58 protein-coding genes and 2 tRNA genes (1 of these 60 cut by a window edge) are annotated in these 55,195 nt (G+C 62.9%); 32 read left to right on the top strand and 28 right to left on the bottom strand.

Annotated elements, in window-relative coordinates; genetic code table 11:
• The first annotated feature begins 74 nt into the window (after positions 1 to 74).
• The 6 genes from OO12_RS00005 to OO12_RS00030 all read left to right on the top strand — a co-directional run bounded on the left by OO12_RS00005 (position 75) and on the right by OO12_RS00030 (position 3,866).
• Positions 75 to 956, top strand: a complete 882-nt coding sequence (locus tag OO12_RS00005; protein ID WP_200887348.1) for a DMT family transporter — start codon at positions 75 to 77, stop codon at positions 954 to 956.
• 235 nt (positions 957 to 1,191) lie between these two features.
• Positions 1,192 to 1,392, top strand: coding sequence for a YdcH family protein (locus OO12_RS27320; RefSeq protein ID WP_235364616.1), 201 nt, complete (start codon positions 1,192 to 1,194; stop codon positions 1,390 to 1,392).
• A gap of 26 nt (positions 1,393 to 1,418) precedes the next feature.
• A complete protein-coding gene (locus tag OO12_RS00015; protein WP_034156595.1) occupies positions 1,419 to 2,132 on the top strand; it encodes a Bax inhibitor-1/YccA family protein in 714 nt (237 codons plus the stop codon).
• A gap of 56 nt (positions 2,133 to 2,188) precedes the next feature.
• On the top strand, positions 2,189 to 2,437 hold the full coding sequence (locus tag OO12_RS00020; protein ID WP_034156596.1) for a zf-TFIIB domain-containing protein: 249 nt from the start codon (positions 2,189 to 2,191) through the stop codon (positions 2,435 to 2,437).
• Between the two features lie 150 nt (positions 2,438 to 2,587).
• Complete coding sequence (locus OO12_RS27805; RefSeq protein ID WP_152616183.1) at positions 2,588 to 3,172, top strand: hypothetical protein; 585 nt, start codon at positions 2,588 to 2,590, stop codon at positions 3,170 to 3,172.
• 163 nt (positions 3,173 to 3,335) lie between these two features.
• Positions 3,336 to 3,866: a dihydrofolate reductase family protein gene (locus OO12_RS00030; protein ID WP_034156598.1), complete on the top strand. Its 531-nt coding sequence runs from the start codon at positions 3,336 to 3,338 to the stop codon at positions 3,864 to 3,866.
• A 30-nt stretch (positions 3,867 to 3,896) separates the two neighbouring features.
• Here the strand turns inward: OO12_RS00030 and OO12_RS00035 are convergent, their stop codons facing one another.
• The 5 genes from OO12_RS00035 to OO12_RS00055 all read right to left on the bottom strand — a co-directional run bounded on the left by OO12_RS00035 (position 3,897) and on the right by OO12_RS00055 (position 8,425).
• Positions 3,897 to 4,529 (bottom strand): hypothetical protein, encoded by a 633-nt coding sequence (locus OO12_RS00035; protein WP_052215357.1) that lies wholly within the window; start codon positions 4,527 to 4,529, stop codon positions 3,897 to 3,899.
• A 300-nt stretch (positions 4,530 to 4,829) separates the two neighbouring features.
• Positions 4,830 to 5,408 carry a dihydrofolate reductase family protein gene (locus tag OO12_RS00040; RefSeq protein ID WP_034156802.1) on the bottom strand — a complete coding sequence of 193 codons (579 nt, stop codon included), beginning with the start codon at positions 5,406 to 5,408 and terminating at the stop codon, positions 4,830 to 4,832.
• 220 nt (positions 5,409 to 5,628) lie between these two features.
• Positions 5,629 to 6,744 (bottom strand): glycosidase, encoded by a 1,116-nt coding sequence (locus tag OO12_RS00045; RefSeq protein WP_034156599.1) that lies wholly within the window; start codon positions 6,742 to 6,744, stop codon positions 5,629 to 5,631.
• Positions 6,741 to 7,499, bottom strand: coding sequence for an SDR family oxidoreductase (locus OO12_RS00050; RefSeq protein ID WP_034156600.1), 759 nt, complete (start codon positions 7,497 to 7,499; stop codon positions 6,741 to 6,743). Before OO12_RS00050 ends, OO12_RS00045 begins: the two co-directional genes overlap by 4 nt.
• Positions 7,500 to 7,534: 35 nt before the next feature.
• The gene (locus OO12_RS00055) at positions 7,535 to 8,425 is read right to left on the bottom strand and encodes an alpha/beta fold hydrolase (RefSeq protein WP_034156803.1); all 891 of its coding nucleotides are present in this window, start codon (positions 8,423 to 8,425) and stop codon (positions 7,535 to 7,537) included.
• A gap of 37 nt (positions 8,426 to 8,462) precedes the next feature.
• Between OO12_RS00055 and OO12_RS00060 the strand changes: the two genes are divergently transcribed.
• Both OO12_RS00060 and astD read left to right on the top strand, forming a co-directional pair.
• A complete protein-coding gene (locus OO12_RS00060; RefSeq protein WP_034156601.1) occupies positions 8,463 to 9,830 on the top strand; it encodes a protein adenylyltransferase SelO in 1,368 nt (455 codons plus the stop codon).
• Between the two features lie 71 nt (positions 9,831 to 9,901).
• On the top strand, positions 9,902 to 11,317 hold the full coding sequence (gene astD, locus OO12_RS00065; protein WP_034156602.1) for a succinylglutamate-semialdehyde dehydrogenase: 1,416 nt from the start codon (positions 9,902 to 9,904) through the stop codon (positions 11,315 to 11,317).
• A gap of 125 nt (positions 11,318 to 11,442) precedes the next feature.
• Here astD and OO12_RS00070 read toward each other — a convergent pair whose 3' ends face one another.
• From OO12_RS00070 to OO12_RS00085, 4 genes are all read right to left on the bottom strand, one after another.
• Positions 11,443 to 12,408 (bottom strand): sterol desaturase family protein, encoded by a 966-nt coding sequence (locus OO12_RS00070; RefSeq protein ID WP_052215359.1) that lies wholly within the window; start codon positions 12,406 to 12,408, stop codon positions 11,443 to 11,445.
• The gene (locus OO12_RS00075; protein WP_034156603.1) at positions 12,392 to 12,817 is read right to left on the bottom strand and encodes a hypothetical protein; all 426 of its coding nucleotides are present in this window, start codon (positions 12,815 to 12,817) and stop codon (positions 12,392 to 12,394) included. Before OO12_RS00075 ends, OO12_RS00070 begins: the two co-directional genes overlap by 17 nt.
• A 692-nt stretch (positions 12,818 to 13,509) precedes the next feature.
• Positions 13,510 to 17,589 (bottom strand): RHS repeat domain-containing protein, encoded by a 4,080-nt coding sequence (locus tag OO12_RS26590; protein WP_052215360.1) that lies wholly within the window; start codon positions 17,587 to 17,589, stop codon positions 13,510 to 13,512.
• Between the two features lie 58 nt (positions 17,590 to 17,647).
• Positions 17,648 to 17,881, bottom strand: coding sequence for a hypothetical protein (locus OO12_RS00085; protein ID WP_052215361.1), 234 nt, complete (start codon positions 17,879 to 17,881; stop codon positions 17,648 to 17,650).
• An 841-nt stretch (positions 17,882 to 18,722) separates the two neighbouring features.
• Here OO12_RS00085 and OO12_RS00090 point away from each other — a divergent pair.
• The 6 genes from OO12_RS00090 to OO12_RS00115 all read left to right on the top strand — a co-directional run bounded on the left by OO12_RS00090 (position 18,723) and on the right by OO12_RS00115 (position 23,480).
• On the top strand, positions 18,723 to 19,373 hold the full coding sequence (locus OO12_RS00090) for a peptidylprolyl isomerase (RefSeq protein WP_034156604.1): 651 nt from the start codon (positions 18,723 to 18,725) through the stop codon (positions 19,371 to 19,373).
• Positions 19,374 to 19,468: 95 nt separating this feature from the next.
• A complete protein-coding gene (cobA, locus tag OO12_RS00095) occupies positions 19,469 to 20,260 on the top strand; it encodes a uroporphyrinogen-III C-methyltransferase (protein ID WP_034156807.1) in 792 nt (263 codons plus the stop codon).
• Positions 20,257 to 20,553, top strand: a complete 297-nt coding sequence (locus OO12_RS00100; protein ID WP_034156605.1) for a DUF2849 domain-containing protein — start codon at positions 20,257 to 20,259, stop codon at positions 20,551 to 20,553. The genes cobA and OO12_RS00100 overlap by 4 nt, the downstream gene beginning before the upstream one ends.
• Before the next feature lies 1 nt (position 20,554).
• Positions 20,555 to 22,186, top strand: a complete 1,632-nt coding sequence (locus OO12_RS00105) for a nitrite/sulfite reductase (RefSeq protein ID WP_034156606.1) — start codon at positions 20,555 to 20,557, stop codon at positions 22,184 to 22,186.
• Positions 22,187 to 22,303: 117 nt separating this feature from the next.
• Positions 22,304 to 22,732 carry a DUF934 domain-containing protein gene (locus OO12_RS00110; protein ID WP_034156607.1) on the top strand — a complete coding sequence of 143 codons (429 nt, stop codon included), beginning with the start codon at positions 22,304 to 22,306 and terminating at the stop codon, positions 22,730 to 22,732.
• Positions 22,725 to 23,480, top strand: a complete 756-nt coding sequence (locus tag OO12_RS00115) for a phosphoadenylyl-sulfate reductase (protein ID WP_034156608.1) — start codon at positions 22,725 to 22,727, stop codon at positions 23,478 to 23,480. Before OO12_RS00110 ends, OO12_RS00115 begins: the two co-directional genes overlap by 8 nt.
• A 21-nt stretch (positions 23,481 to 23,501) precedes the next feature.
• Here the strand turns inward: OO12_RS00115 and OO12_RS00120 are convergent, their stop codons facing one another.
• Positions 23,502 to 25,001: a replicative DNA helicase gene (locus OO12_RS00120; RefSeq protein ID WP_034156609.1), complete on the bottom strand. Its 1,500-nt coding sequence runs from the start codon at positions 24,999 to 25,001 to the stop codon at positions 23,502 to 23,504.
• Between the two features lie 132 nt (positions 25,002 to 25,133).
• Between OO12_RS00120 and OO12_RS00125 the strand changes: the two genes are divergently transcribed.
• Genes OO12_RS00125 through OO12_RS00135 form a run of 3 tightly spaced genes read left to right on the top strand, consistent with a single transcriptional unit; the run spans position 25,134 to position 26,762 of the window.
• Positions 25,134 to 25,616 (top strand): UPF0262 family protein, encoded by a 483-nt coding sequence (locus OO12_RS00125; protein WP_034156610.1) that lies wholly within the window; start codon positions 25,134 to 25,136, stop codon positions 25,614 to 25,616.
• Between the two features lies 1 nt (position 25,617).
• Positions 25,618 to 26,313 (top strand): glycoside hydrolase family 25 protein, encoded by a 696-nt coding sequence (locus OO12_RS00130; RefSeq protein WP_052215362.1) that lies wholly within the window; start codon positions 25,618 to 25,620, stop codon positions 26,311 to 26,313.
• A 14-nt stretch (positions 26,314 to 26,327) separates the two neighbouring features.
• Positions 26,328 to 26,762: a cytidine deaminase gene (locus OO12_RS00135; protein WP_152616184.1), complete on the top strand. Its 435-nt coding sequence runs from the start codon at positions 26,328 to 26,330 to the stop codon at positions 26,760 to 26,762.
• A gap of 18 nt (positions 26,763 to 26,780) precedes the next feature.
• Here the strand turns inward: OO12_RS00135 and dmeF are convergent, their stop codons facing one another.
• Both dmeF and OO12_RS00145 read right to left on the bottom strand, forming a co-directional pair.
• Positions 26,781 to 27,755, bottom strand: coding sequence for a CDF family Co(II)/Ni(II) efflux transporter DmeF (gene dmeF, locus OO12_RS00140; protein ID WP_052215363.1), 975 nt, complete (start codon positions 27,753 to 27,755; stop codon positions 26,781 to 26,783).
• A 10-nt stretch (positions 27,756 to 27,765) separates the two neighbouring features.
• Positions 27,766 to 28,041 (bottom strand): metal/formaldehyde-sensitive transcriptional repressor, encoded by a 276-nt coding sequence (locus OO12_RS00145; RefSeq protein ID WP_034156611.1) that lies wholly within the window; start codon positions 28,039 to 28,041, stop codon positions 27,766 to 27,768.
• Between the two features lie 113 nt (positions 28,042 to 28,154).
• Between OO12_RS00145 and dcd the strand changes: the two genes are divergently transcribed.
• Positions 28,155 to 28,709 (top strand): dCTP deaminase, encoded by a 555-nt coding sequence (gene dcd, locus OO12_RS00150; protein WP_034156612.1) that lies wholly within the window; start codon positions 28,155 to 28,157, stop codon positions 28,707 to 28,709.
• 42 nt (positions 28,710 to 28,751) lie between these two features.
• Here the strand turns inward: dcd and OO12_RS00155 are convergent, their stop codons facing one another.
• The 5 genes from OO12_RS00155 to OO12_RS00175 all read right to left on the bottom strand — a co-directional run bounded on the left by OO12_RS00155 (position 28,752) and on the right by OO12_RS00175 (position 31,866).
• A complete protein-coding gene (locus OO12_RS00155) occupies positions 28,752 to 29,111 on the bottom strand; it encodes a tetratricopeptide repeat protein (RefSeq protein WP_034156811.1) in 360 nt (119 codons plus the stop codon).
• 165 nt (positions 29,112 to 29,276) lie between these two features.
• Complete coding sequence (locus OO12_RS00160) at positions 29,277 to 29,705, bottom strand: ExbD/TolR family protein (RefSeq protein WP_034156613.1); 429 nt, start codon at positions 29,703 to 29,705, stop codon at positions 29,277 to 29,279.
• Between the two features lie 28 nt (positions 29,706 to 29,733).
• A complete protein-coding gene (locus tag OO12_RS00165; protein ID WP_034156614.1) occupies positions 29,734 to 30,219 on the bottom strand; it encodes an ExbD/TolR family protein in 486 nt (161 codons plus the stop codon).
• Between the two features lie 125 nt (positions 30,220 to 30,344).
• Entirely contained in the window at positions 30,345 to 31,118 is a 774-nt protein-coding gene (locus tag OO12_RS00170; protein WP_034156615.1) for a MotA/TolQ/ExbB proton channel family protein, read from the bottom strand.
• Positions 31,119 to 31,197: 79 nt separating this feature from the next.
• Positions 31,198 to 31,866: an energy transducer TonB gene (locus OO12_RS00175; protein WP_034156616.1), complete on the bottom strand. Its 669-nt coding sequence runs from the start codon at positions 31,864 to 31,866 to the stop codon at positions 31,198 to 31,200.
• A 221-nt stretch (positions 31,867 to 32,087) separates the two neighbouring features.
• On the opposite strand from OO12_RS00175, the gene OO12_RS00180 reads away from it, so the two are divergent.
• Positions 32,088 to 32,954, top strand: a complete 867-nt coding sequence (locus OO12_RS00180; protein ID WP_034156617.1) for a hypothetical protein — start codon at positions 32,088 to 32,090, stop codon at positions 32,952 to 32,954.
• A 16-nt stretch (positions 32,955 to 32,970) separates the two neighbouring features.
• Here the strand turns inward: OO12_RS00180 and OO12_RS00185 are convergent, their stop codons facing one another.
• Entirely contained in the window at positions 32,971 to 33,303 is a 333-nt protein-coding gene (locus OO12_RS00185; protein WP_152616185.1) for a Rossmann fold domain-containing protein, read from the bottom strand.
• Between the two features lie 5 nt (positions 33,304 to 33,308).
• Positions 33,309 to 33,680, bottom strand: a complete 372-nt coding sequence (locus tag OO12_RS00190; protein ID WP_034156618.1) for a dihydroneopterin aldolase — start codon at positions 33,678 to 33,680, stop codon at positions 33,309 to 33,311.
• Positions 33,681 to 33,831: 151 nt separating this feature from the next.
• Between OO12_RS00190 and OO12_RS00195 the strand changes: the two genes are divergently transcribed.
• From OO12_RS00195 to OO12_RS00210, 4 genes are all read left to right on the top strand, one after another.
• Complete coding sequence (locus tag OO12_RS00195) at positions 33,832 to 34,338, top strand: GNAT family N-acetyltransferase (RefSeq protein WP_034156619.1); 507 nt, start codon at positions 33,832 to 33,834, stop codon at positions 34,336 to 34,338.
• 68 nt (positions 34,339 to 34,406) lie between these two features.
• Entirely contained in the window at positions 34,407 to 34,973 is a 567-nt protein-coding gene (locus tag OO12_RS00200; RefSeq protein WP_034156620.1) for a DUF1285 domain-containing protein, read from the top strand.
• Positions 34,970 to 35,572, top strand: a complete 603-nt coding sequence (locus OO12_RS00205) for a CoA pyrophosphatase (protein WP_034156621.1) — start codon at positions 34,970 to 34,972, stop codon at positions 35,570 to 35,572. The genes OO12_RS00200 and OO12_RS00205 overlap by 4 nt, the downstream gene beginning before the upstream one ends.
• Entirely contained in the window at positions 35,560 to 36,768 is a 1,209-nt protein-coding gene (locus OO12_RS00210; RefSeq protein ID WP_034156622.1) for a CCA tRNA nucleotidyltransferase, read from the top strand. The genes OO12_RS00205 and OO12_RS00210 overlap by 13 nt, the downstream gene beginning before the upstream one ends.
• Here the strand turns inward: OO12_RS00210 and OO12_RS00215 are convergent.
• The 6 genes from OO12_RS00215 to OO12_RS00240 form a co-directional block, all read right to left on the bottom strand.
• Positions 36,744 to 38,399: a putative bifunctional diguanylate cyclase/phosphodiesterase gene (locus tag OO12_RS00215; protein ID WP_034156813.1), complete on the bottom strand. Its 1,656-nt coding sequence runs from the start codon at positions 38,397 to 38,399 to the stop codon at positions 36,744 to 36,746. The two genes, OO12_RS00210 and OO12_RS00215, sit on opposite strands and share 25 nt — an antisense overlap.
• A 127-nt stretch (positions 38,400 to 38,526) precedes the next feature.
• Positions 38,527 to 40,785, bottom strand: a complete 2,259-nt coding sequence (parC, locus tag OO12_RS00220) for a DNA topoisomerase IV subunit A (RefSeq protein ID WP_034156623.1) — start codon at positions 40,783 to 40,785, stop codon at positions 38,527 to 38,529.
• Positions 40,786 to 41,264: 479 nt separating this feature from the next.
• Positions 41,265 to 42,671, bottom strand: coding sequence for an FAD-binding oxidoreductase (locus tag OO12_RS00225; RefSeq protein WP_034156624.1), 1,407 nt, complete (start codon positions 42,669 to 42,671; stop codon positions 41,265 to 41,267).
• A gap of 21 nt (positions 42,672 to 42,692) precedes the next feature.
• Positions 42,693 to 43,868, bottom strand: coding sequence for a metal-dependent hydrolase family protein (locus tag OO12_RS00230; protein ID WP_200887349.1), 1,176 nt, complete (start codon positions 43,866 to 43,868; stop codon positions 42,693 to 42,695).
• 135 nt (positions 43,869 to 44,003) lie between these two features.
• Entirely contained in the window at positions 44,004 to 45,020 is a 1,017-nt protein-coding gene (locus OO12_RS00235; protein ID WP_034156626.1) for an alpha/beta hydrolase, read from the bottom strand.
• Positions 45,021 to 45,115: 95 nt separating this feature from the next.
• Positions 45,116 to 47,332 carry a TonB-dependent receptor gene (locus OO12_RS00240; protein WP_235364617.1) on the bottom strand — a complete coding sequence of 739 codons (2,217 nt, stop codon included), beginning with the start codon at positions 47,330 to 47,332 and terminating at the stop codon, positions 45,116 to 45,118.
• On the opposite strand from OO12_RS00240, the gene OO12_RS00245 reads away from it, so the two are divergent.
• Positions 47,331 to 48,827, top strand: coding sequence for a helix-turn-helix transcriptional regulator (locus OO12_RS00245; RefSeq protein WP_235364618.1), 1,497 nt, complete (start codon positions 47,331 to 47,333; stop codon positions 48,825 to 48,827). The two genes, OO12_RS00240 and OO12_RS00245, sit on opposite strands and share 2 nt — an antisense overlap.
• Positions 48,828 to 49,395: 568 nt before the next feature.
• Here the strand turns inward: OO12_RS00245 and OO12_RS00250 are convergent.
• Entirely contained in the window at positions 49,396 to 50,310 is a 915-nt protein-coding gene (locus OO12_RS00250) for a LysR substrate-binding domain-containing protein (protein ID WP_034156628.1), read from the bottom strand.
• Positions 50,311 to 50,435: 125 nt separating this feature from the next.
• Between OO12_RS00250 and OO12_RS28375 the strand changes: the two genes are divergently transcribed.
• The 4 genes from OO12_RS28375 to purC all read left to right on the top strand — a co-directional run bounded on the left by OO12_RS28375 (position 50,436) and on the right by purC (position 53,523).
• Positions 50,436 to 50,606, top strand: a complete 171-nt coding sequence (locus OO12_RS28375; protein WP_160296695.1) for a hypothetical protein — start codon at positions 50,436 to 50,438, stop codon at positions 50,604 to 50,606.
• 144 nt (positions 50,607 to 50,750) lie between these two features.
• Positions 50,751 to 51,602, top strand: coding sequence for an alpha/beta hydrolase family protein (locus OO12_RS00255; RefSeq protein WP_034156815.1), 852 nt, complete (start codon positions 50,751 to 50,753; stop codon positions 51,600 to 51,602).
• A 137-nt stretch (positions 51,603 to 51,739) separates the two neighbouring features.
• Positions 51,740 to 52,648, top strand: a complete 909-nt coding sequence (locus OO12_RS00260) for a hypothetical protein (RefSeq protein ID WP_034156629.1) — start codon at positions 51,740 to 51,742, stop codon at positions 52,646 to 52,648.
• A gap of 95 nt (positions 52,649 to 52,743) precedes the next feature.
• On the top strand, positions 52,744 to 53,523 hold the full coding sequence (gene purC / locus OO12_RS00265) for a phosphoribosylaminoimidazolesuccinocarboxamide synthase (protein WP_034156630.1): 780 nt from the start codon (positions 52,744 to 52,746) through the stop codon (positions 53,521 to 53,523).
• A gap of 12 nt (positions 53,524 to 53,535) precedes the next feature.
• Here the strand turns inward: purC and OO12_RS28845 are convergent, their stop codons facing one another.
• Positions 53,536 to 53,685, bottom strand: a complete 150-nt coding sequence (locus OO12_RS28845; RefSeq protein WP_200887350.1) for a hypothetical protein — start codon at positions 53,683 to 53,685, stop codon at positions 53,536 to 53,538.
• Between the two features lie 148 nt (positions 53,686 to 53,833).
• Between OO12_RS28845 and purS the strand changes: the two genes are divergently transcribed.
• From purS to OO12_RS00285, 4 genes are all read left to right on the top strand, one after another.
• Positions 53,834 to 54,064, top strand: coding sequence for a phosphoribosylformylglycinamidine synthase subunit PurS (gene purS / locus OO12_RS00270; protein ID WP_034156631.1), 231 nt, complete (start codon positions 53,834 to 53,836; stop codon positions 54,062 to 54,064).
• Positions 54,061 to 54,729, top strand: coding sequence for a phosphoribosylformylglycinamidine synthase subunit PurQ (purQ, locus tag OO12_RS00275; protein ID WP_034156632.1), 669 nt, complete (start codon positions 54,061 to 54,063; stop codon positions 54,727 to 54,729). The genes purS and purQ overlap by 4 nt, the downstream gene beginning before the upstream one ends.
• Before the next feature lie 149 nt (positions 54,730 to 54,878).
• Positions 54,879 to 54,954 (top strand) — tRNA-Pro (locus OO12_RS00280).
• 135 nt (positions 54,955 to 55,089) lie between these two features.
• Positions 55,090 to 55,161: transfer RNA gene (locus tag OO12_RS00285), tRNA-Cys, on the top strand.
• A gap of 16 nt (positions 55,162 to 55,177) precedes the next feature.
• Here the strand turns inward: OO12_RS00285 and OO12_RS00290 are convergent.
• Positions 55,178 to 55,195 carry the 3' portion of a hypothetical protein gene (locus tag OO12_RS00290; protein ID WP_034156633.1) on the bottom strand. 312 nt of this gene lie beyond the right edge of the window, so 18 of the gene's 330 nt are visible here — the last part of the coding sequence; the start codon falls outside the window, past its right edge; it ends in the stop codon at positions 55,178 to 55,180.

Below are 55,195 nucleotides of genomic sequence, written 5' to 3' on the forward strand. Positions count from 1 at the left end.
TAATATGCCTTTCTGAACTCATGGCAACGCTCGCCCTCGCCTGTTAAAAGGCTATATCGATTTTGGAGGCATGGGTGACCGGACAAACACGCGGTACGATCGAAATGGCGGTCGCCATGACGATCTCCGGGACGATCGGGTGGTTCGTCATCATGTCGGGGCAGCCGGTTATCGATGTGGTGTTCTGGCGTTGCGTGTTCGGCGCGGTGACCCTGGCCGCGATTTGTGCCGTGCGCGGACTGTTGCGCCGCGACGCGCTTTCGCTGCGGCAATTGCTGATCGCCATGGCCGGCGGCGCGGCGATCGTGCTGAACTGGCTGTTGCTGTTCGGCGCTTACGGGCATTCCTCGATCTCGATCGCGACCACCGTCTATAATACGCAACCCTTCATGCTGGTGGGCTTGGGCGCGCTGCTGTTCGGGGAACGGCTGACCGCGAACAAGTTGCTCTGGCTGGCGGTCGCGTTCGGCGGGGTGCTGCTGCTGGTACAGGCCAGGTCGGACTCGGCGCAGGCCGGATCGGATTATCTGCTCGGCATCGTCATGGCGCTGGCCTCGGCATTCTTCTATGCGCTCGCCGCCATCGCCGCCAAAAAACTCACCGGCGTGCCGCCGATGCTGATCGTGCTGGTCCAGGTGATCGTCGGGGTGGTGCTGCTCGCGCCGCTTAGTCATCTCGCCACGCCGCCGAGCGGCGCTTCGGCATGGGCGATGCTCGCCTCGCTCGGGGTGATCCACACCGGCCTGGCCTTCATCCTGCTCTATGGCGCGATCCAGAAATTGCCGACCCATTTGGTCGGCGCGCTGTCGTTCATCTATCCGCTGGTCGCGATCATGGTCGATATCGTCGCCTTCGGGCACACGCTGCATTTGCTGCAAGTGGTGGGCGGCGCCGCGATCCTGTTCGCCGCGGCGGCAACGACGCTCGGCTGGGCGCCGATCGGACCGCGACGATAGGTGCGGCCGGTTTGTAACGAAGTGTGGCTGAAGGAGGGGAACCCTTGAATACGCGCACATATGCCATAGATTGATGGGGCGGTACCGGGCCCCTCTGGCGAGGGCTTACCAAAGCCCTCGTGATGTCGGACCGCATCGAGCTTGCTCGGTGTCGGACATGGCCTGGTTCCCCTGCCACCCTCCCCACCAGCACCGCGACAGGCTCGATCGATCCACTTCGATTGGAGAGGCTTGTATGTCTATCATCGTCACGCGGCTCGTCGCCGCTCACCGCGCACTCAATCAGGAAATCGCGCGCGAAGTCACGCGCCGGATGCCCGACGCGTTCCGGCTCGCCACGCTCAAGAAGCGCCGGCTCGCGATCAAGGATACTCTGCACCGGCACCTCGCCGCCGCCCGCCGCGCGACGCGCGGCCGGTCGCCAGCGGCGATCTGACCCAAATCCCATTCAGGAAGCACATTATGGAAACCCGTTTCCCCGCCTTTGGCGCCGGCGTCCGGCAGGACGCCGCCTTTGACGAAGGCCTGCGCCGTCACATGCTCGGCATTTACCGCAACATGGCGATCGGCCTGGCGCTGACCGGCCTAGTCGCGCTGGGCATCGCCGCGACGCCGGCCCTGGCAGCGCTGATCTTCGGTACGCCGCTCAAATGGGTGGCGATGTTCGCGCCGCTCGCGTTCGTCATGTTTTTCTCGTTCCGCATCGAGCAGATGAGCCTGGCCACCGCACGCACCGCCTTCTTCGCCTTTGCCGGCGTGATGGGTGTGTCGATGGCAAGCGTCTTCCTGGTCTTCACCGAGACCAGCATCGCCCAGGCCTTTTTCACCGCGGCCGTGGTGTTCGCGGGCATGAGCTTGTGGGGTTACACCACCAAGCAGGACCTGACGCGTTTCTCGACCTTCCTGATCATCGGCCTGATCGGCGTGGTCGGCGCCAGCCTGTTCAACCTGTTCATCGGTTCGGGCACGCTGCAGCTGATCATCTCGGTCGTGGGCGTCCTGGTCTTTACCGGCCTGACCGCCTGGGACACGCAGCGGCTGAAGAGCGAATATGCCGCCTATGCCGGTACCGAGCGTGCCGACAAGCTCGCGATTATGGGTGCGTTGTCGCTCTATCTGAACCTGATCAACCTGTTCCAGCTGCTGCTTGGCCTGCTGGGCCAGCGTGAGGAGTAAGGCCTGTGAATACCAGCCGTAACATCCTCCCCTGTCCGGTATGCCGCAGCGAGCTGATGCCAAGCGAGCGTCAGGGCATCGAGATCGATAGCTGCCCGACCTGTCGCGGCGTGTGGCTCGATCGCGGCGAACTCGACAAGATCGTCGAACGGTCGGTCGAGTATCGCCCGCGCGGCGAGCCGGAAGCGTTCGGCCACGCACAACGTCATGGCCGCGATGATGACGATGACGATCGTCACCGAGGCGACCATTACCGGCGGAATGGCGGAAAGCGTCGCTCGTTCCTGTCGGATCTGTTCGACTGAATCCCGTCGATCGAACCGGGGTCACCGCCTGGGCGGTGGCCCCATTTTTTTCGGTTCGCTCCTCTTCAAACGCGGCGTGACACAAAACAGTCGCCGTTCCTGGATACGACGCGGTTTCGAGATCAAACTTTCGGAACCAGGTGAAAAGCGGTGACCAAACGACTGTTCGGGCGGGGTTTATTGACCCTTGCCCTCCTTATGCCAGCGGCGGCGGCAAATGCCCGGTCCCTGGAAATGACGGCTTTGCAGGATAGTTGCGGGCCGCGGGCTGATTCTCCTTCGCCCGAACATCTCAATCGCCTTGGCTGGGCGAGCGTGGCCCCCGGGGCAAATCCATCCCTGCAAAGAGCCTGGCAGATACTGACCCAGGGCCCGGCCGGCGGGGAACCGCTGAGCCACTCATCATTCGTGCGGAACGAAGGGGCCCGGACGATCTATCTGATCCTGTCGGAAGGCAAAACCGGGGATAAAGACCGATCCGTTCGGTTCTTCCATTGCAAGATATTGAACTTCGACGCGACCGCGCCGCTCGATGATCAGGAATTTGACCAATGGAAGGGCAGCCAGCGTCCTGCCAATGGCATATTGGACGCGCCCAAGCGGCAATGGGTGAATCCCGTTCCCGGCGTCCATAATGTTGCTTACAGCTTCGTGGCCAGGGGCAGCAAGGCAGCGACCGCGATGGGATTTCATGGCCATTTGCTCACCGCCATGGTGCCTATCCCCGCCGAGTGAGCCGATCGGGCTGTGCCACGGCAATTCTCACCTGCTGGCCCGGCTCGCCCGCATATGGAGCGCTCATCCGCACGCCAAAAACCAATTGCGCTACAGGACCGGCCGATCTAGCGTGCGACCGATTGCATAATGCAATCAGAATCGCGTGAAGGCGGGAAGCGGTATGGCCAAGCTCGTGTTCGGAATGAACCAGTCACTGGACGGCTATGTCGACCATATGTCGTTCGCGCCAAGCCGCACGGTCTTCCGCCACTTCATCGAAGAGGCCCAGGGGCAGGCGGGCAGCGTCTATGGCCGCAAAATATATGAGATCATGCGGTACTGGGACGACGATCATCCCGAATGGGGCGCGGATGAACATGCCTTTGCGGCGGCATGGCGCCGCCAGCCGAAATGGGTCGTCTCGCGCTCGTTGACGCCGGTTGGCCCCAACGCCACGCTTGTCGGGGATGATCTCGAGGAAACGGTCCGCGCCCTGAAGGCCGAGCGCGACGGGGAGATCGAAGTTGCCGGCCCGGACCTGGCGCACAGCCTCACTCAACTTGGCCTGATCGATGAGTATCGCATCTACCTGCACCCCGTCGTGCTGGGTCATGGCACGCCCTATTTCGCCGGCCCGCGGCCGCCACTCCGCCTTGTGGCTCATGATCGGATTGGCGAGGATGTGATCAGGCTGACCTACCTTCCTGCCTGATCTTGCGCGGCTGAAGTCTGGTCCAGGCGGCTACCGCTCGCCCGCCGGGTCCTTGGATTTCCGCTTGGCGTCGGGTGCGAACGGGTCCCTGGGGATCAGGTCGGAACGCCCCTTCTCGCGTGCATTTGCCCCGGTCTTCGCTTTGTAAATGCCGACACAACGGCGCAGTTCGGCAACCGCCGCGCCACTCCCCTCCAGGCTCAGCAGCTCAACCGGCACGTCGCCGCGATAGATATGGAGGGCCTTGGATGCAGCGAAATAGGAGGGAAATTCTGTTTCGAAATTCGTGACGAAACCCTTTTTTCCATCGGACTCCATTCCGACCACCTGCTGTTCGGGATAGCCGCCACTGGAGAGCCGAAAATTCAACTTCAGCCGGTCCATTTGCTTGATCGACCAATTGTCATTCAGGACCGAGAGCCGGTTGCTGTCATCGATATCGAGGCCGAGAAGGAGGGTGGTTTCCCCGGGCCCCGCGTACGTCCTGGTCAGGAAGCAGCCTTTTTTATCCTTGCTTGCCGCCACCGTCCAACCGCCGACAGCCCGCATGGCGTATTCCTCGGCGGATGCATGAGCGCTCGTGACTAGCCCTGTGAAGAGGGCGAACGGAATAACTGTCGAACGGACAGTCGCCCGAAACCAAACATGGACCAGTTCACGCATTCGGCACCTAATCTCCACGGCGATTTCATCCGACAGCGGCCATTGGCCACGAACGCAACGCGGTGGCAGACGCTCCGCAACCGATGGGACAATGACCGCTTCGGGTCGAGTCAGCAACTGACCTGCACGACGGAAAGGGGCGCAAAGCGCAACGGCGGCTCGACAAGCCGGTTTGCCGCCGGCCGCTTTGGGGCGGTGGCGCGGGCTGCTGCCTTTCGGCCCGCGCCATGAATCACCCAATGCGCATGGGCGGTGCGGCAAGGTGAATCCGACCTGTTCCTTCAATCGAGCAGCGCGAGTTCATTTGGTCCGGTAAACCAGCCCGATCACGCCACTGCTGAAGGTCTCGGCGCTGGCGAGCTGGAGGTCGACTGGTTCGGATAGTTTGGAGAAGAGCCGGAGCCCTTTTCCCAACGCGACCGGATGGACCGAGAGCCTGTATTCATCGATCAAACCGAGTGCGGCAAGCTCCTGAGCGAAATCGGCGCCGCCATGCACCACAATGTCCTTGCCCGGCTGCGCCTTCAGGCGCGCGATCTCATCGGCAAGATCGCCATTTGCGACAAAGGGGTTGGCCCAGGAACCCTTTTCCGATCCCTTTTCGTCGGCGACCGGCAAGTCGAGGCCCTTTCTGGTGAAGACGATCTTCGGAATGGCGTTCATCAGCGGGGCGAATGGTATGTCCGAGGTCGGATAGAAGGCCGCCATCGTGCGGTAGGAGCGGCTGCCCATGGCGTGGATTCCGGCCTGCCGCAGCGTGTCGAGGATCCATTCTCGGGAATCTGCGGCCGAGGCCCTGAAAATCCAGTCAGCTTCCCCTTTCGGGCCGCTGACGAAGCCATCGACCGAAACGGACATTCTAAGAACCAGCTTTCTCATCGTCATTTCCTTTGCTCGAGCCGGCTCCTTTGGCCTCTCATCGGAACGACGAACGAAGCTCCGCCAAATCGACATCAGCGGAATTTTTCTTCAGCGCTCGGATAGCGCTGCCGGGACGAAGGGACAGTAGCAAAAATGCCGTCCGGTCCGGTGGGGCTTCCGGCGCATCACAGCATTGGCGTTTCAGCAAAGACGGGAATGACGATGGTTCAGTCAAATCTCACCCCCTATTGAAAGCCGCCTTGCCCAGATGCGTGATGCGGCACGCCAGATCGGCCTCGCCGCTCGCCACGACATAATGGTCGCCGGCATCGGCGATGCCGGTCGTGAACACGACATTGTCGAGATACATCAGCTCCTTGAGTGGATCGGTCAACGCAGCGCGGGGCTCGATCAGCGGGTCGTGGCTGGTGTGCAGCACCACGCCCGGATCGTCGCGGTCGAGCAGCGACCAATAGGTGCGGTAAATGCCGACCACGCCGAGCGGCTCGACCCCGTGCCACAGCGTCAGCCAGCCCTTGTCGGTCAGGATCGGCGGCGCACCCCCGCCCATCCGCGCGGTCGCCATGGTCGCGGCATGTGGGCGGATGCCGGGCTTGTCATAGGGTTTCCAGTGCAGCGCATCGGGTGAGCTGGCGAGATTGATCGACGGTCCCGCGCGCCATTCGCTGCCCGGTGGATAGGCGAAATAAAGATCGCCCAGCGGCCGGGTCTGCGCCCAATATTTGCCACCGACCAGTCCTTCGAAGACCAGCATGTCCTTGTTCTGATGATCGAGCACGATCCCCTCGAGCTGCCAGTCGAGCGCATTGTCGGAGGTGTAGAGCGTGGTCGAATGCCGTTCCGGGCTGACCGAGCAGGTCGTCATCAGCCAGCGGTCGCCGACCTTGCTGATCCGCGCGTCCTCGACGCCATAACATTGGTAGGGCGCGCGGGGAGCGATCGCGCGATCGTAATGTACGGTTTCGACCTGCGTCCCATCCGCCGAGAGCTCGACCGGCAGGAGCCAGGACAATGAGGTCAACGCCATCACCTTCCACCCGGCCTCCCGCATCATGAATTTCCGCGGGTCGGCGGTATCGACGAAGTTGAGCGGCCATTGGTCGAGCGCGTAGCGCCCATCGTCCCAGCGGATCGCATGGATATGCCCGTCGCGGATCGGCGTGCGCAGCGCCTCCGCCACCCGCACCATCAGCAGCAGATTGCCGTTCGACAACCGCGTCAGCCCCGGATTGAACGCGCCGAGCACATAGGTTTCGGCATCGACCTTGCCGGCGAGCGGCGAGCGCGCCAGATCGACATCGCGCGGGTCGAAAACCAATGCGTCAAAGCTCATTCGCCTTCGCTCCGTCGCGGCACCACGGTCATCTGCTGCACCACGGTGCGGCGCGGCTGAGTCAGCGCGAAATGCACCGCGACCGCGATGTCCTCCGAGCGCAGCATCGTTTCATCCTTCACTTTCTGCTTCTGCTCCTCGGCATCGATATCGGGATAGTGGAAATCGGCCTGGGTCTTGCCCGGTTCGATCAGCGCGACGCGGACGTCCTTGTCACCCAGCTCACGGCGCAGCGCTTCGGCAAAACCGGCAATGCCCGCCTTCATCCCGGCATAGATGGTCGACCCCGGCCCGAGCACATGCGCCGACATCGATCCGGTCAATATGATGTCGCCCGCTCCGGCGAACCGATCGACCGCGGCATGCGCGCTGAGCAGATAGGCGGTGAAGTCGGTCGCGATCTGATAACGCAGATCCTGCACGCTCGTCTCGGACAGGGCATTGGCGGGCACGGCGGCATTGATCACCGCGACATCCAGCCCGCCGAGCCAACTCACCGCATCGGCGAAATAGCGCGTGACATTGTCCGGCTCAGCCAGGTCGATCGCGGTGCCCGATCCCTCACCCACTTCGTTGATCCGCTTCAGCGCATCCTCCAGATGCTCCGGCGTGCGGCCGCAGATATGCACCCGCGCGCCCTCCGAGGCGAGCAGCACGGCGATCGCCCGGCCGATTCCGGTGGTGCCGCCGGTAATGATGACGCGCTTGCCCTTCAGCGAGGTGACGGCGGTATGGGCGTCTTTGAGGTCGGTCATGCAAATCTCCCGAGGGGTGTCGGGAGGACAAGCGTTCAGACTCGTGCCGGTTCCATCGTCACCCGGTCGAGTAAACGCCCGATCGCCGCGCGAACCGGCTCCTCGTCGAGCGTCGGCGCATGGCCGATTCCCGGCACGGTGACCAGTTCCGAGCCTTCCAGCGTCGCCGCCATCCGATCGGCGGTCTTCGCCGCAAACACGTCGGATCGTTCGCCGCGCACGATCAGCGCCGGCACACCCTGCAGCTGATCGAGCGCGCGCCACATGTCCGGCCCCGCCTCGTTGCCGGGCACGCGGAACGGCTCGGCGATCTTCATGTCGTAATCGAGCACGACGCGGCCCGCACTGTTGAGACGGTAGAGCCGCTTCGCCATCGCCAGCCAGTCCTCGATATCATAATCGGGATAGACGCCGTCATTGCCCTCGGCGACCGCGCGCGCGGCGTGCATCCAGGTCGGCCAGGCCTGCGACTTGCCGACATAGGTGCGGATCCGCGACAGGCCGACCGGGTCGATTTCCGGCCCGACATCATTGAGCAGCACACCGGCGATCTTCTCGCGCGCGGTGCCCGCCAGCAGCATCGTCACGATCCCGCCAAGCGAGGTGCCGAACGCGACATAGCGGTCGACGCCGAGTTCGCCGAGCAAAGCCTCGATATCCTGCACATAGGTCAGCGGGACATAGCTCATCGGGTCCTTGGCATAACCGCTCTCGCCGCGCCCGCGCAGGTCGATGGTGATGACGCGCCATTCGCCCGCCAGCCGCTGCGCCACCATGCTGTAATCGCGTGCGTTGCGCGTCAGGCCGGGCAGGCACAGGATCGGCGGGCGGTCGTCACGGCCTGGCCCCTCAAGCGCAGGGTAGTCGCGATAATGCAGCCGGATGCCGTCATTCGACCACCAATATCGATTTTCATAAGCGGCCATGGTTGCGTCCTGCGGTTCGAAACCACCATATCGCTGCATGGCAGCATCCTCGCAAGCATATCGACCCGAACGCGCGATTCTCGAACTGGGGGACGGTTTTTACGATCCCGTGGCGGCGGCGGACTTTCCCGAAACGAAATTGCGCTTCCGCAATGACCGCGCGGCGGCCCAGATCGGGCTCGATGCGCTGAGCGATACGGACTGGCTGGCGCATTTCGGCCGCTTCCAGCCCTTGCCCGGCAGCCTCGATCAGCCATTGGCGCTGCGCTATCACGGGCATCAGTTCCGCGTGTACAATCCGGACATCGGCGACGGACGCGGTTTCCTGTTCGCGCAGCTGCGCGACGATCGCGGCCGGTTGATGGACCTCGCCACCAAGGGCAGCGGCCAGACGCCGTGGAGCCGCTTCGGCGATGGCCGGCTGACATTGAAGGGGGGCGTGCGCGAAATCCTCGCCACCGAAATGCTCGAGGCGCTCGGCGTCGAGACCTCACGCACCTTCTCGCTGATCGAGACCGGCGAAGCGCTCGAACGCGGCGACGAACCCTCCCCCACCCGGTCGGCGGTGATGGTGCGGCTCAGTCACGGCCATATCCGTATCGGCACCTTCCAGCGGCTCGCCTACCACCGCGATGCCGAGAACATGCAGCGGCTGATCGCTTATGTCCTGCGGCACTATTTCGGCGAGGAGGCGGGCGAGGACGGCGCCGTGCGCCTGCTCGATCATGTCGTGCGCGGCACCGCGAAGCTTGCCGCGAGCTATATGGCGGCCGGCTTCGTGCACGGCGTGCTCAACAGCGACAATATCAACGTGACGGCGGAAAGCTTCGACTATGGCCCATGGCGGTTCGCGCCGACCTGGGATCCGGGCTTCACCGCCGCCTATTTCGACCATGCCGGCCTCTACGCATTCGGCCGTCAGCCCGAGGCGATCCATTGGGACGCGATGCAGCTTGCCGTCGCCTTGCGCGCGGTCAGCGAAGCGCCGCCGCTGATCGCCGTGCTCGACACGTTCGGCGAACACTATCAGCCGGCCGTGTCCAATACCGTGTTGTGGCGACTCGGCGTGCGGCCGCGCGATCCGGAGAGCGACCGCGCCGTGGTCCAGGCGGTCGAGCGCGGCCTGCGCGGCGAGACAGCGTCGATCGACCGCTTCTTCTTCGACAGTTTCGGCGGGCAAGTGCCAGAGAGCCAGGGCGCCGCATTCGACGAAGCGCGCACGATCCTGGCGGCGTACCAACCGCGCGCCGATCGTTCGCATCGCTATTGGCACGGCGACGCGCCCTGCTCGATGCTGATCGATGAGGTCGAGGCGATCTGGGCCGCGATCGACCGGGACGACGATTGGGCCCCGCTGGAAGCGAAGGTCGCTGCGATCCGCAACATGGGTGAAGCGCTCGGTTGATCCTACTCGTCCCGGGGAGGATCACATAGGCCAGTGGATTCCCCCGAGAAACTAAGGCAAAGCTTTCAACGATGGCGGGCACCGAAATCATCTCCAGCGAACCGGCGACCGGCGCGATATTGTGGCGGCGCGCGATCGGCGATGTCGATGCCGAAGTCGCCCTGGCCCGCGCGAGCTGGGCTGCCTGGGCCGCCCAGCCGCTCGCCTTCCGCATCGAAGCGCTGCGCCGCTTCGGCAATGTCGTGCGCGCCCGCACCGACGCCTTTACCGATCTGATCGCGCGCGAGACGGGCAAGCCGCTATGGGAAGCGCGCACCGAGGTCGAATCCGTCATCGCCAAGGTCGACATCTCGGTCAGCGCCTATGCCGAGCGCACCGCGCAGCGCCGTATCGATGCGCCGATGGGCAGCCGCATGGCGGTGCGTCACAAGCCGCACGGCGTGCTCGTGGTGCTCGGGCCGTATAATTTCCCCGCGCATTTGCCCAATGGCCATATCGTGCCCGCCCTGCTCGCCGGGAACGCGGTGGTGTTCAAACCGTCGGAAAAGACCCCGGCGACCGGAGCGTTCCTGGTCGACTGTTTCCATGCCGCGGGCATTCCCGAAGGCTGTATCCGCGTCCTGATCGGCGGCCCGGCGGAGGGCAAGGCGCTCGCCGAGCACCCGGATATCGACGGACTGCTGTTCACGGGCTCCGCGCGCACCGGCCTCTTGCTCAACCGCGCCTTTGCCAACCGCCCGGAAAAGATCCTTGCGCTGGAAATGGGCGGCAACAACCCGATCATCGTGTGGGAAGCGCCCGATCTTCATTCGACCGCGGCGCTGATCGTCCAGTCCGCCTTCACCACCGCCGGCCAGCGCTGCACCGCCGCGCGCCGCCTGATCGTCGACGACCGCGTCTATGACCAGGTGATCGAGCAAGTGAACAAGCTGACCGGCAAGCTGATCGTCGGCGAACCGCACGCCACCCCCGCCCCGTTCATGGGCTGCGTGATCGACAATGAATCCGCCGATCAGCTGACCGAGAGTTTCCTCGAACTGATGATGCGCGGCGGCCGCCCGATCCGCCACCCCGAACGGCTGGTCGAAGGCCGCCCGTTCCTGACTCCCGGCCTGATCGATACGACCGAGATGAAGGATCGGCCCGACATCGAATTGTTCGGCCCGATCCTGCAAGTGATCCGCGCCAAGACCTTCGACGAGGCGATCGCCGAGGCGAACAACACGCGCTACGGCCTGTCGGCGTCGCTGATCAGCCAGAACCCGGCGCTGTACGACCGTTTCTGGGCCAATGCCCGCGCCGGGATCGTCAACTGGAACAAACCAACCAACGGCGCCAGTTCGGGCGCGCCGTTCGGCGGCATCGGCTGGTCGGGCAACCACCGCCCCAGCGCCTATTATGCCGCGGATTACTGCGCCTATCCGGTGGTGTCGAACGAAGCGGATCAGGCACGGGCCTCGATCGGGGTGGGGCTCAGGGACGGCTAAGGCCGTGCCGCCCGGCGACGCGCCCCCCTTTTCCGTTCGTTTCGAGCGCAGTCGAGAAACAGGCCATAAACGCTGCGCAAAGTTTCTCGACTGCGCTCGAAACGAACGGGGACTGACGGGTCAATTCAACGCTGAAGTGCCCCGGGCCCAACGGCCTCGCCTCTTGCTCCCGCATCAACGGCCGCGACACTCCCCGTCTCCACCTCCCCGGTCTGCGCCCGCCACCGCGCCTTGATCGTCTCGCTGGTGTCGCGCGACCCGTCATGGCTCCACCCCGGCGGCGCGACGATATAGCCAAGCTTGTTCTTCCATCCCGGCGTGCGCCACACATCGCGGGCGATGCCGACCCATTCATGGAACGCCGCCCACAACAGATTGAAACTGCCGAGATTCTTGACGATGCCATAGCGTGGCCGGTCCTCGTCGCGCTCGGGCTCGAAGGTGCCGAACATCCGGTCCCAGACGATGAACACCCCGGCATAATTCTTGTCGAGATAGCGCGGATTGGTCGCATGATGCACGCGGTGGTGCGACGGCGTGTTCATCACCGCCTCGACCCAGCGCGGCAGCCGCCCGATCGTCTCGGTATGGATCCAGAACTGATAGACCGTGTCGAGCGCGCCGACGAACAGCAGCATCGGCGGCGGAAAGCCAAGCAGGAACAGCGGCAGGAAGAAAATGAAGCCAAGGCTGACCAGATTGGTCCAGGGCTGCCGCAGCGCGGTCGACAGATTATAATGCTGGCTGGAATGGTGAATGACATGGCTCGCCCACATCAGGCGCATGCGGTGCGACGCGCGGTGCGCGACATAGAAGCTCAGATCGTACAGGACGAAGGCGAGGGTCCAGGCCCACCAGCTATAGGGAATCTGGAATGGCGCATAACGCTGCAGCGCCAGCCCCATCACCACCACCGCGCCGCCGGTGAGCACGCTCGCCACCGTACTGCCGAGCCCAAGCAGCAGCGAGGTCAGCGTGTCCTTCACATGATAGCGCGAACGATCATGGAGCCGCGCGAAGATCATCTCGGCCACGACGAACAGCACGAAGGCGGGCACCGCATAGCTGACCGGATTAGGCAGATTGGGCATCGCGTCTCGCTCCGATCTGTCCGGCACGGTTGAGCCGGTTCGCCCACGCCGCCGCATCATCGCCCAGGTCGAGCGTCACTGTCCCGAACATGCTTTCGCCGAGCGAGACGGTCAACGACTGCCGGTCCAGCGCGGCATGGACCGGGGATTCGATAAAGCGCGTGACGAAATGATTGCCATGCGCGCGGATCACCATGTGCCGGTTCGCGGCATCGCGCAGCAAGGCCGCCCGCCCGCCGCGATCGATCGCGACATCGACCGCCCGAAACCCGCACCACGCCTCATCGGCCAGACGGCGGGCATGATCGGCATCGGCAATGCGCGGCGCCGCGCCAAGGCCAAGCAGGCGCGCGACCAATGTCATCGCCAGAACGGCGAGCAGCGACCCTGCGAACACCAGCCAGTTCATCCCCTGCCCTCTCAACGCCGCCCAAATCGGGAGCCATTCTGCCGGAGGCGTTCCGACTCTTCGTTCGGGTCCATCCTCATTTCGGCACAGATGCCGGGCGGCGGCTTCGATAGTAACCGCTACCATCTTTGGGTGCAATGCAAAGCGTTGGGTCCGCCAGGTCAAGCTCATGGCACGGCCAACTCGCGGCATATGGCGGCCTACCACGCCACGGAGCCGATTTGTTACGATGCGTTCGGTGTGGAGCGGACTCTATCCAGAAATAGTCGAGGCCCTTTTTTTCGACCCGCTCACCCGCGCCGACATAGACACGCTGACCAGTGCTCCCAGCGACAACGATCTTTATGGAGATGAGGCTGCGGGCGCGTTAATCTCGCGCTGGAAGATACCATTATTTCACCACACGCGACCGGCCGCTTACCTAAAGGCGGGGCGCCGGATCGCAGGGTGCTGTAACCGATAAGCTCTATGAAACAATTATCCTTTGCCGTAAAATTTTGATATTTTTATCAAGAGAAGAAATAATAAAAAAGATACTATAAATACCACAGCATTTACGGGCTTCTTTTCTATTACAAGAAGATACAAAAAATACATTACACCAGAGAGATATAACGCACATGTTATTGTTACATTAATTGCGTATTTAATATTCATTATATAATACCAATCAACAATATCATTTACTATATCTATTTTTTACAAACTCCATCTTCCTGAGATTGAATCTGCAAAATCCTATACTTCAGCGCCGAAATCTGATTATTGTACTTAGCCTGCAATGCAGAAAGACCCAATCCAGCGACAAAAGTAGAAGCGCCAAAAGTAAACCCTCCAACCACTCTCCCAAATGGGCTTGGCGATCTCAATGCCAATGCCAATCCAGCCGCTTGCGCGACATTTAACGCTAAAGATATATCGTCAACATCGGCAAGATTAAGGCGCGCCTGCACAACATCATTCCTAAGGGCAGAAGAATCTGCCCACCGCCAAGTGTCCGTGATAAAATCTGGGAGGTTTTTCTTAGAGTCGGTCACCGCACTCCTTATTTCCTGGCAGGTAGCAGGCTCTTCTGTGCTCGGATTTTGCCCTCCTCCGGGCGCACCTCCATCACCGCCTCCACTACTCGGTATACTACCGCCAGGATCTGCGCCACAAGCTTTCACCTTGAACTTATGAACAACAGTCCCGTTTGTATCGTCTGATGTAGTATATCCGCCACCATCAACATAATAACAGTCAGTCCCCGACGGATCGGAAAAATTCACCGGATCGCTACCGACATAATTATACCAGTTCATGCCGTCGTTATAACCGATCGGATCGGTCTGCATGAACCGCCCCAGCGTCGCCGAGTACATCCGCGCCTTGTAATAATAGAGCCCAAGTTCAGACAGCCAGGCCTGACCGGTATATTGGAACCGCCCGCCATTGCCTGCGCCTGGAATGCCATATTCATCATAAGTATCGGTATTGATCGCAGTACCGGCGCTGTTGGTCACCGCGACCACGCTGCCGCGCTCATCGGTGTGAAGCCAGAACCGGCTGCCCGTCGGTCCATATGATGCGACCGGCGCAGTGCCGTTGGGGCCATAGACGTACCGCTTCTGCAGCGCTCCGCTCACGGGGTTCCATTCGCCGATCAGATCCTGTCCGTCATACCCCATCCGGGTCGTGGTATCGATCTGGTACAGCCGTAGCAGCGGATCATAAGCGAGCGTGGTGGTGCCGGAGGATTTGAGCAAATTCTCCGACGTATACGCATAGGTCGTCGCACCCGAGCTGGTCAGATTGCCGCGCGCATCATAGCCTAGCGCCACCCCGCCCGACACGGTCGCCTGGTTCAGCCCGTTGACGGTATAGGCGCGGTCGACATTGGTTGCCCCGGTCCAGGCATAGCTATCATTCGACCGCGTCGTACCGGCAATCTGGTTTGCCGGGTTATAGCTGAACCCCAACGTCAGGTCGCTTGCCGTGGACGGCAAGTCGTGTGTCAGCGACGACAGCCGCGAAAGCGGATCTGGCGTATAGTTGGTGGTCGATCCATTGCCTGTGGCCAGGCTCAGCTGCCGCCCCAGATCGTCATAGCTATAAGTGGCCAGCACGCCTGCACCGCTGGCTGCACCATTTTCACGGATCGCCGTCATCTTGCCGGTTACGTCATAATCATAGGTCACGTAGAACGCATCCGGCCAGGTCAGCCGGGTACGCCTTCCCGCCAGATCATATTGCGATGTGAGGGTGCCGATGGGGCTGGATTGCGTCAGCATACGTCCCAGCGCGTCATAGGTGAAGGACAGCATCTGCGCACTGGAACTGACCCCCGTCTGACGACCCAGCAAATCATAGGTATATGAGATATCGGCCTCGGGCGACGGCAGGTCCTTCAGCGTCAATCGATTCAGCGCATCGTAGCTGTAAGCGATCGATTGCGCATCGCGCAGCCGCCGGCTCGTTACATTGCCGTTGGCGTTATAACCGAGCTGCTCATAATCGGTGGTCGAGCTTGTTCCCGATCCTGCGGTGGTCACCGGATAGCGCGTTTTCAACAGGCGATCGAACCCGTCATACTCATAGGTCGTCTTGTTGCCCTCAGCGTCGGTGAGCGTGGCCAGCGTGCCATTGCCGGCATAGGTTCCCGTGGTTTCGTCGGCTTGTGCAGCGGTGCCGAAAGCGGTTTGAACCTTGGTCGCCTGACCAGCGGCGTCATAGGTCGTTTTGGCGATCCGGTCGGGACCGGCGCCGCCCGTCGTCCCCAGGGTGCAGGCCGAGGCTGGAAGTGAGCTCCAGATCGCACTGTTCATCCTGAGCGCGGAGCACTCAACCCGTCCGACCGTATCATAGCTATACTGCGCCACTTGATAGGTCGTGCCGCCGGCGCTGAGCTCATCCTTCGTCTTGCGCGCATTCGTATCATAGGTCGCGGTCTTCCTCTGCGCGACGACAAAGGCCGCCCAGTCGGTATCGCTTGTCCCTGTCACGGTGCCATTTTGCGTGATGCTGGGTTGACCGTCACCGTTGTAAGTCACTTTTACCGCCCGCCGCTTGAGGGCGCCGGCTCCGTCCGGATCGGCCGAAATCACCCCGATCCGCGCGCGATCAGCGTCGTAGCGATAGGTTGTGGTGTCCGCCGTCCCAGACAACGGGCCATCGACGCTGAGCAAATTGCCGGCCGAGTCATAGCTTCTGGTGGTCGTGGCGGTCAGACTCGCATCACCGGCACCGGTCGAAACAATGGTGGGCAGCAAATTGCTGTCATAGGTGACCGCCGTCTTCACTTCATCCGATGTGCCGACGCAAGCCGGCGCCGCGCCCGTTTTGCAGGTCGAAATTCCCGTGGTCAGTTTGACGCCCGATGCGGCGGTATAACTGTACCGCGTCTCCGGCCGCGTCGCCCCGCTGGTTGGCGCAGGTCCGGTCACCTTGGTCAGCAGGCCGTCGGTATCATAAACATAGTCGGTCTGGTTGCCGAGCGCGTCCTTGGTCCAGGTCGGGCTGTTGCATGAATCATCGACGCAAGTCGCCGGATAGCTCGCGGTCGTTACAATATCCGACAGGCCGGATCCCGCTTTGGCCTTTAATGTCATCGTGGTGAGATTGCTGCGGCCATCATAGCCATATTGAACTTTGTTGCCTTCGGGATAGGTCACTTCGGTCGGCCGCGCGATGCTGTCATAGGCGAAACTGGTCGTCCGGCTGAGCGCATCGGTTACCGATGTCGGACGGAATTTGGTCATGTCCGACACGATCGTTGTCGTGTGGCTTTGCGCGTCGGTCACGACCATCGTCGCCGTCGAACCCGAAAGCGAGCGATTATAGCCCGTGGTCACCCCGTCACGCGTGACCGAAGTGACAAGGCCTGCGGCATAGCTGACGGTGGTGGTGTCGGACGACGCGCTCGGGCGGCGGACTCCGGTAATTGAATAGCCGCTGCCGGTGATCCGCCAGATCTTACCCCCCGGCGTCGTGATGGTGTAGACCCCCGTCGATGGATTGCCGTAGGTAATCGTGCCGGTGGTGGTCGCGCCGTTTTTCAACACCGCACTGGTGCGACGGAACCAGGTCGGCCCCGGGCTGACCGGGCCGGAACTTGATCCGCTGCCGCCGCTCGCGAACGTCCAGCCGATCTGATAACCCGCAGCATTGCCGACGCTGGCCAGCCGCCAGTCGAAATTGCAGTCGGGGCCGGTCTCGGCTTCGATGGGGACGTCGGTACAATTGGCAAAGATGTCCCATTGCAGGTTGACGGTCATGCCGCTCTTCCCGGAGATCGTCTGCGGCAGCAGGAAACAATTGGTTACATTGATATCGTCGCAAAGATTGGAAGCCCCGCCATATCTGCCGGCCGGATTGCCGAAGACGATCTCCGTCCCGTCGAGCGTACGATAAACGCCATTAATCAGCGTCGCGCCGGTGCCCCGCGTTGACGATGAGCTGGCGCTGGTAAAATTGTCGTAGTTCGAACCGAGGTTCATGGAATAGAAAGTCGTTCCGCCGGAGCTGGTCACGCTGAGCACAATCCGTGACCAATTGTCGGCCTGCCCATCATAGGCGATCAGAGGAAGTTCTGTCTGGCCGGATCCGATCGAGGCAATGGGCAGGCGCAGGTTGAAAGTACCATCGGTCAGGTCGACCCCGTTGGCATCGAGATTGGGATGCGGCGATTCCGCAAAGGCCGGGGCCGCCAACCCTGAACACAGCGCCGTTGTAAGAATGAAAAATGCACAGCGCGCGCGGCGTCGATGCGACGCGATCGTCGGTTGATTCGTCATGGAAATGCCCCGTGTCGGAAGATAGTCGAAATTCTTGCGGACGAATGTGGCGCACCGATCACGGCGCGCCGGTCACCTTGACGTTCTTGCGGTTGTCCGCCTTGTCGAGCGTGTAATTGGCGACCACGCCATTGTTGATCGTGCCGCTATGCTCGACCTTCACCAGCCGGCCTTTGGCGTCATAGGTGTAGTTGATCGTCTCCGACGCGCCGGCCATGCCCGCCATCGCGGTCAGGCCCGCCGCGATCGCGGCACCCGTCGCCACCAGTGCAACCGTGGATTTGCGAACCATAGAATTTTCCCCGTTAGAAGCCGACCGAAACGCTATGAACAAATAGAGAACATCCGGAATCCAACAATGCAAGCATGTTGAGTGGTCAGCTATCCTCACCTCACGCAAAGCTTTGGCGATGCGGCCTTTTTCTATCGACCTCTCGATGGGATCGCGTATCGCGACTCGGTCAGCCCCATCCGGAGTAGATGCCGGTGCGCGGCCAGCCACAAGATGAAAATTCCGGAAAGCACGTAAATCATCACCAATCTGGATGTATCAGTGATGACTACGGTCAGAACAGTTCCGACGCCTGCCCGTATTTGCCTGATCTCTTTGTGAAACATTACCTGATCGACGGGTTACCGCGGCCGGGATACTCACGCGCCTTCGCGCTCCCTCATCGCCACGTCTCAGTCACCATGTTGCAGCTCGATTCAAACCGTTCCCTAGCACCCTCATTACCTGCCCTTCACCACGCCAGGTCACGCGCGAAAACCCACTCCAACGGACGATTTGACTCAACCCAACCGAAATCGAGCAAACCATGACTCCCGCCCCAACCATTTCCCGATATTCCCGCAGCACGGCCGAAAAATTCCCGTGCGGCTCCATCAAAATTCCCGCAGCTTTTCCCGCAGATTCCCGCAGAACGCTCAAAAAAGCATTTTCCCGCAGCGTTTCCCGTCACTGCGGGAATTTGGAACGTCGATCGGTCGGAAACCGACTTCGCGACGCGTGCCCGCCGCACGCCGGCGGATGCCCGACGCGGGCGAACACCGAACGGGTGTGGACACCAGGCCGGACGTCGCCCGGACATTGCGCTCTTGGGCGCGTTCGCGTCTTCCCCTATCTAGCCCTGATGACTCCGTTCCGCCTCCTCATCCTCGCCCTCGCCGCCCTCACTTTGACTGGCCCGACCATCGCCCAGCCCGCCAAAAAACCGGCGCCGGGCATCGTCCGCGTCCGCATGGTCACTGCCGATGGGCCGATCATCCTCGCGCTCGACACGCGCCGCGCGCCGGTGACCAGTGCGAATTTCCTGTCCTATGTCGATGATGGGCGCTTCGATGGCGCGGTGATCTATCGCTCGGCGCGCAGCCGCAATGCGCCGCAATATGGCTTCATCCAGGGCGGCATCCGCACCGATGCGCGCCGTATCCTGCCGCCGTTCAAGCATGAACGCACCGACCAGACCGGCCTCCACCACATCGACGGCACCATCTCGATGGCGCGCCGGACCGAGCCCAACTCGGCCGGCGGCAATTTCTTCATCACCGTCGGCGCCTTGCCCAGCTTCGACGCCAAGGGCGACTTTCCCGGCTATGCCGCATTCGGCCATGTCGTCGGCGGGATGGACACGGTGAAGCGCATCCTCGCCCAGCCGACCGGCGGCGGCATGCGCGGCCAGATGCTGCTCAGCCCGATCAAGGTGATCAACGCGCGGCGGCTCGATGGACCGGCCAAACCGACCGGCCTGGTGAAGCCATGGCTGATCGACCGCAAGAAATAGCCGCGCGACACGGACCGATGGCGCAAAAGTTTCCCTACCCCGGCCAAAAGCAAGCGTCGGTTGCCACCCGCGCCGCATGCGACCATCTGACAGCGATGGCCACTCTCCTCGATCCATCCGCGCGCGGGCGCGTCATTCTGGTCGGCGCCGGTCCGGGCGATCCCGGCCTGCTCACGGTGCGCGCGGTCGCCGCGCTCGAATCCGCCGACATCGTCGTCCATGACGGGCTGATCGACCCGCGCGTACTCGACATCGCGCCTGCCGCCGCGCAGCGCATCTCGGTCGCCAAGCAGCGCGCGCGCCACACGCTGCCGCAGGAGGCGATCAACGCGCTGATCATCGCGCATGTGAAGACCGGCGCGATCGTCGTGCGGCTGAAGGGCGGCGACCCCTTCATCTTCGGCCGCGGCGGCGAAGAGGTCGAGGCGGTGCGCGCCGCCGGCCTGCCGGTCGAGGTCATCCCGGGTGTCTCGGCGGCGCTCGGCTGCGCCGCTGAAGCGATGCTCCCCCTCACCCACCGCGATCATTCGAGCGCAGTCAGCTTCGTCGCCGGCCAGTGCAAGGGCCTGGCCGAGCAGGACTGGTCGGGGCTCGCCGGCAAGGGCCGCACTCTGGTCATCTATATGGGCGTCGCGACCGCCGCCGATATCGCCGACAAGCTGATGCGTGACGGCGTCGCGCCGGACATGCCGGTCGCGGTGCTCGAACGCGGCACGCTCATCGGCAGCCGCGCGATCCGCACCCTGCTCGCCGATCTCGGCTCGATGGTCGAACGCGAGAAGGTTGCCAGCCCTGCCATCATCGTCGTCGGCGAAGTGGTCGAATTGTCCGACGCGGAAGATAAACTGGGCCGCTGGGCGCGTGTCGCCGAAGGAAGCTTTGCATGAAATTGCTGACCGGAAATGATTTGCCGACTGGCGATGTGATCTGGTGGACCGGCCAGGGCTGGTCGCGCCATGTCGAGGATTCGGCCGATGTCGCCGACCAGGGCGAAAGCATCGCCCGGGCCGAGGAAGGCGCGCGCCGCGTCAACGCCGCTTATGTGATCGACGCGACCGCGACATCCGAAGGGCCACGCCCGGCGCATATCAAGGACCGCGTCCGCGCGCTCGGGCCCACGGTGCGCCCCGACCTGACATTGAAACCCGCCGATCCGCAGGCGGGAAGCTGGGTAATCTGAGATGTACAAGTACGACACTTACGACCAGCAGATCGTTGACGCGCGCGTCGAGGAATTCCGCGACCAGGTGAAGCGCCGCCTTGCCGGCCAGATCACCGAGGATCAGTTCAAGCCGCTGCGGCTGATGAACGGCCTGTATCTGCAGCTTCACGCCTATATGCTGCGCGTCGCGGTGCCCTATGGCACGCTCGACGGGCGCCAGATGCGCATGCTCGGCCACATCGCGCGCAAATATGATCGCGGCTATGGCCATTTCACCACGCGCCAGAACATCCAGTATAACTGGATCAAGCTGGAGGATGCGCCCGACATTCTTGCCGATCTCGCCACGGTCGAAATGCATGCGATCCAGACCAGCGGCAATTGCATCCGCAACATCTCTTCCGACCAATATGCCGGCGCCGCCGCGGACGAAGTGACCGATCCGCGCGTATGGGCCGAACTGCTGCGCCAATGGAGCACCTTCCACCCCGAATTCAGCTATTTGCCGCGCAAGTTCAAGATCGCGGTGATTGCCGCCGACGAGGACCGTGCCGCGATGCGGCTGCACGATATCGGCATCCAGCTGGTCGAGCGTGATGGTGAACTTGGCGGGCGCATCTTCGTCGGTGGCGGCATGGGCCGCACGCCGATGGTCGCGCCGGAGATCAAGGACTTCGTCACCGCCGACGACCTGCTCAGCTATGTCGAGGCATGCCTGCGCGTCTACAACCGCTATGGCCGGCGCGACAATATCTACAAGGCGCGGATCAAGATCCTGATCCATGAACTCGGCGCCGACGAATATCGCCGTCAGGTCGAGGAAGAGTTCGCGCTGGTCAAGGCGCTGGGCATCGACCCGCCCCAGGCCGAGTTCGACCGCATCGCCGCGTTCTTCGCAGCCCCCGCTTTCCTCGCCGATGACGGCGTCGCGGCCGACCGCAGTGACCCCGACTTCGCCGTCTGGCTCGACCAGAATGTGAAACCGCACAAGCAGCCGGGCTATGCGATCGTCAATATCAGCCTGAAGCCGAACGGCGGCATTCCGGGCGACGCCAGCGCCGACCAGATCGACCTGATGGCCGATCTCGCCGAGCGCCACTCGTTCGATGAGCTGCGCGTCACGCATGCGCAGAACATCGTCCTGCCGCATGTGCGCAAGGCCGATCTCTATACGGTGTGGCAGGCGCTCGACGCGGCCGGCCTCGCGCCCGCGAACCTCGACCTGATCAGCGACATCATCGCTTGCCCCGGTCTCGATTATTGCAGCCTCGCCAATGCCCGGTCGATCCCGATCGCGCAGAAGATCGCGACGCGCTTCGCCGATATCGACCGGCAGCGCGACCTGGGCGAATTGAAGCTCAAGATCAGCGGCTGCATCAATGCCTGCGGCCATCATCATGCCGGTCACATCGGTATCCTCGGCGTCGACAAGAAAGGCACCGAGAATTACCAGCTGCTGCTCGGCGGCTCGGGCGCGGAGGATGCCAGCCTGGCGCGCATCACGGGTCCGGGCTTCGACGAAGACGGTATCGTCGATGCGGTCGAGAAGGTCACCAATGTCTATCTGGCGTCGCGCGAGGATGGCGAACGCTTCCTCGACACCTATCGCCGCGTCGGCCTCGATCCGTTCAAGGAGGCGCTTTATGGGTAAAGCGCACCCGCTTCGCGACGCCTCCCTCACGCCGTTCGTTTCGAGCGAAGTCGAGAAACAGGTCACAAATGCTGCGCGAGGTTTTTCGACTTCGCCCGAAACGAACGGAGGTCAGTGATGACCGACACCTTGCTCCGCTTCCGCGACGACGCCGCGCATGACGAGCCGGCGGTAACGCTCGAGGCGTTCCTCGGCCAGACCAACGCCACCGCCGTGCGCATCGAGGCGGGCGACGACGTTCGCGCGCTGATCCCGCACCTCGGCCAGATCGCCCTGGTCGAAATCAGTTTCCCGAGCTTCCGCGACGGGCGCGGCTATTCCGCCGCCCGCATCCTGCGCGAGGCCGGCTATGAGGGCGAATTGCGCGCGCAAGGCGACGTGCTGGTCGATCAGCTCCTCTATATGCGCCGCTGCGGCTTCGACAGCTTCGCGCCCGAGGCGGAGATCGATGCGGCGACCGCCACCGCGTCGCTCAACCGCTATCCCGAATTCTATCAGACCGCAGCCGACAGGGCGGTGCCGGTATGGAAGCTGCGGCATGGGTGAAGCCGCGCGCAAACTCGACCTGATCGACGTGACGCCCTTCACCAAGGCGGATGCGGTGGCGATGAATGCGCGCTTCGCCGGCGTCTCGACGCGCGCGATGCTTGAGGAATTGCTGACCGGCGAATTGCTCGGGCGCGTCGCGGCGGTGTCGTCGTTCGGCGCGGAAAGCGCGGTGCTGCTCCACCTGATCGCCAGCATCGACCGCGACATCCCGGTGATCTTCGTCAACACGCAGAAGATCTTCGGCGAGACGCTCGCTTATCGCGACACGCTGTCCGAACAGCTTGGCTTCACCGATCTGCGCGTTTTCCGTCCCGATCCGCGCCTGCTCGCGGCGAAGGACAAGACCGGCCTGCGCTGGTCCTACGATCCCGATGGCTGCTGCGACCTGCGCAAGGTCGAGCCGCTACGCCGCGCACTGGCGCCGTTCGATGCGTGGATTTCGGGGCGCAAGGGCTTCCAGGCCGGCACCCGCCTCGCCATGCCGCGCTTCGAGGAGGATGAGGGCCGGCTCAAGCTCAATCCGCTGGCGGATTGGGACAAGGACGCGCTCAACGCCTATTTCGACGAGCATCACCTGCCGCACCATCCGCTCGAAGCCGAGGGTTATCCCTCGATCGGCTGCGCGCCCTGCACCAGCAAGGTCCAGCCGGGCGAGGACCCGCGCGCCGGAAGATGGCGCGGGTGGGAAAAGGTTGAGTGCGGCATTCACGTCGCCGAAAAGCCAGGCGAAGAACCAGTTTTCTAAGCCTTTTCAATCGCCTGTGGTTCAATCCGGATACACCGCGCCCACATAGTCGCTGAACCGCGTGATCTCGGGTTCGAAGCGCAGCGTGATCTTGCCGGTCGCGCCGTGGCGCGACTTGCCGATGATCAGTTCGGCCAGGCCCGCCGCATCCTGATAGAGCAGCGACCATTTCGCATGCTTTTCATGAACTTCGGCCGAGCTGGTCGAGCTGGGATGTTCCGGCTCGCGCATCGCGAGATAATAATCCTCGCGGTACACGAACCACACCATGTCGGCGTCCTGCTCGATCGAGCCGGATTCGCGCAGATCGGACAGCTGCGGGCGCTTGTCCTCGCGCTGTTCGACCGCGCGGCTGAGCTGGGACAGCGCCAGCACCGGCACGTTCATGTCCTTGGCCAACGTCTTCAACCCGCGGCTGATCTCGGAGATTTCCTGCACGCGGCCGTCGCCCGACGCCTTGGCCGACCCGGTCAGCAATTGCAGATAGTCGATCACCACCAGGCCGATTTCATTGTTATGCCGCCGTTGCAGCCGGCGCATGCGCGTGTGCAGCGCGGCGATGGTCAGGCCCGCCGTATCGTCGATGAATAGCGGCAGGTTTTCGAGATCGGCGGCGGCGGCGGCAAGCTGGTTGAATTCGGTGCGGCTGATCTTGCCCATGCGCAGCGATTCCGAGCTGATCCGCGATTGTTCGGCCAGAATACGCGTCGCCAGCTGATCGGCCGACATTTCGAGGCTGAAGAACGCGACCTTGGCGCCGATCGACTCGCCATGCGACAGCCCGTCCTCACGATCGCGCATGTAGCGGCGCGCGGCGTTGAACGCGATGTTGGTGGCAAGCGAGGTCTTGCCCATGCCCGGACGTCCGGCGAGGATCATCAAATCCGAATGATGCATGCCGCCGATCTTGGCGTTGACGGTATCGAGGCCGGTGGTGACGCCCGAGACATTGCCGCCGGAATTCAGCGCGCGCTGCGCCATCTTGACCGCCGCGGTCGTCGCCTGGGCGAAGCTTTTGATCTGACTTTCGGTGCCGCCTTCTGCCGCGACCTTGAACAGTTCTTCCTCGGCAAGTTCGATCTGGCCGCGCGGATTCACTTCCTCCGACGTATCGAGCGCGCGTTCGACCAGTCCGCGCCCGACGGTCACCAGCGTGCGCAACATGGCAAGGTCATAGATTTGCTTGGCGAATTGCCGCGCGCCGATCAGTCCGGCGCCGCTGCCGGTCAGCTGTGCGAGATAGGCCGGGCCGCCGAGCTGCTTCATCCCCTCGTCCGCTTCGAACATCGGGCGCAGGGTCACCGGCGTCGCCAGCATGTCGTTGCCGCGCGCCGATTTGATCGCGGCGAAGATGCGGCCATGCAGGGGTTCGAAGAAATGGTCGGGCTCGAGCGTGTCGATCAGATCGTCGGCGAGACGGTTATCGATCATCATCGCGCCGAGCATCGCCGCCTCGGCCTCGACATTCTGGGGGAGGTTGGTCGATTCGGGTGTCGTGGGCAAAGGAAGGATGGTGGCCATATCCCGATGTCATAGTCCCCTCGCCCCGCGTCTCAAGCGGCTTGTGGCGAACCGGCTGTGGATAAGATCGCGGCAGCGACGTTTGATCGGGGCGCATTGTCCCCTGCGCCTATCCTCGATAGGGCAGTCACAATGTCCGATCAGCGCATCATTGCCGTCGCCCTCGACGAACGCACCATCCTGTGGCGATCCGCGGATATCGAACAGGAGCGCCGGATTGCGATCTTCGACTTGATCGAGGGCAATCATTTCGCGCCACAGCGCGACTATCCCGACGATTATGCCGGCCCGTACAAGATCGAGCTGGCGGTCGAGGAAGGCCGGCTGGCGATCGCGATCAACCGCGACGACGATACGCATCTCGAAACCTATATTCTCGGGCTCGGGCGCTTCCGGCGGCCGATCAAGGATTATTTCGCGATCTGCGACAGCTATTATCAGGCGATCCGCAATGCGACGCCGACCCAGATCGAGACGGTGGATATGGCGCGACGCGGCATCCATAACGAGGCGGCCGAACTGCTCAAGGAGCGGCTGGAGGGCAAGATCGAGATCGATTTCGACACCGCCCGGCGGCTCTTCACGCTGATCTGCGTCCTGCACATCAAGGGCTGAGATGGTGAGCCTACGCCTTTTGGGCCGACGTATCGGCCGCACCGGTGCGGCGGTGATCGTGCTTGGGTTAAGCGGGGTGATCGTCTGGGCTTTCGCGATCAGCTGGCGACCGTCGGACAAAAGCTATAATTTTCAGGGCGTCGACGTTAGCGAAGCGCAAGGGGCGATCCACTGGCCCACCGTTCTAGCGGGTGGCGCCGATTTCAGCTATTTGCGCGCGACGATCGGCGCCACCGGCCGGGACGAACGGTTCGCGCAGAACTGGACCGATGCCTATGCCAGCGGCATCCGGCGCGGCGCCATGCATGTCTGGTCCTTCTGCCAATTGGCCGCGGACCAGGCAAACAACTTCAACACCACAGTCCCTCATGCCAGCGACGCCCTGCCCGCCGCCGTCTATATGGACTTTGCCGATGACTGTCCGGCACGCCCCGAGCGCGACGTTGTGGTCAGCGAGGTAAAACGCTTCATCACCATGGTCGAATCACATACCGGCACGCCGGTACTGCTGAAGCTTTCGCAACGAGTCGAAGTGACCTACCGCCTGTCCGGCGCCATTCCGCGCCCGATCTGGGCGGTGCAGAATTTCTTCCCGCCCGATTATGCGGCTCGGCCGTGGCGCATGTGGCAGGCAAGCGACATGCGGCGTATCGACGGCGTCGAGGGTCCGGTCCATTGGAATGTGGTGGCACCATGATGTTGAACGATGACATGCGCGATCGTCTGATCGCCGCCGCGCGCGACGCCGCCCGCAAGGCCTATGCACCATATTCGCACTTTGGCGTCGGCGCCGCCGTGCTGTTGAGCGACGACAGCGTGGTGACCGGCGCCAATTTCGAGAATGCGAGCTACGGCCTGTCGCTCTGCGCCGAGACTGTCGCGCTGGCGACGGTGAGCAGCGCGGGACGCCTCGCCGATGTGGTCGCGATCGGCGTGATCGGCGGGGCGATGGACTCGACTGGCGTACCACGCGGCCGGACTCCGGTGGGGCCGTGCGGGCGTTGCCGCCAGGTCATCAACGAAGCGGCGCAAGTCGGCGATCGTGACGTGGTCATCTGGTGCGGCGCGGCCGAAGGCGATGCCGTCGAACGGCACATGCTCTCCGAACTGCTGCCCCATGCCTTCGGGCCCAAAGACCTGCAATAACGGTCGCTTGTGCCGAGATCAGCTGCGCCCCGCGCACTCGATCGTCAAATGCCGGATGCCCTTCACGTCCGCCGCCCGGGCGCGGATCACCTCGGGGGGGAGTATCGGCGTCGAGGTGACGGTGACGATCGCCGCATGGCAGCCGGCACCGATCGGCCAGACATGCAGATCGGTAATCGACACATCGCCGATCCCTTCGATCGCAGCACTCAATCGCGCCGCGAGTTTTACATCGCTGCGGTCGAGCAAAATCCCGGCAGTGTCGCGCAGCAACCCACGCGACCAATGCGCAATGACCAGGGCACCGACTACGCCCATGGCAGGGTCGAGCCATACCCAGCCGAGATAACGCCCGGCGAGAAGAGCGCCGATCGCCAGGATCGAGGTCAGCGCGTCGGCGAGAACATGGATATAGGCCGAACGCATATTATTGTCGTGGCCATGGGCGTGCTGGTGCCCATGATGGTCGTGATCATGGGCGTCAGCCTGCGCGTGCGTTTGATCATGGCTGTGCGCGTGTCCCGGTCCATGGCTATGGTCGCCCGACAGCAGTATCGCGCTGACGATATTGACCACCAGGCCAAGCACCGCGACGAACGTCGCATCACCGAAATCGACCTTTTCCGGATGGACCAGTCGCATGATGGATTCGATGCCGATGCCGATCGCAACCATGCCGAGAATCAGTGCCGACGTGAAACCGGCCAGATCGCCGACCTTGCCCGTCCCGAAACTATAGCGCCCGCTTTCGGCGTGATGCTTGGCATAAGCATAGGCGGCCGCGGTGACGCCCAGCGCACCAGCATGCGTCGCCATGTGGAAACCATCGGCGAGCAGAGCCATCGACCCGGTCATATAGCCCGCGACGATCTCACCGACCATCATCACGGCGGTCAGAATGACCACCCATAAGGTGCGTCGCGCGTTGCGGTCATGGCTGGCCGCGAGCGGCACCGGGGCGTGACAACGCATCAAGCTATCGACTTTCGACATGGCGACGCCCCTATTTCGCGTAGCGTCGGATGGCGGAAAGGAGCTCATCGGCCCCCTGTGCACGTGCCTCATCGGACAGGTCGGGGCCGGCGACATGCTCGCGCAGATAGGCGTCGATGATTTCCTCCATCAGCCCGTTGATCGCGCCGCGCGTCGCGGCAACCAGATGCAGGATACTGGCACAGCTTGCGGAACTGGCAAGAGCACGATCGATCGCATCGACCTGGCCGGCAATACGCTTGACCCGGTTGGTCAGCGCGTCGTTGTCTTTCGTCAAGTGAGCCATAGGATACCCCCCTACCCTAATATTTCACGCTTAACAATAGTGCCCGACCTTCTTCTCCCCCTTGCTCGCGCGGCCCATTCCCGCGAAAGCTGGGGCATCAGGAGAGTAGAAGCATGTCGATTCTGTCGGACCGCTGGATTCGTGAACAGGCCCTCAGTAACGGGATGATCGAGCCGTTCGTCGATGGCCAGAAACGCGACGGATGCATCTCCTATGGCCTGTCTTCCTATGGCTATGACGCGCGCGTCTCGGACGAGTTCAAGATCTTCACCAACATCGACAGCGTCATCGTCGATCCGAAGGATTTCGCAGCGAACAGCTTCGTCGATCGCCAGACAGATGTGTGCATCATCCCGCCCAACAGCTTCGCGCTGGCGCGGACCGTGGAGTATTTCCGCGTGCCGCGCGACGTGCTGGTCATCTGCCTGGGTAAATCGACCTATGCGCGCTGCGGAATCATCGTGAACGTGACGCCGCTCGAACCCGGCTGGGAGGGGCATGTCACGCTGGAGTTTTCGAACACCACACCGCTGCCGGCGAAAATCTACGCTAATGAAGGAGCGTGCCAGTTCCTCTTCCTGCAGGGTAACGAACCATGCGAGACAAGCTATGCCGACCGTGCGGGCAAATATATGGGCCAGCGCGGCGTCACGCTGCCCAAGGTCTAGAAACAGCGTCGTGCGATCTCGTCGAACGAGATCGCATCGACGTCAGCGCGTGGTGACTTGCGTACGCTCCAAGCGCTGAAGCGCGATCGTCGCCAGTTGATGCGACGAGAAAGTCCGCTCATTGGCCATGTCGACTTGCTCGTCAGGGCGACGCAAGACGTCGCGATACAGCGCGCGCGCTTCGCTGACGCGACCAGCGTGCTGATAGACCGCCGCCAGGTTGAGCGTCAGATCGGCATGATCGGGAAACAGGCGGCGCTGGTCGAGCAGCGTACGCTCGGCAGTCGTATAATCGCCCCGGAAAATCTCCACCGAGCCATTGCGATCCGCATCGGTCGCCTGGGCGATGGCGGGTACGGCGAAGGTGGCGGCTACCGCCAGTGCATAAAATGCAGTGCGCATCATCACTCTCCTAATGACTCTTCCATGACGGAAGGATTTCATTTTTATGACATTGTTGTGTCATTTCAGTGAAACAATCACAAGAGACTTGATAGCGCCGGCGACCGAACGAAAAAGGGCGACCCGAAGGCCGCCCTTTTCCGCGTGACGATGACTGATGCGAAATCAGAAATCGTTGCGATATTGCTCGTTGCCGATGAAGCCGAGTTTGCTCACACCCGAACGCTTGACCACCGCCAGGACCTCATCGACCTTGGCGTAGCGCGCCTGCGGGTCGGGCTGGAAGTGGAGCTCAGGCTCCGGACTGATCGTCTTGGTCGTCTCCAGATATTGCTGGAGCGTAACCGTGTCGACGGCAGTGCCGTTCCACGAAACAACGCCCGCCGGATCGATCGTGACCTTGTTCTTCTCAGGGTCGATCGGCTGGTTGACCTGGTTCGGATCGTTAACGGGAAGGTCGACCTTCACCGCGTGAGTCTGGATCGGGATCGTGATGATGAACATGATGAGGAGCACGAGCATGACGTCGATCAACGGCGTCGTGTTCATTTCCATCATCGGTTCACCGTCGTCGGAACCGCCGCTCATTGCCATGCTATATTACTCCTGAATTTCGCGACCGTCACAGGCGCTGGATGTTGCCACCCGCCGGCGGTTCGGAAATGAAGCCGACCTTTGCGAAGCCCGCCATCTGCATCGTGTAGATCGCGCCACCAATGCATTGGTACGGCACGTTCACGTCACCGCGGATATGCGCTTCGGGAAGTTCGAGATCCGGGTTGCCGACGCCGCCCTGGCGCGCGATTTCAGCCTTCAGCTTGGTAACCGCCTTTTCGAGCAGTTCCTCATGCGTCACCCGCGACAGGTTCCAGTACACAGCGCACCGGCCGTCCTTGTCGGTGGTGATCGACAAAGACACGTTCTCCGGCTTGGTCGTGGTCGGATCGTACCGCACATCAGGCAGCTTGAGCTTGATCGCCTGGATCGCGACCGGAATCGCGATCAGGAAGATGATCAGCAGCACGAGCATCACGTCCACCAGCGGGGTCGTGTTGATGTCCGACATCGGCTTTTCGGCGGCTTTGTCGCCGCCAACACTCATTGCCATTGAGGGCTATCCCTATCCATTCAATCGCGTCGCCGGATGTTCCCGGCGAGGCTTTCCTTTCGCAACGGCCCTTCGGTCGCCGCAAAGGTCCGGGGCCGCATGACGCGGCCCCGGTCCATCATTGATCAGCGCGCCGGAGCGGCCGTCGTTGCGGCAGCGGCCGGCTTGGCGGCAGGCTTGCGCGCGGTCGACACCGGACGAACCGCACCGTTCGAGGCAAGGAAGCCGAGCACATCGTTCGAGAACGCGCTGAGATCTTCCGCGATCGACTTGTTGCGGCGCTGCAGGAAGTTGTAGGCGAGCACGGCCGGAACCGCCACGGCGAGGCCGAGCGCGGTCATGATCAGTGCTTCACCGACCGGGCCGGCGACGGCGTCGATCGATGCCTGACCAGCCGCACCGATCTTGATCAGTGCGCGGTAGATGCCGATAACCGTACCGAACAGACCGATGAACGGCGAGGTCGCGCCTACCGTCGCGAGGAAGGCGAGACCGCCGCCCAGCTTCGAGTTGATCGATGCTTCCGAGCGTGCCAGCGAACCGTGCAGCCAGTCATGCGCCTCGACCGGATCAGTCAGCTGAGCGTGCTGATCCTGTGCCTGCAGGCCGTCATCGACGATCTGGCGATAGGCCGAGTTCTTTTCGAGCTTGGCAGCGCCTTCGCGCAGCGAGTTGGCGCTCCAGAAGTTGGCGCGGACGCGCTTCGACTGGTTGATGATCTTCTGCTGCTCGAACAGCTTGGTGAACAGGATATAGAACGACACGATCGACATGAACGCCAGGATCGAGAACACCGACCAGGCAATGACGCCGCCCTGCTGGAGCGCTTCCCAGAAGCCGTACGGGTTGTTTCCGGCGGCGGCAGGTGCCGCACCTGCGGCAAGAATGGTGGTCAACATTGCGGTACTTCCCTCTCAAACAGTCAAAATCTGTAAACTGGATCGGCGCCCCCGGGATCACCCGGGGGCGTCGGTTATATTATCGGTCCTCGATCTGCCACTTGACCGCCCGGATGGAGGTCGTGGATTCGATCGCGGTGCCGTTTGCGTCCTTGGCCGGATTGAAGCGGCCGTTGCGTGTGGCGAGCCGGCACGTTGCCTCATCAAGGTCGGAATTTCCGCTCGATGAAGTCACGCGGCAAGCAGAGACTCGGCCCCGTGTATCCACGGTCACCTGGACGCTGACGCGACCTTCCGCTTCGGCACGACGCGCTGCCGCAGGATAGGAATCCTGAGGGAACCAGTCACCCTGGTTGCCGCGTGGCGTCACAGGAACAGCGACGCGTGGCGGCGCGGGGGCCGGTGGCGGTGGTGCCGGTGGCGCAGCGATCGGCACCATGGGCGCTGCCGGCGGCGGCGTGGTCACCGTCTGCATCACGACCGGCGGACGCGGCACATTGACGATCGGCGGCGGCGATACGACCGGCGGCGGCGTCAGCGGCGTGTCAGGCGGCGGGGGCGGGGGTTCGTCCGGCGGCGGGGGTGGTGGTTCCTCCACGTCAAACGTGTTGAGCTTTTCCGCCGCCTTCTTCACGTACTGATACGCGAGGCCGGTGACGAAGGCGTACCCGATAACGGCATGGATGAGCGCGACGATAACGATCGCGACCACCTTGCTACCGCTCATTCTTTGGTCAGCATACGACATTCAGAAACGACACTCCTCTGTCCCGGTCAGTTCGGCTGTTAGCGATCCGCAGCGCGGTCGCTTACCCGTCTGCAATGGGCCATTGTATCCTCAAGCAGAGCCGAACCTCTATCGTGAGCGAAACTACGACGCAAACGCTTTGTCGGACGCAACAAACGTACAATCGGAACACGACAGAATTATTTCTGTATAAGATCGCCTTGATCGCGTAACGCGGAACCATGCTTCGTGTTCCAGTGATCCTGAGCGGCGCGGCCCTCCTCGCCGCCGCAATCGCCCCGCTTTCCGCCGTTGCGCAGCACCGATCCGCCGCCCAGCGCGCGCCCGCGGCCGCCCCTTTACCGGAGCCGCCGCCGCCCTATGCGGTGTTTGCCGATCTCGTTCTGGCAGCCCCTGTAATTGTCGATGCCGCCATCCGCGGCGCGACTCGAATCAAGGGTCCGGAGGCATTGAATGTGCCCCAGGGCTTTGCGCGACTGTACGTCGAGGCAGATGTTCAAGCCCTGATTCGCAGCTCGGCACCCCTGCCGCCGCGAATCGGTTATGTCCTCGATGTGCCAATCGATGCACGAGGCAAATTGCCCAATCTGCGCAAGTTTCGGGTGTTGCTATTTGCCCGCGCGGTGGCCGGCGCCACCGGTCAGATCCAACTCGTGCGCCCCGATGCGCAACGCGCCTGGACGCCGGGCGCCGACGAACTGACCCGGCGCATCACGACCGAGACAATTGCCGTCGACGCCCCCCCCGTCGTCACTGGTATCGGCAATGCCTTCCACACACCCGGCAACCTGCCCGGAGAAGGCGAGACGCAGATATTCCTGACCACCGCCGACAGCCGGCCCGTGTCGCTGAACATCACGCGCCGCCCCGGCGAAGAACGCCGCTGGTCGTTGTCACTGAGCGATGTCGTCGAGCAAGCCGCCCCACCTCCGCCGGGCGATACGTTGCTCTGGTACCGGCTGGCCTGCGCCTTGCCGGCCGCGTTACCCAATATGGGCCAGGATGGCGAAAATGCGGCGGTCGCCCGGGACGATTATCAGTTCGTGATCGAATCGCTCGGGCGCTGCGATCGGGGCCCGACTCGCTAGAATTTGTCGGACGACTTCAGCCGATTCGCAAAATCTGACCGGTGGTCGATTCGGCATCGGTCAGAAACCGCGCCGCGGCGATACCATCCACAATCGACGCGTCCCTGGTCAGATCGAGCGCACCGATTCGCCTTACGGGCGCGAGCTCGACCGCCAGCGGCCCGATTGTCGCGAGCAGCGCCGCCCGATCGGCCGCGCCCAATTCGGGCCCCGCGAGCACCAGAATCATTCCCGCGGAGGATCGCCTTGCCTGCTCCAGCACGTCCCGAATCGGGACGGCTGCAACCACGACCTGCGCCGAATCGACCGCAGCCGTAACGGCAGACAGCATATCGCCGAGCGCCGGCATGGCCTTCACCGCCGGTGGCGCGTCAACGTGATGCCGATCGATTCGCCCGCTTCGGCAATCGCCAGCTTGACGATCTTCACCACGACTTTCGATATACGCCGGTCCTGCAGCATCAACGTTTCGACGATATGATCCGCCACGCCCTCAACCAGTGTGAAATGCACGCCCTCGGGCAACGCGGTGGTCGCGGCATGGCGCAGGTCCATATAGTTTTTCGATGCGCTCAGCGGGGTATCGGCGGAGAATCGGTCGGGACAATCGATATCGACCGTCATGGAGATACGCAGCGGCTGCGGCAGATGCGTCTCCTCGGAATAGATTCCTGTCAGCACCTGAACATCGAGATCATGCACTTCGAGGCTGAGACTGTCGTCCAAGCGCGGCCCTTTCACTGGCGGAAGCGCGCGCCATAGCAGATGCCACGCTGGGTGAAAGCCATGCGCCCGAATCCCTCATTCCATTTGCGTTCATCACTATCACCGCTACAGCGCGCGGCCCGCTGAGAGCGCGCGGGCAGGAGCCAGAGCCGTGATCGAGATCGTGCCCATTGCCAATGTCAGCAACGACGCCGTCGAGGATCTGCTCGATCGGGCGTTCGGCGCGGACCGGCATGGCCGAACGGCTTATCGTATTCGTGACGGCGTATCCGCCCTCCCCCGGCTGAGTTTCGCCGCATTGGACAATGGGGCGCTGATCGCCACGATCCAATGCTGGCCGGTCCTGTTTACGGGCGATGATGGCGGCCTGGCGCCACTGATCATGGTCGGTCCGGTGGCAGTCGAGCCGGCACGGCAGCGCGACGGAATCGGCCGGATGTTGATGCGTCACGCGCTCGACACGGCCGACGCTCGCGGTGAATCGCACGCGTTGATGCTGATCGGCGATCCCGAATATTATAGTCGCTTCTTCGGGTTTTCGGCTGAACGCACGGGTGAATGGCGCGTGCCCGGGCCGGTCGAACGCCAGCGTTTGCTGTCACGTGGCGATCGGGTCCCGACCAGCGCGGGGTCGCTCGGCCCACGGGTTCACGCCTGACGCTTTACCCGCAATGCGCTGCGCCCCAACGCTTTACCAGGGCGCAGGGCTGGCCTACCGCACCTCCTATGCCGATGCCCCCCGTTCCAGATCTTGCCTCGCTATCGCTGTCCGACATCGCGCGGCTTGCCGAAGAGAATAAGTTGCCGCCGGTAGAGCGCTGGAATCCGACGCATTGCGGCGACAGCGAGATGCGCATCGCGCGCGATGGCACCTGGTTTCATCAGGGGTCGCCGATCGGACGGCAAGCGATGGTGCGGCTTTTCTCGACCATCCTGCGCCGCGAACCGGATGGCGGCTATGTGCTGGTCACGCCGATCGAGAAGCTCGACATCGACGTTGAGGATGTCCCGTTCGTGGCCGTCGAGATGAAGGCGGAGAGCGAAGGACGCGAGGCCCGCCTCGCCTTCCGGCTCAACACCGGCGACCTGGTGACCGCGGGCCGTGATCATCCGCTACGCTTCGAAACCCGCGAGGATGGCCCACGCCCCTATCTGCACGTGCGCGGTGGACTGGAAGCATTGGTCGCGCGATCGGTCTATTATGAATTGGCAGCGATCGCCTTGGCCGGCGACGATACCCCACCGGGTATCTGGAGCGATGGCGCCTTCTTCGCACTGGAGCCCGCAGCATGACCCTGATCGAACGGCTGCACCAGGCCCTGGAAGCGGGTCATGCGATCGACACCGTATTGCTGACCGGCGATCACCGCGACCCCGAACTCGATTCGGCCACGGCGATGGCGCGCGCCGCAGTGCTCATCCCGGTGACCGATCGCGCCGACCCGGGTGTCATCCTGACTCAGCGCCCCGATACGATGCGCCGCCATGCAGGGCAGGTCGCCTTTCCCGGCGGACGAATCGATTCGGGCGATTCGGACGCGATCGCGGCGGCGCTGCGTGAAGCGGAAGAAGAGATCGCCCTGCCGCGCGACCAGGTGACGGTGATTGGCACGGCTGACCGCTATCGCACTGTGACCGGGTTCGACGTGACGCCGGTGATTGGCGTCGTGCCGCCCGATCTGCTGCTGGTGCCCAACGCCGCCGAAGTCGCCGATGTGTTCGAAGTGCCGCTCGGCTATCTGCTCGACTCCACCAACCATGTCGAAGCGACCACTGAGTGGCAGGGCCGAAACCGGCATTATTACGAGATCAACTGGCAGGGTCATCGCATCTGGGGCGCGACCGCCGCGATCATCGTCAACCTGTCGCGGCGGCTGCGATGGACCGCATGATCCTGCCGGATGCGGCATGGCGCAGGCGCGCGGGCCTGGACCGGCTGTGCGCGGTGCTCGGTGCGGCACGGGGCAATGCCCGGTTCGTCGGCGGCGCGGTGCGCGATACCTTGCTCGGCATCGATGTGGCCGATGTCGATATCGCCACGCCGCTCGCCCCCGACGATGTGCTCGATCAGCTGAGGGCGGCGGGCATCAGGGCGATACCGACCGGCCTGGCGCACGGGACGATCACCGCCGTGCTGCCCGACGGATCGCCGGTCGAAGTGACCACGCTGCGCCGCGACGTATCGACCGACGGGCGCCACGCGATCGTCGCCTTTACCGACGACTGGCGCGAAGATGCGGCGCGACGCGATTTCACCATGAACGCGCTTTATGCCGATCCGCTGACCGGCGAGGTGTTCGATTACTTTGGCGGACGCGAGGATCTGGCGGCGCAACGCGTGCGCTTCATCGGTGATCCGCTGCAGCGCATTGCCGAGGATCATCTGCGCATCCTGCGCTTCTTTCGCTTTCATGCGCGCTTCGGCGATGAGCCTGACGCGGCGGGGCTGACCGCTTGTGCCGCACGCGCCAATGATCTGATGGCATTGTCGCGCGAACGCATTGCCGCAGAACTGGTCAAGCTGCTGGTTGCCGTCCACGCCGTGCGCGTCGTCGATCTGATGGTCGAACGCGGCATTTTCCTGCCCGTGCTGCCCGAAATCGATCGTGCGGGCGTCGAACGGCTGACGACATTGGCCAAGCGGGAATCAGTTGCAGCCATTCCGCCTGCCGCGATCCGCAGGTTGGCGGCGCTGCTACCGCGCAATCCATCGATCGCCGAGGATGTCGGTGCACGGCTCAAGCTTTCGAAAGCGGATCGCCGGCGTCTGATCAATGCCGCCGAACCGACCGGCGACGACCTCGCTCAAGTCTTGTCCTATCGGCTTGGAACAACGCTCGCTATCGATCGGATATTATTGTCGAACCGTCCGGTCACGGAGCTTGCCGGCCTGACCGATTGGGTCGCGCCGACCTTGCCGTTGACCGGTGGTGCGCTGGTCGGGCGCGGAGTCAATAAAGGCCCGGATGTCGCGAGATTGCTGCGCACGATCGAGGAGCAATGGATCGCGGAAGGCTTTCCCGATGCGGCGCGTGTGTCGGCGATTGCCGACGCGGCCGTCGTTCAATGGGGATTGGCCGCCAGATAAGCGAAGGCGGCATCGGCTTCGAGTGCCCGGGCATAGACATAGCCCTGACCATAAGTGCAGCCCAGGGCCGCCAGCGTCTGTGCCAGTTCGTTGGTTTCAATGCCTTCCGCCGTGGTCTTCATACCCAGCGCCTGGGACAGGCTGAGGATCGCGCGAACGATGGCGATCTTGTCGCGATCGGCAAGCATGCCAGTGATGAAGCTGCGGTCGATCTTGAGCACGTCGATCGGCAGTTTCTGCAGATAGGCCAGATTCGAATAGCCGGTGCCGAAATCATCCATCGCGATGGTGGTGCCCAGCCCCTTCAGCGCATGCATGATCGCCGCGATGCGGTCGGGGTCGGTGACCAGCGCGCTTTCGGTCAACTCCAGCGTGAAGCGCGAACCAGCCAGCCCATTAAGTGACAAGGCGCGCTCGACGACCGGCGCGATGGCGTCGCGCTGCAACTGGATCGCCGACAGATTGACCGCCAGCTTGACCCCGCAATCACCACCGGCCTTGTTGTCCCAACCGGCCAGTGTCCGCGCCGCTTCCTCGATCGCCCAACGGCCAAGCGGGACGATCAACCCGGATTCCTCGGCGACGGGAATGAAATCATTGGGCGAATGCTGCACCCCATCCTCATCGGTCCAGCGCGCCAGCGCTTCGAACGAGACGATCCGACCGGTCGAAAGATCGCAGATCGGTTGATAGGTCAGGCGCATCAACCCATTCTCGATCGCCCGGCGCAGCGACGTTTCCATGCCGAATTGCTCGCGCGCGATATCGAATGCCTGAGTCTGATAGGCTTCGGCCCGCCCACTGACCTTAGAGCGTTTGACCGCGAACTGCGCGTGGCGGATCAGTTCCTCCGCGTCATCGACTTCCGCCGAGCCGAAGGCGATGCCGATCGAGCAAGCGACGCGAATTTCGAAATCCGACAGTCGGAACGGCGTGGCGAGCGCGCTCTGGATTCGCCGCGCGACATGGTCGGCATCGGCCGGACCTTCTTCAAGCGTCAGCAAGATACCGAATTCGTCACCGCCGGTCCGCGCGAGAATGTCATGCGCGCGCAGCGCACCTTTCAGTCGCCGCGCCACGGTGATCAGCAATTCATCGCCCGCCATCGACCCGAGGCACGCATTGACCCGGCTGAAGCGATCGAGATCGAGCACCAGCACCGCATAGCGTGCGCGCTGCTGCGCATCCGCCATCAGCGCTTCGAGCCGGTCGGAGAAGCCTGCGCGATTCGACAGGCCGGTCAGGCTGTCGGTCATCATCTCGCGCCGCAGATTATGCTCGGTGCGCAATTCCGAAGTGTGATCGACCAATGTCACCAGACAACGGCGTTCGTCGTTGCGCACCAGCCGCGCCAGCGTCACATGATAATAGCGGCAGTCGACACTGTCGCCAAACTCCCACCGGAATTCCTCGCGCAGCGCATCGCTGTCGATAAAAGCCAGAAGGCGCGGACCGATTTGCGCGATGAACGGCGATTGTTCGGGCACCGTACCCAGGCCAGCGAGCCGGAATGGATGGTTGACCGTCAGCAGTTGAAACGCACCGTCGCGGTGCGCGACGAGTGCAGCGGGGATCGGCAGCAGGTTGATCGCCGCCGTCGCCATGTCGAGCGCAGGGACAGGCGAGGCCATCGCCGCCGGTGCCTCCGGCTGCTTCGGTCTGAACAGGTTGAGAGGCTTTGTCAGCGCCATTGGATCAGCGCCTAACCCAACTTCGTTAAAGCCCGCTGAAAATTGACTTATTTTACGAACGTTTCGATCAGAAGCGATTATCGCGCGGAAAGCCGGTCGGCGGCATCCGTCCCGCCGCGCCACGCGCGGCGCGCCAGGGGGCCAGATCGGTTTCGGTTCGGGTGCGCCCGGTGTCACCGCCCATCGGCCAGCTCAGCCCGGACGCGAACACGAAGGTGGTCGCATCAGAGAGGCCGCCATCGCCGTAACGCTGCAGCTGCACCCCCTGCCCGCGCGCCAGTTCGGCCAGTTCGGCCAGCGGAAAAACCAGCAGCCGGCGATTATCACCGATCGCAGCGACATAGTCGGCGCCGGGCGTCACCGGCCGCACGACCTTCAGCTTGGCGCCGATGCGCGGCGTGACCACGGTTTTGCCCTTGCGCGTTTCGGCAATGGTATCGGCGGTGCGCACGATGAAGCCGCGGCCATCGGTCGCCGCCACGATCAGCTTTTCCGCGGCGCTCGCCGGCAACAGGCCGACAATGCCGGTTTCGCCGTCGAGATCGATCATCAGCCGCACCGGCTCACCAAAGCCGCGCCCGCCGGGCAATTTATCGGCGGCGAGCGTGTAGAATCGCCCAGTCTCGGCAGCGAGCAGGATTTTGTCGGTGGTCTGCGCCGGGAAGGCGAACATCGGACCATCGCCTTCCTTGAATTTCTGCGCGGCGATCGTCGCCTCGTCGGCATGCCCTTTCATCGCGCGAATCCAGCCGCGCTGCGACATGATGACGGTGATCGGCTCGCGGTCGATCATTGCCTCGAGCGGGATTTCGCGCGCCGGCGCGGCCTCGGCGACGGTGGTGCGGCGCTTGCCGAGCAAGGTTTCGGGGCCATAGCGCTCACGCAGCTTGCCCATGTCCTTCTTCAGTCGCGTGCGCTGCCGCGCGTCGCTGCCGAGCAGCAGCTCGAGCCCGGTCTTTTCCGCTTCGAGCCCGTCGCGCTCCTTACGGATCTCCATCTCTTCCAGCTTGCGCAAACGGCGCAGCCGCATGTCCAGGATCGCCTCGGCCTGACGGTCGGTCAGGCCGAATTCGGCGATCATCACTGGCTTGGGCTCATCCTCGGTGCGGATGATCTCAATCACCCGATCGAGATTGAGATAGGCGATGAGATAGCCGTCGAGCAGTTCGACCCGGTCGCTGATCTTGCCCAGGCGATGCGCGGTGCGCCGCTGCAGCACGATGAACTGATGCTCGACCCAGCCCTGCAGCGCCTCGCGCAGCGACATCACGCGCGGCGTGCGGCGCGAATCAAGCACGTTGAGGTTGAGGCTGACGCGGTTTTCCAGGTCGGAAAGCCGGAACAGGCTCTCCATCAGCATGTCGGGATCGACCGTACGGCTGCGCGGTTCGATGACGATGCGAATCTCGCTGTCGGATTCGTCGCGGATATCGGCGAGGATCGGCAGTTTCTTGTCGTTGATCAGCCCGGCGATCTGCTCGATCAGCTTGCCCTTGGCGACGCCATAGGGAATTTCGGTGACGATCGCATTCCAGCCGCCGCCCTTTTCGCGCTCGATGGTCCAGCGCGCGCGCACCCGAAAGCCGCCGCGACCGGTGGCATAGGCTTCGGCAATCGCGGCCGGGCTGTCGACAACCAGGCCACCGGTCGGGAAATCCGGTCCCTTCACATGCTCAAGCACTTGCGCATCGGTCGCACCAGGCTGATCGATCAGCAGGATCGCGGCGTCGAACAATTCGGCGGCGTTGTGCGGCGGGATGCTCGTCGCCATGCCGACCGCGATCCCCGCCGCGCCATTGGCGAGCAGATTGGGGAACAGCCCGGGGAAGAGCTCGGGCTCCTGCTCCTCGCCATTATAGGTCGGGCGATAATCGACGGCGTCCTCGTCAAGGCCGTCCATCATGTCGATCGCGACCTGAGTCAGCCGCGCCTCGGTGTAACGATAGGCGGCGGCGTTATCGCCATCGATATTGCCGAAATTGCCCTGCCCGTCGACCAGCGGGTAGCGCATCGCGAAACTCTGCGCGAGGCGCACCATCGCGTCATAGACCGATTGGTCGCCATGCGGGTGATATTTGCCGATCACGTCGCCAACGACGCGAGCGCATTTCTTGTAGCCCTGCGCCGGATCGAGCTTGAGCAGCCGCATCGCCCATAACAGGCGGCGATGCACCGGCTTTAGCCCGTCGCGGACATCCGGCAGCGAGCGCGCGGTGATCGTCGACAGCGCATAGACGAGATAGCGGTCGGACAGCGCACTGTCGAAGGGCGCATCGACAATGGCGTTGAAGGCATCAGGAATGGGGTCGGTCACATCGGTGGTCATTCCCCTGCCGATAGCAGCGCCAATCGGCGGTGGCGAGAGTGCAGCGACTGGGGACGTCAGTGGGTTTGGGGCGCTGGGGTGGGTTTTTTCATGGGCGCCGTAATGGCGGAGGTTGAGCGGCGGTTGAATCATGCCGTACGTTGGGGACGTGAGAAGAGACAAGGCCGCAGGGGAGATATGTTACACCCTAATGTAACATATCTCGGCGCGGTGCGCGCGAGGCGCTCGGTCGATGACACTGGAGCATGACGAGCGTTGAGGCGGCCGGGTTTCGCCCCCTAAGTGCCGCTGGTATTTGCGAAAACGGGTAAATCGTCGTTCAGGTATCCATGAAATTGATAGCTGGGTCGTTTGAGGCGCAGAATTCCTACTGTTGCCGGTGTTAAATCTCGAGGCAGATGGCTTTCAGCTGAGCGTCCTTCCGGCACCCTGGCGAGCCAGCCATTGTCACCATTGGCCCGTCATGCCGAACGCATCTTCTAATGCTCGGCGGCGAATATCTTTCCGGGATTGAACGTCCCGCGTGGGTCAAGGGCGCGTTTTATCTGGCGCATGACATCGACGCTGTCGCCGAGTTCATCCACCAGGGCTTCTTGCTTGCCGATGCCGACCCCATGCTCGCCAGTGCAGGTTCCGTCCATGGCCAGTGCCCGGGCGATCAGGCGGGCGTTAATCGCGCCGGCTTCTTCCATTTCATGGGGTGCGGCAGGGTCGAGTGAAAAGATTACGTGGAAATTCCCATCGCCGACATGGCCGAGGATTGCTGCGGGAATGGACGCCGCTTCCAGATCGCTCTTCGTGTCCGCGATGCACTCGGGGAGCCGACTGATCGGGACGCAAACATCGGTCGACCAGCCGACGGCGCCGGGACGCAGATTGACCGCAGCATAATAGGCTTCGTGCCGCGCCTTCCACAACCTGGCCCGCTCCTCGGGAAGGTTGGACCATTGGAAACCGCCGCCGCCGTTTCCAGTGGCGAGTTCCTTCACCGTCTCGACCTGTTCTGCGACGGCCGATGGCGACCCGTGGAACTCAAAGAACAAGGTCGTCTTCTCAGGATAGTCGAGCTTCGCCCAGCGATTGACGGCCCGCATCGCAACGTCGTCGAGTATTTCGGCGCGAGCAAGCGGTACCCCGCACTGGATTGCCTGGATCACGGTCGCCGCCGCGCCTTCGAGCGTTTCGAAGCTGCAGACTGCCGACGAAATCACCTCGGGTATCGGATGAAGACGCAAGGTCACCTCGGTGATGATGCCGAGTGTGCCCTCGGCGCCGACGAACAAGCGCGTGAGGTCGTAGCCGGCAGCGGATTTGCGCGCCCGACGCGCCGTGCGGATTTCCCGGCCATCGGCCGTGACGACACGCAGGCCGAGCACGGCCTCGCGCATCGTACCGTATCGGACCGCGTTGGTCCCCGAGGCACGGGTCGACACCATGCCGCCGATCGTTGCTTCGGCACCAGGGTCGACGGGGAAGAACAAACCTTGATCGCGCAGATGATCGTTGAGTGCGTTCCGCGTCACCCCCGGTTCGACCACAACATCGAAATCCTCCGCATTGACGCGGAGGATATGATTCATCCGGCTCATATCGAGTGATATACCGCCATGGAGCGGTATCGCGTTGCCCTCCATCGAGGTTCCGGCGCCATATGCAGTCAATTTGATATCATGTGCCGAACAGAGCCGGACAACGAAAATCACATCCTCGCTGCTCTCGGCGAATACCACGGCGTCCGGCAGCTGCGCGGCATGATGAGCCTCGCTCCGGCCGTGCTGCGATCGAATCGCCTCCGAATAGCTCACGCGATCGCCAAAATGCTCGTCGAGTGAGGCCTTCGCTTGCACTGGCAAGTCATGTGTCGGGACATTTTCCGAAACACTCATCTTTCTTCTTTCCCTTTGGAATCAATCCAGACGGTTCTTCACAATCTCGCCGGCGCGCATGATAAGATCGAGCTTGCGACCGTCGGCCGCGAGCAACCCGATATCCCTCAGCGGATCGCCGTCAACGACGATGAGATCGGCATGGGCGCCGGGCCTCACGCAGCCGAGTTTGCCGTCCTGCATCAGGATCTCGGCGCCCAGCGATGTCGCCTGGCGCAGCATTTCGAGCGGCGTGAACACTTCGCGGCGGAACTCGAACTCCCGGCACTGTTGATCGAAGGTCGATCCGAGCAAGTCCGTGCCGAAACCCATCTTCACGCCGGCATCGCGCATGTGCTGGAGGCCTTGGATCGCCGCATCGGCCGCAACCTTGAGCTTGGCCATGCCATCGGCGGTCATGCCGAGCGCAGCGCCGACTTCCATCGTTACAAAGATCACCGACATCGTCGGCACCACGAAAGCACCGCGCTCGGCGACAAACTGCGCCGTTTCCGCATCGATGAGCGTTGCATGCTCAATGCAGCGGACACCGAACTCGATCGAACGGCGGATCGAACTGATCGGATGGCAATGGGCCGAGACATACGTCCGACGCTCGGTACATTCATTGACGATCGCGCGGGTCTCGTCCTCGCGAAACTGGTTCATCCACATCGGATCGCTCGGTGACATCACGCCGCCGGATGCGACGATCTTGAGGCAATGCGCACCGCGGCGCAGCTCTTCGCGCGCCGCTTTGATGCATTCGTCGACGCCGTCGACCACGACGCCACCCCAGTTCATCGATCCGCACGAGCAATAGCCATGGGTATGATATTTTTCATTGGGCGTCCGGTAATCGACGTGACCGCCGGTCATCGACAAGACCTTGCCAGCGTAGAAGAAACGAGGCCCGCGGATCAACTTGTCTTCGATGGCTGAAGCCAGCGAATAGTCACCACCACCAATGTCGCGGACGGTGGTGAAGCCGCAGTCGAGCGCATGCCCGAGCTTCCTGACCGCATGGGCCGTACGATATGGCGCGTCCCGGCTGTCGACGAGCTTCGCGTTCAGATCCGAAAGATAGGCATGGACATGAAGATCGATCAGTCCGGGCATCAGGGTCTTGCCGCCGACATCGATGCGCCGGATATCCGCAGCCCGGATCGGGCGGTCGGAGACTTCGCGGATGAAGCCGTCTTCCACCCGTACGGACATACCTTCGGCACAGTCCGCCGAATGACCATCAAATATTCGCGCGTTTTCGAGAACGATGTCAGTCATGTTTCCCTTGCCGACTTCTTTTCTACACTGTTGTCATGTTCATTCGGATCGACGCATGAAGGGGCTCTGCTAGCCGCGCCGATAGCAGGCGCGCAGGAAGCTGAACCAAGCCGGCACGCCCCCGCTCAGATGGCTTTCCAAGGGGATGATCTCGCTCGAAACCTCAAGACCGGGCAAGGGGTGACGCGAGGTCTCGGCGAGCAACTGGCTGGTGCCGCGGGCGATAAGCGACTGGTAGATACCCGGTTCCGTGAGTTCACGGGCACCGAGGGTGATGTGCAGCTTGCGGCCGGAGTAATCCTGCTTCGAGGCGACCGCCTGACGGTATAGCTCGAAAATCCGGCTGTCTTCCCCGACGATACCCGGGCTGCTGACACCGATGCGCTTGAACAGGTCAGATCGCCGGATCGCCACATAGGCCGCAAACAGGCCGCCATAGGAGACGCCCCAAAGCCCGACATTCTCAGCGTCGACCCGAAAGGATTTCGCCAGTTGCGGATGCAGTTCGCCTTCCAGAAAACCGAGAAATTTGTCGCCCGCCGGGCTGGCGAACATCTCGAGATATCGATCGCCGTCGTCCTTCGACAGAAGCCCAGCCTCCACGGTCAATTCCACCGCCTGCAGCATGACCTCCGGAACCGGTTCGCCTGGCGGGAGCAGATCGCGAACGCGCAGCCATGTCCATGCGTGACTTTCACGCTCGCTATAGCCGACGGATACGAGAATGAAGGGGACTTGCGGCGACATGCTGTCGCTCTGCCCCGCCTGGTGAAGGGGTGCTGTCGTCGGGAAGAACAAATTCCCGTCGACCTGATAGACTATCGGATAGGTCCGCGCCGGGTCGGCGTCATACTGCGCCGGCGGGGTGACCCACACGCCGAAGCGCGCACCGACAAATTTGGAGTCGATCTCGAAATAGCGGGTGGAAGGAAAAAGTGCGCCGAACGAAGGCGCTGTCTCGGTGAGTTCGGTGGACCCGGCCGCCGCTCGCGCGCCGTCGCCGTCCACTCCCTCTGCGGCAGAGGCTTCAGCGACGACGCTGCTACCAGTTGACGAGTCCGGTTGGCGGTTCGCAGGCATGTTCATGCGTAATCCTTCTTTGTCATCTTAGTGAGGAGGAGCAAATATGGCTGACCGCCCCCCCGGGGCGCAGCAGCATGGGCAGTCGACGAAGCCCGACGCTAGAACGCGGTGCTCACCGAAACGGTGAAGCTGCGTGGCCGCATCAGATATGAGAATGAAGGAACGCCGGGCGTGTAATTCGCAATCCCGCCGCGATCGGTGATGTTCTCGGCTCGGAGCTGCAGCTGGTATTTGCGATAACTCAACCCGGCACGCAGGTCGAAAGTGGTACGCCCAGGCAGGCGGACGTTCGGATCGGCAACACTGCCCGGAAAGGATGTGAACCGGTGCGACTGATAGCGGAATGTCGCGCCGAGCTGACCCTGAAGGTCATCGCCAAGCGGTATCAGCTGATCAAGGGTAGCGGACGCCGTCCAGCGGGGTGTCTGCGGAATGGGGTCGCCCCCGACCGCGCCGATATAAGCGGTCACGCCAGGATCGACTTTAGTCAGCCGCGAATTGGTATAGCCGAGATTGGCAGTGGCGGTCAGCATCTCGGTCGGCCGAGCGGCCATCTGTACCTCGAAGCCGTCAACCCTCGCCTTGCCGGCGTTGGCCAGCAGCTGCGAGCTATTGAGCATGGTGTAGAGCTGAATGTTGTTCCAGTCGATGCGGTAGACAGAGGCTTCGAGGCTGAGCTTCCTGTTGAGAAAATCGCCCTTGAACCCGATCTCATAGTTCCAGACGGTGTCGGGGTTGATCCTTGTCTGGGCGCCGGGCGGCACGATGGCCGCTACCTGCGGGCCGCCGGGGCGATAGCCGCTCGCCGCGCGTGCAAAGAAGCTGAGGAGCGAGGTCGGTCGCCAGCGCAATGTCCCGAGGTAAGTCAGCTGGTCGTGGCTCGAATGGACGGGCGGAAGCGTTACCGGCCCGCCCAGAAACGCCGTATAATATACGCCGCCATAGGAGGCGTTGAAGTCCTCGGTGCTGTGCGCCAGGCGCAGCCCGCCGGTAACATCGAGATTGTCTGCCAGATAGACAGTGAGATTACCGAAGGCGGAGACCTCTTCATATTTGTCGTTGATCGGGATCGATATGATCGTGCCCAGCGGTTCCGGCAGTTTGGCATTTGTCGCCATGTCCCGCGCAACAATGTCAGTTGGCGAGGCGACCCGCTCATTCGTGTAGAAGCCGCCCGCGACAAATTCGATGCCGCCCAGCCTCCTCGACACGAACCGCAGCTCCGCGGTTTTTTTCACCGCTGGGATGGTCGACACGACGGCGGCGCGGGTATTTGCCGGGTAAACATAGCCTGCCGAGGCAAACACGGGGAAGAAGGGCGAATAGGTCGAGGTCACGTCGACCTCGGTGTGCAATTTGCTCTCGAGATAAGCGCCCGTCGCGATGATCTGGCCGAGGTCAGTGTCGTATCTGCCAGTGACCGAGGCCAGCCGATAGCGGACGCGGGTCGGCGCGTCGAAGAAATTGCTGTATCGGCGGGCACCGTCCAGCGGCGTGAGCGTACCAGCGACATTGGTCTGGAGCGCCGGGCCGCGCGTGTCGATATTCTGAAGCTGACCAACGACGTCGAAGGTCAATCGATCGGTCGGCGTCCAGCGAAGAGCAAGGCGGCCGCCCTTGTAACGACTTCGGTTAACATTGTTGGTGCCCGTGCCGATATTGTCGACATAGCCTGGCGCCTCCCGGTAGAAGCCCGTCGCACGAAGGGCGAGACGATCGGTTACGAGCGGCACATTGAGCGTCGCACTGGCCGAATAGCCAACGCCGCCGCCGTCGATCGCGGTCATCTCTCCCCGGGCGCGGCCTGAAAATCCCGCTGCATCGGGGCTCCTCGACACAAGTCGAATGACGCCGCCCAGGCTGGAAGCGCCGTAAAGCGTCCCCTGCGGCCCCTTCAGCACTTCGATCCGCTCGATATCAGTGAGTTCGGGGTCCGGCGCGATGAAAGCACCGCCGCCATTGGCCGAGCTCGCGGTGAAGGGTACATCATCGATATAATAGACCGTCGTCGCCGATTGCTGGAGGCTGCCGGTGGTCAGGCCGCGGATGAATATCTTGCCATAGCCGGGGCTGGCACTGTCCTGCACGGTCAGTCCTGGCGTCAGCGTTGCATAGTCGCGGACCGACTGCACACCCAGATTGGCGAGCGTGTCGCCGCTGAGCACCGTGATCGCCGCCGGCACGTCGCGCAGCTTCTGCTCGCGCTTGCTCGCCGTTACCACAATGTCGCCGGAGCTCGCCTCGACCGGATCTGCATCCGTCGATGCCGCCGGCGGCGGGGGCGCTTCCGACTGCGCCGCGGCGCGCGTCGTCATGAAGCATAAGGCCAGCAAGCTCGCCGACGTAAGGCAGATCGATTTGGCCCGTACGTGCATTGATCTTCATCCCCCCTTATTCACCGGCACTGTTCCCGCGCCGCCATTGGCAATCCGTCCTCGACCGGCGTCACACGGGCCCAAGAAAGATGCGTCGATTGGCAACTTAATCGATGGCCGGCCGCATGGCTTTTCCGAACCGCCAAAAGAGCTTCGAGCGCCGCCAGATCGCTCGCGGTCGTTGCGGAAACGCGATACCCCTTGCCAAAATGGAGCTACCGTCGGTCGGGCAAGCAGGACGAACGAGAAGGGAAGCGGCAGTGCGACGATCAACACGCTGGTGCAGGAAGAGATGATCCGCCGCCTTGACGTGGACGGCCGGCGTGCACAGACTTCTGCCATGGCCATATTGCCCGACAGTGACGTTCGGCCGCGTTCGCAGGCGGTTCCGACGCGGCGTTTTCCGCGTCCGGGGAAAGACGCCGCACAGACGTCGGTGCGATATGCCGTCGCTGATTACGCTATCGACCAGCTCGAATATCGCAATCAGCTGGTCTCTGCGTTCGAGCCACTGAGCGATGGTCATTATCGCTGGAACGTGAAAGAATCCTTCGGAGGTGGCCGCTACGAATTTTGTGGCCTGGCCGACGGGTTTTTCGTCTCCTTTGCGGAGACGGAATATCATACGCCCCAGGCGGCATATTTCTCTTCACCCGATAGCCTGCACATCTATCTCGCCAGCAGCGGCGATGGCGAATATGTGCCCGTCGATGGTGATCCCCTGAGCTTCGAGGGGCCGAGCACGGTTTTCATCGTCGAGCCGGCCCACCAGCCGCTCGCCGAGGTCACGCTCGCGGGCGTCACGCGCTATCTCTACATCGTCGTGCATCGCGAGGTGCTCAAGACGCTGTATGCGGGGAGCGCGCACGAGCTGCCCGCCCTGCTGCAAGCATTTCTGAAGGGTGATCTGCAGCGAACGTCAGGGCGCGCCTTGCCGCTCAGCGCGGCCATGCTGCGCTGCCTGGAGGACGTTCAGACCTGTCCCCTAGACGGGCGTCGCCGCCGCCTGTTTCTGCAATCGAAAGCGCTGGAGATCATCTGCCAGGCGCTTGAAGCGTTCGATCAGAGCGAGTGCTTTCGGTCGGCCGAGACCACGAAACTGACCGCCCGGGGCGTGATGAAAGCGCAGCGGTTTCTCGAGGCGAACTATGTCATGCCACCGTCGCTCGATGAACTCGCGGCCGAAGTGGGGCTGAGCCGCAGCGCCATGTGCACTGGCTTCCGCCAGATCCTTGGCCAATCGGTTTTCGACTATGTACAGGATCTGCGCATGCAGCGGGCGCTGGCGTTGCTCAGCGAGGGTGATGATCCCATTACCCAGATTGCCTATGCCGTCGGATATAATCGCTCCTCGAGCTTCGCAGTCGCGGTGCATCGCCATTTCGGTACGACGCCCTCCAAGCTCCGCCGGCGAGGCGCTCCGCCGGCGAACTAACACGGCCTGTTCCCACAGATATGGTGCGCCCGCGCGTTCCGTGGTTCCTGCAGACCTGCCCGAACGACCTCCCGACCATCACCTCCCAGCGGCGACGCTAGTGCGCCCCGCACGCCCCAAAACAAAAAGGGCCGCGCCTCCTTCCGGAATTGCGGCCCATTATCGTCGTCAGAAGATCAGCACTTGACGTTGTGACCCGCCCGAGTGCGGCAGCGGACGACCTTGACCGGGTGCTTCCGCTTGAAATTGACGCTCGGGCGGAACGCCTTGTGACATTTGACATGATGGCCGCGAACATAAGTACGGCAGACCTTCGCGCTTGCCGGGATTGCGGACGTCACCGCAACACCTGCGAGAGCGATCGCTAACGCGATCCGTGTCATATCCTTCTCCTTTGCGGATCATCCGCGGGAACCAGTCTACGAACTCACACGCCGGAAAAACATCCCGCATTTCGTCAAATGCGGTCGCGCAATGTCGCGTTGAATCGGTCCGCCCGAACGCGGAATGCCCCCATCCAACCGACAATGCCCCGACCCTGGCCCCGAGGGACAGGTCAACAGGCGGATCACCCGGTCGGAGGCTTCGCGTCCAGCCCCAGGTCGCGCGCGATCTCCGCAACCAGCCAATCCCGAAAACGCCGGATCTTGGGCGTGTTGCGGCGATGCTCGGGATAGACCAGCCAATAGGCATAGCCGCGCGTCGATGCCTGATCCGACAGCCGCACCAGCCGTCCCTCGGCGATGTCGTTGCGCCAGAAAAAGGGCGTGAGCATCGCCACACCCTGCCCGGCCATCGCCGCATGACCTTCATGCGCTTGCGAATCGAGCCGCACGCCGGGACGCGGCGGTCCCTGGGGCACGTCGATGCCGGCTTCGCGCAGCCATACCGACCACCATGTATCCTGCGGGCTGATCTGTGGCAGGGACGTCAGGTCGGCGGGAAGGATCCTGCCGCCATGCTGGGCAAGGAAATCCGGGCTGCACATCGGCGTGAAGTCGATCGGCAGCAACAATTCCCGCGCAAGGTCCGACCATTCGCCCTGCCCTGTGCGCACCGCCACATCGACATCGCCCGATACGAAATCGCTCAGCACGTCGCTGGTCAGCAAGCGCACCGCCATGTCGGAATGCGCCATCTGGAATCCGCCCAGCCGCCATGCGAGCCAGGTATTGGCGAAGGTGTTGGTGGTGGACACGGTGAGCAGCGACTCGTCCTCCGCCCGGAGCGACCCGAAGGCCGAATCCAGCGCTTCGAAGGCCCGCACCACCTGGGGTGAAATTCGCCGTCCTGCATCGGTCAGCAGCACGCGCTTCTTGTCGCGACGGAACAGCGGCACGCCGAGCCGTTCCTCGAGCAATTTGATCTGATAGCTGACCGCCGCCTGCGTCATGCCGAGTTCGACCGCGGCGGCAGTGAAATTCTCATGACGCGATGCGGCCTCGAACACGCGAACGGCGGCAAGCGGGGGGATGCGGCGCATGGCGAATTGATAAGGCCAGCTTGTCGATCATGTCCAACGATTTGTTGGCGGGGAAAAGGCGTGACGATCATAACCCAATTGTCGGCATCGATGATCGACTCACCCGACACCAAGGGAGACAGGCAATGCGTGACGATTTCCACAGCCAGGCTTGGGCCGACCATCATGGCGACCTGACCTCAGCGATCAATAAGGCCTTCCGTGGCTTCATGGTTGGCTTTGAACGACTCAACGCCCTTCAGTTCGACGCGCCGTGGCGCTCGGGAACCCAGGCGAAGACGAGCATCAAGCATTGATCGCGCGATCCGCTGCCGGCCGCCGCCCATTGGTGGCCGGCACGACGTTCTCCTGACCATATTTCGACAGCCTGTCGGGGGTCGGCTATAGCGACGGGCATGTTCCGGCTTGCCCTACTCACGCTTCTCGCGTTCACCCCGACAATGACTTCCGCAACCGAACAGAAATTGCTGACCTGGCCCGACCTCACGAGCCGCACCCAGCCCAAGCCCGACGCGACGATCGATTACGGTCCCGACCATCTGCAAAAGGTCGATGTCTGGCTGCCCGCCGGCAAGGGCAATCACCCGACGGTCCTGATGGTCCATGGCGGTTGCTGGACGACCAGCATCGCCGACCGCAGCTTGATGAACTGGATCGCCGACGATTTGCGCCGCGACGGGATCGCAGTGTGGAACATCGACTATCGCGGCGTCGATCGTACGGGCGGCGGTTATCCCGGCACTTTCCTCGATGCGGCCGCGGCGGCCGACGCACTGCGCGACAATGCCGCGCGCTTCCATCTCGATACCAGGCGCATCGTCGCGGTCGGCCATTCGGCCGGCGGCCATCTCGCGCTGTGGCTGGCGGCCCGCGCCAATTTACCCAGGCAGAGCCCCTTGCGGCACGGCACACCGATCCGGATCGCGCATGTCATCAGCCTGGGCGGCTTGCCCGACCTGGAGGCGACCGCCGCCAGCCCGGACAATGGCTGCGGCACCGAAGTGGTGGCGCAACTGGTCGGTACGCCGTCCCCCGCCCGCCCCGACGTCTATGCCGACACCTCGGTCCCGCGCCTGCTGCCGCTGCGGGTGACGCAGGACCTGGTCAATGGCCTTGAGGACCGCATCATCCCGATCCGGCTCGGCACGGGATATGAAGCGCAGGCGAAAAAGGCCGGCGACACGGTCGTGCTGCACATCGTCCCCGACACCGGCCATGTCGAGCTGGTCGCGCCGGAAAGCGCGGCCTGGACCGAGACAAAGCGCCTGATCCGGGCCGCGCTGAAAGAATAGGGCAACGACCGCACTTGCGGGGTTTATCCCGTAAATCCGGATGCGTCACGCTGCGGTGCAGGATGAAGCGTTGCTTTCTCGCGTTGACTTGATCCCTTATTGATGTGATGTTGTATTGTTGCATTGGGAGATCGGCGATGCGTAGCTTGCTGTTGATGACTGCCCCGCTTGCATTGGCCGGCTGTGGCCAGACCCCGAATGATAGACAAGCGCAGCCGATGCGGGTGGAGTCGATGCCGGCAATGCCGGTGGATTCGCCTCCTGACCGCGCGTTCGCGCCCAGTGCTTCCGTCAGCATGCCTCCCAGTGTCGCGGTCACCGCGGCGCCGGGCGTCGCCTTTACCTATCGCTATGCCTTCCGCCTGCCGTCGGAGCGCATCTCCGCTACACAGGAGGCGCATGTGGCGGCGTGCGAGAAGCTCGGCATCGCCCGGTGCCGCATCACCGGCATGCGCTATCGCCTGCTGGGCGAAAATAATATCGAAGCCATGCTGTCGTTCAAGCTCGACCCGGCCGTCGCGCGCCGTTTCGGCAAGGATGGCATCGCGCTGGTCACCGCCGCCCAGGGCAGGCTGGTCGATGCCGAGATTGCCGGGACCGACGCCGGCGCGGCAATCGACCAACTCACCGTGCAGCACAGCCGCGCCACGGACGAGTTACGCCGCATCAATGCCGAACTGGCCAGGCCCAAGCTCTCAGCGAGCGAGCGCGCCGAACTGCAGCGGCAACGTGCGGAGATTCTGCGAAATATCAGCGCGACCGTCGACAGCCGCGCGGAACAGCGCGAAAGCCTCGCCACCACGCCGATGACCTTCACTTATGAATCGGGCAAGGCGATCCGCGGCTTCGATGCCAGCGCCCCGCTGAGCAGCGCGCTCGATACCGGGATCGGATCGGTCCAGATCACCATTGCCGTCGTGCTTGGCGCGATCGCGATCTTCGGCCCGCCCGGATTGATCCTATTGTTCGGCTGGCTCGTCTGGCGGCGTTTCCGGCCACGGCGCTCGCCGGGTCCGGTAAAAGCCGATGGCGAGACCAGCACCTAATTGCACGGTCGGACCCATTGGCGTATAGCCTCGACCTTCTGGCCCCGGCCCGCGCATCCGCGCCGCCGGGGCTGTCTTTTCAGGGGTAATGCCGCATGGCTCGCCGCCGCCAAATTTACGAAGGCAAGGCCAAGATCCTTTACGAGGGTCCGGAGCCGGGCACGTTGATCCAGTATTTCAAGGACGATGCCACCGCGTTCAACGCTCAGAAAAAGGGCACGATCAGCGGCAAGGGCGTGCTCAACAACCGCATCAGCGAGCATGTCTTCACTCTGCTCGGGCTGATCGGCGTGCCAACGCACTTCATCCGCCGCCTCAACATGCGCGAGCAGCTGATCCGCCAGGTCGAGATCATCCCGATCGAAGTGGTGATCCGCAATGTCGCTGCGGGATCGCTGTCGACACGGCTCGGGATCGAGGAAGGCACGCAGCTGCCCCGCACGATCATCGAATATTATTACAAGGACGATGCGCTCGGCGATCCGATGATCACCGACGAGCATATCGCTGCGTTCGGCTGGGCCAGCCAGGAGGAGATGCACGACATCGCCGACCTGGCGATTCGGGTGAATGATTTCCTGTGTGGCCTGTTCGCCGGGATCGGCATCCGGCTGGTCGACTTCAAGCTCGAATTCGGGCGCATCTGGGACAATGACTATGCCCGGGTAATCCTTGCCGACGAGATCAGCCCCGATGGCTGCCGGCTGTGGGACATGGAAACCAACGAGAAGCTCGACAAGGACCGCTTCCGCCGTGACCTCGGCGGCGAAGTCGAGGCGTATCAGGAAGTTGCACGGCGCCTTGGGTTATTGCCTGAGGGCGTCGACGGCGCCGTTCTCGACCTGGAAAAGCATCGCAAGAGCCGGGGCAAATAACCCCGGCGCGGGTCAGCCCTTCACGCGAAACCCGCAGATGATGCCGAAGACGAACGCACTGAACAAAGCGAGTTGCACCCGGCCCGCCGGGTCGCTCCAGCCGAAATATTGTCCGCCGAACGCAAACAGCGCGACGAACATGATCATTGCGAGGGTCGCCATGTCCCAGTCCCCCAGATGGCCCCTCGCCCCAGCGCGACTCGCCGGTCCCAGCATCGCGCTCAATTCGTAAACGAGCGATGAAGCTTGCGGCGTGCGGGCCGCGTCGCCATAGGGTCCGCAGCCCCGCCCAGAGCATCAGGACGCGCTTATGAAACTCCGCATCTTTGTCACCCTGAAGTCGGGGGTTCTCGACCCGCAGGGTAAGGCCGTCCACAAGGCGCTCGACGGCCTGGGCTTTGGCGGCGTCAATGACGTACGCATCGGCAAGCTGATCGAACTCGACGTCGCCGACTCGACTGACGACGCCGCGATCGACGAGATGTGCCGCAAGCTGCTCGCCAACACGGTGATCGAGAATTACCGGGTGGAACGGGCATGAAGTCCGCGGTCATCGTCTTTCCCGGATCGAACTGCGACCGCGATCTGGCGGTGGCGATTCGCGATGTCAGCGGCACCGCCCCGGCGATGGTGTGGCATGGCGATACCGATCTGCCCGACGGCCTGGGCCTGATCGCCCTGCCCGGCGGCTTTTCCTATGGCGACTATCTCCGCTCCGGCGCGATGGCGGCGCGTTCGCCGATCCTGCGCGCCGTGATCGCGGCGGCCGAGCGCGGCGTGCCGGTGCTTGGCGTGTGCAATGGTTTCCAGGTGCTGACCGAAGCAGGCCTGCTGCCCGGCGCGCTGATGCGCAATGCCGGCATCGACTTTGTCTGCCGCGATGTGCCGCTGACGGTCGAGAACGCGCAATCGATCTTCACCAGCCGCTATGCGCAGGGCGAGAAGATCACCGTGCCGGTCGCGCATCATGACGGCAATTACTTCGCCGATGACGCAACGCTCGACCGGATCGAAGGCGAAGGCCGGGTGGCGTTCCGCTATGACGGCCGGGTCAATGGCTCCGCGCGCAATATCGCCGGCGTGATCAACGCCAGCGGCAATGTGCTCGGCATGATGCCCCATCCCGAACGTCGGATCGAGGCGGCCCATGGCGGCACCGACGGCCGCCGCTTGTTCGAGGGATTGCTGGAGATGGTCGGAGCCTGACCGCCCGACCCTGACGTTTTTATCCAGATAGGCTCTTGCGCTGCCGTGTATTCGGTGGCATTGAGCCGCCATGCTCTCGACTATCCTCTCCATGCGACCGCGCCCGGCACCCTGTCGACATTGACGGACGTATGACTGCGCCCGTTATTCAGGGTGTAGTTCAATTGGTAGAGCGCCCGCTTTGGAAGCGGGATGTTGCAGGCTCGAGCCCTGCTACCCTAACCATCAAATCCCGGTAATTCTGCTGCCTTCAGGTGTGGCCGAACGCAATGCAGTGCGCGGTCGGTTTGTGATTCCGATGCTAGCGGGTGCAAGTCCCGCCGGTCACCCCTAAGGGCAGCGGCACTCTCGCGAAAGCGTATCCGAGTGGCGAAGTGGGAACGCAGCGGATTGCAAATCCGCCAAGAGTCGGTTCGATTCCGGCCTCGGATTCCTGTACTCAACGAACCTATCTGGTTTTACCGGA

Origin of the sequence: Sphingomonas sp. ERG5 (genome assembly GCF_000803065.1) — a bacterium.
Taxonomy (GTDB): Bacteria; Pseudomonadota; Alphaproteobacteria; order Sphingomonadales; family Sphingomonadaceae; genus Sphingomonas.

Coding starts and splice junctions, on each gene's coding strand:
- OO12_RS27320 (WP_235364616.1), top strand. CDS start 1,192: ATGTCTATCATCGTCACGCGGCTCGTCGCCGCTCACCGCGCACTCAAT.
- OO12_RS00015 (WP_034156595.1), top strand. CDS start 1,419: ATGGAAACCCGTTTCCCCGCCTTTGGCGCCGGCGTCCGGCAGGACGCC.
- OO12_RS00020 (WP_034156596.1), top strand. CDS start 2,189: ATGCCAAGCGAGCGTCAGGGCATCGAGATCGATAGCTGCCCGACCTGT.
- OO12_RS00030 (WP_034156598.1), top strand. CDS start 3,336: ATGGCCAAGCTCGTGTTCGGAATGAACCAGTCACTGGACGGCTATGTC.
- OO12_RS00035 (WP_052215357.1), bottom strand. CDS start 4,529: ATGCGTGAACTGGTCCATGTTTGGTTTCGGGCGACTGTCCGTTCGACA.
- OO12_RS00040 (WP_034156802.1), bottom strand. CDS start 5,408: ATGAGAAAGCTGGTTCTTAGAATGTCCGTTTCGGTCGATGGCTTCGTC.
- OO12_RS00045 (WP_034156599.1), bottom strand. CDS start 6,744: ATGAGCTTTGACGCATTGGTTTTCGACCCGCGCGATGTCGATCTGGCG.
- OO12_RS00050 (WP_034156600.1), bottom strand. CDS start 7,499: ATGACCGACCTCAAAGACGCCCATACCGCCGTCACCTCGCTGAAGGGC.
- OO12_RS00055 (WP_034156803.1), bottom strand. CDS start 8,425: ATGGCCGCTTATGAAAATCGATATTGGTGGTCGAATGACGGCATCCGG.
- OO12_RS00060 (WP_034156601.1), top strand. CDS start 8,463: ATGGCAGCATCCTCGCAAGCATATCGACCCGAACGCGCGATTCTCGAA.
- astD (WP_034156602.1), top strand. CDS start 9,902: ATGGCGGGCACCGAAATCATCTCCAGCGAACCGGCGACCGGCGCGATA.
- OO12_RS00070 (WP_052215359.1), bottom strand. CDS start 12,408: ATGCCCAATCTGCCTAATCCGGTCAGCTATGCGGTGCCCGCCTTCGTG.
- OO12_RS00075 (WP_034156603.1), bottom strand. CDS start 12,817: ATGAACTGGCTGGTGTTCGCAGGGTCGCTGCTCGCCGTTCTGGCGATG.
- OO12_RS26590 (WP_052215360.1), bottom strand. CDS start 17,589: ATGACGAATCAACCGACGATCGCGTCGCATCGACGCCGCGCGCGCTGT.
- OO12_RS00085 (WP_052215361.1), bottom strand. CDS start 17,881: ATGGTTCGCAAATCCACGGTTGCACTGGTGGCGACGGGTGCCGCGATC.
- OO12_RS00090 (WP_034156604.1), top strand. CDS start 18,723: ATGACTCCGTTCCGCCTCCTCATCCTCGCCCTCGCCGCCCTCACTTTG.
- cobA (WP_034156807.1), top strand. CDS start 19,469: ATGGCCACTCTCCTCGATCCATCCGCGCGCGGGCGCGTCATTCTGGTC.
- OO12_RS00100 (WP_034156605.1), top strand. CDS start 20,257: ATGAAATTGCTGACCGGAAATGATTTGCCGACTGGCGATGTGATCTGG.
- OO12_RS00105 (WP_034156606.1), top strand. CDS start 20,555: ATGTACAAGTACGACACTTACGACCAGCAGATCGTTGACGCGCGCGTC.
- OO12_RS00110 (WP_034156607.1), top strand. CDS start 22,304: ATGACCGACACCTTGCTCCGCTTCCGCGACGACGCCGCGCATGACGAG.
- OO12_RS00115 (WP_034156608.1), top strand. CDS start 22,725: ATGGGTGAAGCCGCGCGCAAACTCGACCTGATCGACGTGACGCCCTTC.
- OO12_RS00120 (WP_034156609.1), bottom strand. CDS start 25,001: ATGGCCACCATCCTTCCTTTGCCCACGACACCCGAATCGACCAACCTC.
- OO12_RS00125 (WP_034156610.1), top strand. CDS start 25,134: ATGTCCGATCAGCGCATCATTGCCGTCGCCCTCGACGAACGCACCATC.
- OO12_RS00130 (WP_052215362.1), top strand. CDS start 25,618: ATGGTGAGCCTACGCCTTTTGGGCCGACGTATCGGCCGCACCGGTGCG.
- OO12_RS00135 (WP_152616184.1), top strand. CDS start 26,328: ATGCGCGATCGTCTGATCGCCGCCGCGCGCGACGCCGCCCGCAAGGCC.
- dmeF (WP_052215363.1), bottom strand. CDS start 27,755: ATGTCGAAAGTCGATAGCTTGATGCGTTGTCACGCCCCGGTGCCGCTC.
- OO12_RS00145 (WP_034156611.1), bottom strand. CDS start 28,041: ATGGCTCACTTGACGAAAGACAACGACGCGCTGACCAACCGGGTCAAG.
- dcd (WP_034156612.1), top strand. CDS start 28,155: ATGTCGATTCTGTCGGACCGCTGGATTCGTGAACAGGCCCTCAGTAAC.
- OO12_RS00155 (WP_034156811.1), bottom strand. CDS start 29,111: ATGCGCACTGCATTTTATGCACTGGCGGTAGCCGCCACCTTCGCCGTA.
- OO12_RS00160 (WP_034156613.1), bottom strand. CDS start 29,705: ATGGCAATGAGCGGCGGTTCCGACGACGGTGAACCGATGATGGAAATG.
- OO12_RS00165 (WP_034156614.1), bottom strand. CDS start 30,219: ATGGCAATGAGTGTTGGCGGCGACAAAGCCGCCGAAAAGCCGATGTCG.
- OO12_RS00170 (WP_034156615.1), bottom strand. CDS start 31,118: ATGTTGACCACCATTCTTGCCGCAGGTGCGGCACCTGCCGCCGCCGGA.
- OO12_RS00175 (WP_034156616.1), bottom strand. CDS start 31,866: ATGTCGTATGCTGACCAAAGAATGAGCGGTAGCAAGGTGGTCGCGATC.
- OO12_RS00180 (WP_034156617.1), top strand. CDS start 32,088: ATGCTTCGTGTTCCAGTGATCCTGAGCGGCGCGGCCCTCCTCGCCGCC.
- OO12_RS00185 (WP_152616185.1), bottom strand. CDS start 33,303: ATGCCGGCGCTCGGCGATATGCTGTCTGCCGTTACGGCTGCGGTCGAT.
- OO12_RS00200 (WP_034156620.1), top strand. CDS start 34,407: ATGCCGATGCCCCCCGTTCCAGATCTTGCCTCGCTATCGCTGTCCGAC.
- OO12_RS00205 (WP_034156621.1), top strand. CDS start 34,970: ATGACCCTGATCGAACGGCTGCACCAGGCCCTGGAAGCGGGTCATGCG.
- OO12_RS00210 (WP_034156622.1), top strand. CDS start 35,560: ATGGACCGCATGATCCTGCCGGATGCGGCATGGCGCAGGCGCGCGGGC.
- OO12_RS00215 (WP_034156813.1), bottom strand. CDS start 38,399: ATGGCCTCGCCTGTCCCTGCGCTCGACATGGCGACGGCGGCGATCAAC.
- parC (WP_034156623.1), bottom strand. CDS start 40,785: ATGACCACCGATGTGACCGACCCCATTCCTGATGCCTTCAACGCCATT.
- OO12_RS00225 (WP_034156624.1), bottom strand. CDS start 42,671: ATGAGTGTTTCGGAAAATGTCCCGACACATGACTTGCCAGTGCAAGCG.
- OO12_RS00230 (WP_200887349.1), bottom strand. CDS start 43,868: ATGTCCGTACGGGTGGAAGACGGCTTCATCCGCGAAGTCTCCGACCGC.
- OO12_RS00235 (WP_034156626.1), bottom strand. CDS start 45,020: ATGAACATGCCTGCGAACCGCCAACCGGACTCGTCAACTGGTAGCAGC.
- OO12_RS00245 (WP_235364618.1), top strand. CDS start 47,331: ATGAAGCATAAGGCCAGCAAGCTCGCCGACGTAAGGCAGATCGATTTG.
- OO12_RS00240 (WP_235364617.1), bottom strand. CDS start 47,332: ATGACGACGCGCGCCGCGGCGCAGTCGGAAGCGCCCCCGCCGCCGGCG.
- OO12_RS00250 (WP_034156628.1), bottom strand. CDS start 50,310: ATGCGCCGCATCCCCCCGCTTGCCGCCGTTCGCGTGTTCGAGGCCGCA.
- OO12_RS28375 (WP_160296695.1), top strand. CDS start 50,436: ATGCGTGACGATTTCCACAGCCAGGCTTGGGCCGACCATCATGGCGAC.
- OO12_RS00255 (WP_034156815.1), top strand. CDS start 50,751: ATGACTTCCGCAACCGAACAGAAATTGCTGACCTGGCCCGACCTCACG.
- OO12_RS00260 (WP_034156629.1), top strand. CDS start 51,740: ATGCGTAGCTTGCTGTTGATGACTGCCCCGCTTGCATTGGCCGGCTGT.
- purC (WP_034156630.1), top strand. CDS start 52,744: ATGGCTCGCCGCCGCCAAATTTACGAAGGCAAGGCCAAGATCCTTTAC.
- OO12_RS28845 (WP_200887350.1), bottom strand. CDS start 53,685: ATGGCGACCCTCGCAATGATCATGTTCGTCGCGCTGTTTGCGTTCGGC.
- purS (WP_034156631.1), top strand. CDS start 53,834: ATGAAACTCCGCATCTTTGTCACCCTGAAGTCGGGGGTTCTCGACCCG.
- purQ (WP_034156632.1), top strand. CDS start 54,061: ATGAAGTCCGCGGTCATCGTCTTTCCCGGATCGAACTGCGACCGCGAT.